Source organism: Bacillus multifaciens (genome assembly GCF_030756675.1).
Lineage (GTDB): Bacteria > Bacillota > Bacilli > Bacillales > Bacillaceae_G > Bacillus_A > Bacillus_A multifaciens.
Map to the genome: position 1 here is coordinate 1 of NZ_JAVBXD010000009.1, position 57671 is coordinate 57671.

The 57671-nt window shown below is 35.1% G+C and carries 53 protein-coding genes and 4 pseudogenes (1 of these 57 running past the window's edge); 42 read left to right on the forward strand and 15 right to left on the reverse strand.

What is annotated here, in order from left to right:
* Nucleotides 1–658: 658 nt before the first annotated feature.
* The 3 genes from Q9306_RS08120 to Q9306_RS08130 all read left to right on the forward strand — a co-directional run bounded on the left by Q9306_RS08120 (nucleotide 659) and on the right by Q9306_RS08130 (nucleotide 4404).
* On the forward strand, nucleotides 659–1537 hold the full coding sequence (locus Q9306_RS08120) for a radical SAM/SPASM domain-containing protein (protein ID WP_306197106.1): 879 nt from the start codon (nucleotides 659–661) through the stop codon (nucleotides 1535–1537).
* 520 nt (nucleotides 1538–2057) lie between these two features.
* The gene (locus tag Q9306_RS08125; RefSeq protein ID WP_306197108.1) at nucleotides 2058–3683 is read left to right on the forward strand and encodes an ATP-binding protein; all 1626 of its coding nucleotides are present in this window, start codon (nucleotides 2058–2060) and stop codon (nucleotides 3681–3683) included.
* The gene (locus Q9306_RS08130) at nucleotides 3676–4404 is read left to right on the forward strand and encodes a response regulator (RefSeq protein WP_306197110.1); all 729 of its coding nucleotides are present in this window, start codon (nucleotides 3676–3678) and stop codon (nucleotides 4402–4404) included. Before Q9306_RS08125 ends, Q9306_RS08130 begins: the two co-directional genes overlap by 8 nt.
* Nucleotides 4405–4468: 64 nt before the next feature.
* On the opposite strand, the gene Q9306_RS08135 is transcribed toward Q9306_RS08130, so the two are convergent.
* The gene (locus Q9306_RS08135; protein ID WP_306197112.1) at nucleotides 4469–5503 is read right to left on the reverse strand and encodes a 2-hydroxyacid dehydrogenase; all 1035 of its coding nucleotides are present in this window, start codon (nucleotides 5501–5503) and stop codon (nucleotides 4469–4471) included.
* 134 nt (nucleotides 5504–5637) lie between these two features.
* Nucleotides 5638–6696 (reverse strand): AEC family transporter, encoded by a 1059-nt coding sequence (locus tag Q9306_RS08140; RefSeq protein WP_306197114.1) that lies wholly within the window; start codon nucleotides 6694–6696, stop codon nucleotides 5638–5640.
* A gap of 378 nt (nucleotides 6697–7074) precedes the next feature.
* Here Q9306_RS08140 and Q9306_RS08145 point away from each other — a divergent pair, with 378 nt between their 5' ends.
* From Q9306_RS08145 to Q9306_RS08180, 8 genes are all read left to right on the forward strand, one after another.
* Nucleotides 7075–8532, forward strand: coding sequence for a DASS family sodium-coupled anion symporter (locus tag Q9306_RS08145; protein ID WP_306197115.1), 1458 nt, complete (start codon nucleotides 7075–7077; stop codon nucleotides 8530–8532).
* A 175-nt stretch (nucleotides 8533–8707) separates the two neighbouring features.
* On the forward strand, nucleotides 8708–9412 hold the full coding sequence (locus Q9306_RS08150; protein WP_306197117.1) for a lantibiotic protection ABC transporter ATP-binding protein: 705 nt from the start codon (nucleotides 8708–8710) through the stop codon (nucleotides 9410–9412).
* Nucleotides 9413–9415: 3 nt separating this feature from the next.
* Complete coding sequence (locus Q9306_RS08155) at nucleotides 9416–10168, forward strand: lantibiotic immunity ABC transporter MutE/EpiE family permease subunit (RefSeq protein WP_306197119.1); 753 nt, start codon at nucleotides 9416–9418, stop codon at nucleotides 10166–10168.
* Nucleotides 10169–10927, forward strand: a complete 759-nt coding sequence (locus Q9306_RS08160) for a lantibiotic immunity ABC transporter MutG family permease subunit (RefSeq protein WP_306197121.1) — start codon at nucleotides 10169–10171, stop codon at nucleotides 10925–10927.
* A gap of 51 nt (nucleotides 10928–10978) precedes the next feature.
* On the forward strand, nucleotides 10979–11641 hold the full coding sequence (locus tag Q9306_RS08165) for a response regulator transcription factor (protein ID WP_306197123.1): 663 nt from the start codon (nucleotides 10979–10981) through the stop codon (nucleotides 11639–11641).
* Nucleotides 11629–12990 carry a sensor histidine kinase gene (locus Q9306_RS08170; RefSeq protein ID WP_306197125.1) on the forward strand — a complete coding sequence of 454 codons (1362 nt, stop codon included), beginning with the start codon at nucleotides 11629–11631 and terminating at the stop codon, nucleotides 12988–12990. The genes Q9306_RS08165 and Q9306_RS08170 overlap by 13 nt, the downstream gene beginning before the upstream one ends.
* A gap of 184 nt (nucleotides 12991–13174) precedes the next feature.
* Nucleotides 13175–14008 carry a GNAT family N-acetyltransferase gene (locus tag Q9306_RS08175; protein WP_306197127.1) on the forward strand — a complete coding sequence of 278 codons (834 nt, stop codon included), beginning with the start codon at nucleotides 13175–13177 and terminating at the stop codon, nucleotides 14006–14008.
* A gap of 42 nt (nucleotides 14009–14050) precedes the next feature.
* Nucleotides 14051–14491: an SMI1/KNR4 family protein gene (locus Q9306_RS08180; protein ID WP_306197129.1), complete on the forward strand. Its 441-nt coding sequence runs from the start codon at nucleotides 14051–14053 to the stop codon at nucleotides 14489–14491.
* A 74-nt stretch (nucleotides 14492–14565) separates the two neighbouring features.
* On the opposite strand, the gene Q9306_RS08185 is transcribed toward Q9306_RS08180, so the two are convergent.
* Nucleotides 14566–14760 carry a DUF3955 domain-containing protein gene (locus Q9306_RS08185; RefSeq protein ID WP_306197131.1) on the reverse strand — a complete coding sequence of 65 codons (195 nt, stop codon included), beginning with the start codon at nucleotides 14758–14760 and terminating at the stop codon, nucleotides 14566–14568.
* 138 nt (nucleotides 14761–14898) lie between these two features.
* On the opposite strand from Q9306_RS08185, the gene Q9306_RS08190 reads away from it, so the two are divergent.
* Entirely contained in the window at nucleotides 14899–15774 is an 876-nt protein-coding gene (locus Q9306_RS08190) for a phosphotransferase family protein (RefSeq protein ID WP_306197134.1), read from the forward strand.
* Nucleotides 15775–15791: 17 nt separating this feature from the next.
* On the opposite strand, the gene Q9306_RS08195 is transcribed toward Q9306_RS08190, so the two are convergent.
* Nucleotides 15792–16448: a formylglycine-generating enzyme family protein gene (locus Q9306_RS08195; protein WP_306197316.1), complete on the reverse strand. Its 657-nt coding sequence runs from the start codon at nucleotides 16446–16448 to the stop codon at nucleotides 15792–15794.
* 196 nt (nucleotides 16449–16644) lie between these two features.
* Nucleotides 16645–17493: a peptidylprolyl isomerase PrsA gene (gene prsA, locus Q9306_RS08200; RefSeq protein WP_306197136.1), complete on the reverse strand. Its 849-nt coding sequence runs from the start codon at nucleotides 17491–17493 to the stop codon at nucleotides 16645–16647.
* A 172-nt stretch (nucleotides 17494–17665) separates the two neighbouring features.
* Between prsA and Q9306_RS08205 the strand changes: the two genes are divergently transcribed.
* Nucleotides 17666–17809: a YjcZ family sporulation protein gene (locus Q9306_RS08205; protein ID WP_371932353.1), complete on the forward strand. Its 144-nt coding sequence runs from the start codon at nucleotides 17666–17668 to the stop codon at nucleotides 17807–17809.
* A gap of 30 nt (nucleotides 17810–17839) precedes the next feature.
* Here Q9306_RS08205 and Q9306_RS08210 read toward each other — a convergent pair whose 3' ends face one another.
* A complete protein-coding gene (locus Q9306_RS08210; RefSeq protein ID WP_306197140.1) occupies nucleotides 17840–18061 on the reverse strand; it encodes a hypothetical protein in 222 nt (73 codons plus the stop codon).
* A gap of 158 nt (nucleotides 18062–18219) precedes the next feature.
* On the opposite strand from Q9306_RS08210, the gene Q9306_RS08215 reads away from it, so the two are divergent.
* On the forward strand, nucleotides 18220–18555 hold the full coding sequence (locus Q9306_RS08215) for a DUF1878 family protein (RefSeq protein WP_306197142.1): 336 nt from the start codon (nucleotides 18220–18222) through the stop codon (nucleotides 18553–18555).
* Nucleotides 18556–18559: 4 nt separating this feature from the next.
* Here the strand turns inward: Q9306_RS08215 and Q9306_RS08220 are convergent, their stop codons facing one another.
* Both Q9306_RS08220 and Q9306_RS08225 read right to left on the reverse strand, forming a co-directional pair.
* Nucleotides 18560–19120 (reverse strand): HTH-type transcriptional regulator Hpr, encoded by a 561-nt coding sequence (locus Q9306_RS08220; protein ID WP_306197145.1) that lies wholly within the window; start codon nucleotides 19118–19120, stop codon nucleotides 18560–18562.
* A gap of 299 nt (nucleotides 19121–19419) precedes the next feature.
* Nucleotides 19420–19782 carry a YtxH domain-containing protein gene (locus tag Q9306_RS08225; RefSeq protein ID WP_306197147.1) on the reverse strand — a complete coding sequence of 121 codons (363 nt, stop codon included), beginning with the start codon at nucleotides 19780–19782 and terminating at the stop codon, nucleotides 19420–19422.
* 113 nt (nucleotides 19783–19895) lie between these two features.
* Here Q9306_RS08225 and yhzF point away from each other — a divergent pair, with 113 nt between their 5' ends.
* Nucleotides 19896–20087: a membrane protein YhzF gene (yhzF, locus tag Q9306_RS08230; RefSeq protein WP_306197149.1), complete on the forward strand. Its 192-nt coding sequence runs from the start codon at nucleotides 19896–19898 to the stop codon at nucleotides 20085–20087.
* Nucleotides 20088–20094: 7 nt separating this feature from the next.
* Here the strand turns inward: yhzF and Q9306_RS08235 are convergent, their stop codons facing one another.
* Entirely contained in the window at nucleotides 20095–20529 is a 435-nt protein-coding gene (locus Q9306_RS08235; protein ID WP_306197152.1) for an HIT family protein, read from the reverse strand.
* Between the two features lie 552 nt (nucleotides 20530–21081).
* Between Q9306_RS08235 and Q9306_RS08240 the strand changes: the two genes are divergently transcribed.
* The 3 genes from Q9306_RS08240 to Q9306_RS08250 are packed head-to-tail and all read left to right on the forward strand — an operon-like array spanning nucleotide 21082 to nucleotide 23771.
* Complete coding sequence (locus Q9306_RS08240; RefSeq protein WP_306197154.1) at nucleotides 21082–21828, forward strand: ABC transporter ATP-binding protein; 747 nt, start codon at nucleotides 21082–21084, stop codon at nucleotides 21826–21828.
* Entirely contained in the window at nucleotides 21821–23038 is a 1218-nt protein-coding gene (locus Q9306_RS08245; RefSeq protein ID WP_306197156.1) for an ABC transporter permease, read from the forward strand. The genes Q9306_RS08240 and Q9306_RS08245 overlap by 8 nt, the downstream gene beginning before the upstream one ends.
* A gap of 16 nt (nucleotides 23039–23054) precedes the next feature.
* Nucleotides 23055–23771 carry an EcsC family protein gene (locus Q9306_RS08250; protein WP_306197158.1) on the forward strand — a complete coding sequence of 239 codons (717 nt, stop codon included), beginning with the start codon at nucleotides 23055–23057 and terminating at the stop codon, nucleotides 23769–23771.
* Nucleotides 23772–24114: 343 nt separating this feature from the next.
* On the opposite strand, the gene Q9306_RS08255 is transcribed toward Q9306_RS08250, so the two are convergent.
* Nucleotides 24115–26523 carry a PAS domain S-box protein gene (locus Q9306_RS08255; protein WP_306197160.1) on the reverse strand — a complete coding sequence of 803 codons (2409 nt, stop codon included), beginning with the start codon at nucleotides 26521–26523 and terminating at the stop codon, nucleotides 24115–24117.
* A 262-nt stretch (nucleotides 26524–26785) separates the two neighbouring features.
* Here Q9306_RS08255 and Q9306_RS08260 point away from each other — a divergent pair, with 262 nt between their 5' ends.
* From Q9306_RS08260 to Q9306_RS08325, 13 genes and pseudogenes are all read left to right on the forward strand, one after another.
* Nucleotides 26786–27262 carry a PH domain-containing protein gene (locus Q9306_RS08260; protein ID WP_306197162.1) on the forward strand — a complete coding sequence of 159 codons (477 nt, stop codon included), beginning with the start codon at nucleotides 26786–26788 and terminating at the stop codon, nucleotides 27260–27262.
* Nucleotides 27255–28679 (forward strand): PH domain-containing protein, encoded by a 1425-nt coding sequence (locus Q9306_RS08265; RefSeq protein ID WP_306197164.1) that lies wholly within the window; start codon nucleotides 27255–27257, stop codon nucleotides 28677–28679. Before Q9306_RS08260 ends, Q9306_RS08265 begins: the two co-directional genes overlap by 8 nt.
* A 378-nt stretch (nucleotides 28680–29057) precedes the next feature.
* Nucleotides 29058–35723: a DNRLRE domain-containing protein gene (locus Q9306_RS08270; RefSeq protein WP_306197166.1), complete on the forward strand. Its 6666-nt coding sequence runs from the start codon at nucleotides 29058–29060 to the stop codon at nucleotides 35721–35723.
* A gap of 138 nt (nucleotides 35724–35861) precedes the next feature.
* Nucleotides 35862–36512, forward strand: coding sequence for a hypothetical protein (locus Q9306_RS08275; RefSeq protein WP_306197168.1), 651 nt, complete (start codon nucleotides 35862–35864; stop codon nucleotides 36510–36512).
* A gap of 495 nt (nucleotides 36513–37007) precedes the next feature.
* Nucleotides 37008–37730 (forward strand): DUF4261 domain-containing protein, encoded by a 723-nt coding sequence (locus tag Q9306_RS08280; protein WP_306197169.1) that lies wholly within the window; start codon nucleotides 37008–37010, stop codon nucleotides 37728–37730.
* 205 nt (nucleotides 37731–37935) lie between these two features.
* Nucleotides 37936–38622, forward strand: a pseudogene (locus Q9306_RS08285) (RHS repeat domain-containing protein); the annotation flags it as partial.
* Nucleotides 38623–38629: 7 nt separating this feature from the next.
* Nucleotides 38630–38869, forward strand: a complete 240-nt coding sequence (locus Q9306_RS08290; RefSeq protein ID WP_306197173.1) for a hypothetical protein — start codon at nucleotides 38630–38632, stop codon at nucleotides 38867–38869.
* A gap of 253 nt (nucleotides 38870–39122) precedes the next feature.
* Nucleotides 39123–39419: a hypothetical protein gene (locus tag Q9306_RS08295; protein WP_306197175.1), complete on the forward strand. Its 297-nt coding sequence runs from the start codon at nucleotides 39123–39125 to the stop codon at nucleotides 39417–39419.
* 97 nt (nucleotides 39420–39516) lie between these two features.
* A pseudogene (locus Q9306_RS08300) lies at nucleotides 39517–39886 on the forward strand (RHS repeat-associated core domain-containing protein); the annotation flags it as partial.
* A gap of 385 nt (nucleotides 39887–40271) precedes the next feature.
* Complete coding sequence (locus Q9306_RS08305; protein WP_306197177.1) at nucleotides 40272–40742, forward strand: hypothetical protein; 471 nt, start codon at nucleotides 40272–40274, stop codon at nucleotides 40740–40742.
* A gap of 508 nt (nucleotides 40743–41250) precedes the next feature.
* Nucleotides 41251–41604 carry a YxiJ family protein gene (locus Q9306_RS08310; protein WP_306197179.1) on the forward strand — a complete coding sequence of 118 codons (354 nt, stop codon included), beginning with the start codon at nucleotides 41251–41253 and terminating at the stop codon, nucleotides 41602–41604.
* A 297-nt stretch (nucleotides 41605–41901) separates the two neighbouring features.
* On the forward strand, nucleotides 41902–42399 hold the full coding sequence (locus Q9306_RS08320) for a barstar family protein (RefSeq protein ID WP_371932354.1): 498 nt from the start codon (nucleotides 41902–41904) through the stop codon (nucleotides 42397–42399).
* A gap of 31 nt (nucleotides 42400–42430) precedes the next feature.
* Nucleotides 42431–42628 (forward strand): annotated as a pseudogene (locus Q9306_RS08325) (hypothetical protein); the annotation flags it as partial.
* Between the two features lie 116 nt (nucleotides 42629–42744).
* Here the strand turns inward: Q9306_RS08325 and Q9306_RS08330 are convergent.
* The 3 genes from Q9306_RS08330 to Q9306_RS08340 form a co-directional block, all read right to left on the reverse strand.
* Complete coding sequence (locus tag Q9306_RS08330; RefSeq protein ID WP_306197181.1) at nucleotides 42745–42951, reverse strand: hypothetical protein; 207 nt, start codon at nucleotides 42949–42951, stop codon at nucleotides 42745–42747.
* Between the two features lie 58 nt (nucleotides 42952–43009).
* Complete coding sequence (locus tag Q9306_RS08335; RefSeq protein WP_306197320.1) at nucleotides 43010–43636, reverse strand: hypothetical protein; 627 nt, start codon at nucleotides 43634–43636, stop codon at nucleotides 43010–43012.
* Nucleotides 43637–43891: 255 nt separating this feature from the next.
* Nucleotides 43892–45160: a helix-turn-helix domain-containing protein gene (locus Q9306_RS08340; protein WP_306197183.1), complete on the reverse strand. Its 1269-nt coding sequence runs from the start codon at nucleotides 45158–45160 to the stop codon at nucleotides 43892–43894.
* Nucleotides 45161–45434: 274 nt separating this feature from the next.
* Between Q9306_RS08340 and Q9306_RS08345 the strand changes: the two genes are divergently transcribed.
* From Q9306_RS08345 to Q9306_RS08365, 5 genes are all read left to right on the forward strand, one after another.
* A complete protein-coding gene (locus Q9306_RS08345; RefSeq protein WP_306197185.1) occupies nucleotides 45435–45620 on the forward strand; it encodes a hypothetical protein in 186 nt (61 codons plus the stop codon).
* A gap of 3 nt (nucleotides 45621–45623) precedes the next feature.
* Nucleotides 45624–46292: a hypothetical protein gene (locus Q9306_RS08350; RefSeq protein ID WP_306197187.1), complete on the forward strand. Its 669-nt coding sequence runs from the start codon at nucleotides 45624–45626 to the stop codon at nucleotides 46290–46292.
* 1101 nt (nucleotides 46293–47393) lie between these two features.
* Nucleotides 47394–48686: a radical SAM protein gene (locus Q9306_RS08355; protein WP_306197189.1), complete on the forward strand. Its 1293-nt coding sequence runs from the start codon at nucleotides 47394–47396 to the stop codon at nucleotides 48684–48686.
* Nucleotides 48683–49603 (forward strand): ABC transporter ATP-binding protein, encoded by a 921-nt coding sequence (locus Q9306_RS08360; protein ID WP_306197191.1) that lies wholly within the window; start codon nucleotides 48683–48685, stop codon nucleotides 49601–49603. Before Q9306_RS08355 ends, Q9306_RS08360 begins: the two co-directional genes overlap by 4 nt.
* Entirely contained in the window at nucleotides 49604–50425 is an 822-nt protein-coding gene (locus Q9306_RS08365; protein ID WP_306197193.1) for an ABC transporter permease, read from the forward strand.
* A gap of 132 nt (nucleotides 50426–50557) precedes the next feature.
* On the opposite strand, the gene Q9306_RS08370 is transcribed toward Q9306_RS08365, so the two are convergent.
* Entirely contained in the window at nucleotides 50558–52228 is a 1671-nt protein-coding gene (locus tag Q9306_RS08370) for a M4 family metallopeptidase (protein ID WP_306197195.1), read from the reverse strand.
* Between the two features lie 357 nt (nucleotides 52229–52585).
* Between Q9306_RS08370 and Q9306_RS08375 the strand changes: the two genes are divergently transcribed.
* The 5 genes and pseudogenes from Q9306_RS08375 to Q9306_RS08395 form a co-directional block, all read left to right on the forward strand.
* Nucleotides 52586–52774, forward strand: coding sequence for a hypothetical protein (locus tag Q9306_RS08375; RefSeq protein ID WP_306197324.1), 189 nt, complete (start codon nucleotides 52586–52588; stop codon nucleotides 52772–52774).
* Nucleotides 52775–53255: 481 nt separating this feature from the next.
* On the forward strand, nucleotides 53256–53717 hold the full coding sequence (locus tag Q9306_RS08380; RefSeq protein WP_306197197.1) for an SAM-dependent methyltransferase: 462 nt from the start codon (nucleotides 53256–53258) through the stop codon (nucleotides 53715–53717).
* A 24-nt stretch (nucleotides 53718–53741) separates the two neighbouring features.
* Nucleotides 53742–54281: a GNAT family N-acetyltransferase gene (locus tag Q9306_RS08385; protein WP_306197199.1), complete on the forward strand. Its 540-nt coding sequence runs from the start codon at nucleotides 53742–53744 to the stop codon at nucleotides 54279–54281.
* A gap of 574 nt (nucleotides 54282–54855) precedes the next feature.
* The gene (locus tag Q9306_RS08390) at nucleotides 54856–55617 is read left to right on the forward strand and encodes a glycosyltransferase family 2 protein (RefSeq protein ID WP_306197201.1); all 762 of its coding nucleotides are present in this window, start codon (nucleotides 54856–54858) and stop codon (nucleotides 55615–55617) included.
* Between the two features lie 137 nt (nucleotides 55618–55754).
* Nucleotides 55755–56021 (forward strand): annotated as a pseudogene (locus tag Q9306_RS08395) (site-specific integrase); the annotation flags it as partial.
* Nucleotides 56022–56307: 286 nt separating this feature from the next.
* Here Q9306_RS08395 and Q9306_RS08400 read toward each other — a convergent pair.
* Nucleotides 56308–56772 carry an antibiotic biosynthesis monooxygenase family protein gene (locus Q9306_RS08400; protein ID WP_306197203.1) on the reverse strand — a complete coding sequence of 155 codons (465 nt, stop codon included), beginning with the start codon at nucleotides 56770–56772 and terminating at the stop codon, nucleotides 56308–56310.
* A 370-nt stretch (nucleotides 56773–57142) separates the two neighbouring features.
* Here Q9306_RS08400 and Q9306_RS08405 point away from each other — a divergent pair, with 370 nt between their 5' ends.
* On the forward strand, nucleotides 57143–57671 hold the beginning of the coding sequence (locus Q9306_RS08405) for a transglycosylase domain-containing protein (RefSeq protein WP_306197206.1). Its footprint extends 1589 nt past the window's final position; 529 of the gene's 2118 nt are visible here — the first part of the coding sequence; the start codon lies at nucleotides 57143–57145; its stop codon lies beyond the right edge, outside the window.

Sequence of the window (57671 nt, forward strand, 5' to 3'; positions counted from 1 at the left end):
GTGGCTTCGCTTCTTCCTACGAGGTAAAAAACACCTCTACGTCAGAAGCTCCATCCCCCTCACATTCTGAACGAGCCACTTCCGCATTTCTTTGTTGTCTAGCTCTAGCGGCTAGAATCTCCGGTCGTTTCACCCCCTCGGACGAGGCAAAAAGCGCCTCTCCGCCCTGTGCGTGGGCGTCCTGCGATTCTGAGCGAGCCGCTTCCGCTTTTCTTAAGAAGTTAGGTGGGAGATAAACTGCCCGTAAAAGCCCGATTGGTGAGGGCTGATTAAAGTTTCACTTTATTTTAACGGTGAGGATATGATGTGGCATTGACTTAAATCAAGAGCAGGAAAAAATAGTAACAATAGTTTCCTCAAATAAGCATGTTCCCATTTATGAAAAATTATGCTGTAATAGTGATAGCACAATATTTTACTCTGTTCTATATAAATCCATTTTGATTTCTCGACATATAAATCGATGCTATGCAGAATATAACAGGACCGCTATTAGCCTGCTTCCTTTGTTTTAAAACATCGCACGTGGCAGGAAAAGGCCCTAACCGCTCCTATGCATGGCTAGACGCTCACGTCCTCCCTAAAAAGAAAGGGGGGTTTTTATGTCGGTTTTTCAATTTATATTTATATAAGTAGTCAAAGAAGTGAGGAATTGAGATTGAAAAAGTTTAAGAAGTTTTATTTAGAGGTTACAAGTGTATGTAATCTCGCATGCAGCTTTTGTCCGCCAACAGAACGGCAGAAGCAATTTCTTTCTGTGGAGGATTTTACAAAGCGATTAGATCAAATTAAACCTCACACAGACTATATTTATTTACATGTAAAAGGTGAGCCGCTGCTTCACCCTAAAATAGGTCAATTGTTAGATATCAGTCATGAAAAAGGATTTAAAGTGAACATTACAACGAACGGAACATTAATTAATAAAAAGAGAGACAAATTATTAAATAAACCTGCGCTCAGACAGATGAATTTTTCGCTTCATAGCTTTGATGGCCATGAAGGTTCGAAAGATAAGGAAGGATACGTACGAAGTATACTTTCTTTTATTAAAGAAGCAACGAGCCAATCAGATTTGATTGTTTCGCTCAGACTATGGAATTTAACGCAAGATAATAAGACGAATATTGAAATACAGCGAAACAGAGAGTTGCTAGCAATTATTGAGAAAGAATTTGATTTACCATACAAAATTGAAGAGAAGGTCACACCAGGAAGTGGCTTAAAAATTGCGGACCGCATTTATATAAACCAAGATTACGAGTTTCAGTGGCCTGCACTGCATGAAGAAGAAGACGATGGAAAGGGATTCTGTTATGGCCTTCGCAATCAAGCGGGTATTTTAGCGAACGGAACGGTTATTCCTTGTTGTTTAGATGGTGAGGGCATTATCAACCTTGGTAATATTAATAATGCCTCATTTTCAGAGATTATCGAAGGAGAACGAGCAACAAACCTAGTAGATGGATTTTCACGAAGAGAAGCAGTAGAGGAATTATGCAGAAAATGCGGATATCGGAAAAGGTTTGGGAAGTAGGTTAGTACACTTTTATAAAAGGTTTATTCTAAAATATAGAGTACACCTATAGAAATTGAGATTTATCCCGCTATTCGTGGGCAGTAAGACCCCCACCTCAAGATTCAGAGAAAGCATTGTCCAGCTCTAGCGGCTAGAATCTTCGGTCGTTTCGCCCCCTCGGACGAGGCAAAAAGCACCTCTCCGCCCTGTGCGTGGGCGTCCTGCGATTCTGAGCGAGCCGCTTCCGCTTTTCTTAAGAAGATAGGTGGGGGATAACTGCCCGTAAAAGCCCGATTGAGCGGGCTTTCCATCAGTGGGAGATGAAAAAATTCTCCACTGATGGAAGTTTCACTTTATATAAGAAAAGGACTAGGAAATAATAATCTTAGTCCTTTTTCTGTACAAACTTTTTTCAATAAGCAATTGTAGGTGATTTACTTCAGTCTGAAGTTGGTAAATATATACTTGTGACGTATTTTTGAAGAAGTAGAAGAGGATATAGAAAATTGTTAAAATAATAATAAAAAGGATTTTAGATATGATTCGAAATAAATGGTTATCTAAATTATCATTAAAAAAAATGACGACATTATTGGTGTTAATGTCAGTCATCGTTTCGTTAATAGCAAGTGCAACACTTTTACATTTTTATGTGTCGGATCGAGAGAAGGATGTTGTAAATGAAAAATTGAAAAATACTGCTAGAGTGGTTGCGAAAGATCCCCGTGTCATAAATGAAGTTGCTAATGATTCATCTAGTCCAGCGATAGAGCGGTATACGCTGGAAGTGATGGAATCGACAGGTGTTAGCTTTGTAGTTGTGCTTAATAATGAGCTAATTCGAAAATCACATCCAGATAAAAGCGTTATAGGAAAACCTTTTTCAGATATTGAGGATGCCAAAAAATCATTAAATGGATCTGAGCATTTTTCCAAGCAAGTTGGTGTGTTAGGAGAGGGCACACGTTTCTTTACTCCGATTTGGAATGAAAAAGGTCAGCAAGTTGGAATTGTTTGTGTAGGTTTTGTACAGAAAACAATAAATAAAGAAATATGGAATGCACAGAAAAATCTTTATTTGGGGTTAGGATTTGGCCTTTTTGTAGGAATATTGGGTGCATTGTATTTAGCGGAGCAATTAAAGAAAATATTATTAGGACTCGAACCTATGCAGATTGTGGCGAATATAAAGGAGCGCGATACGATTATCGATTCTGTAGGTGAAGGAATCATTGCGGTGACTCCAAATCGAAAAATCCTTTTACAAAATTTAAATTTTACAGAACTCATAAAGAAGGCTAAGTTTACCGGGGACAATATGAAGGAAGGGTACCTTGATAAAGATATCTTTTCAACGTTTTTTGGAGAAGTATTTACAACAGGAAAGTCAATTTCCGATCATGTAATTGTCGTGAATCAGTTTGAATTCATCGTTAATATTCAGGTTATCTATATAGAGAAAAAAATTTATGGAGCGGTTGCAACGTTACGTGATCAATCAGAAATGCAGCAGCTTATTCGGGAACTTAGTGGGACAGAACAATATATTGACGCCTTGCGTGCGCAAAATCATAAATTTATGAATCAATTGCATACGATTTTAGGATTGATTGAATTGGAAAAATATCAGGATGTCAATCACTTTATTCGTGTGTTAAATGCTGATTATCACCGCGAGATTGGGTTTGTAGCTGATAAAATTAAAAGTCCAGCAGTTGCAGGTTTCTTACTCGGAAAAACGAGTGAGTTAAAGGAGCAAGGTGTAACGTTAATAATAGATGAGGATTCTTATTTTCCAAGTATGAAAATTTGTGAGATGCTTCATGATTTACTATTATCAATGGGGATTTTACTAGATAATGCCAAGGAGGCTATGACGTTAACATTGATAAAACAAGCGACGATCTTTCTGCACTATGATGAGGAGGAAGAAGTAATTCTAATTGAAGTGAAGGATACAGGAGTAGGCATGAATGAAGCATTAATGGAACGGATTTTTGAGAGAGGGTTTTCAACAAAAGGCGGGGCTAGAGGCTATGGATTGGATGCTGTTCAATCAATTGTCAAACAATATAATGGGCTTGTTGATGTACAATCAGAAGTAGGGAACGGAAGTATTTTTCGAATTGAAGTACCTTATAAACGGAGGAACATAGATGATTAAAGTTATCATAGTTGAGGATGACCCTATGGTTGCAATGATCAATCGGCAATTTATTGAGCGGTTTGAAGGTTTTCGAATTATCGCTTCTGTCGGCAATATTGGTGAACTATGGAGTGTAATTAATAAGAATGTACCTGATTTAATCTTACTTGATGTTTATTTGCCAGGAGAAACGGGGATTGATTTTTTACAAATGGTACGTCAAAAGCAGCTTTCTATACCAATTATTATGATTACAGCAGCTCATGATATACCTACCATTAAGAAATCACTAGAGTGTGGGGTAATTGATTTCTTAATTAAACCTTTCTCATATGAAAGGTTTGAACTGGCAATAGAAAATTTTCTCCAATATCATTCACTAACTACTAAGTTAGAAGAAACTGATCAAGATACGTTAGATCAATTATTAATAAAAGAGAGAGTCCCTTCTCTTGCAAATCCTGCTTGTAAGGAATTGCGTTCAAAAATTCCTAAAGGATTATCCAAAATCACATTAAAAAAAATTCTTCATGTGCTAGTGGAACAAGAGGGGTATTTTTCAACAGAGGATATTGCGAAAGAAGTTGATTTATCACGGATTTCAACAAAGAAGTATTTGCTGTTTTTAAATGAGATCGGTTATTTAAGTGAAGAATTAAAGTATTTAGCAGTTGGACGACCAATTATGGTATTTCATGTTGTCCCTGAGAAAGAGCATTTGATCATGTCTTTTAAATAAATAATTAGGTCAAAAAAAGAGTCAAACTTGGTACAGTTTGACTCTTTTTTATGGCATATAGCAATCAGTTTATAGAAGCAAGTTCTCGTTTTTTCGGTAAAGGAACAGCATTGGCTGTGTGCTCTTTTGTAATGATGTCATGTAGGTTTTCGAAGCTTGTTTCAATCATATTCGTAAGTGCTTCATCTGTATTAGATCCCATATGAGGTGTCACGAGAACACGAGGGTATAGTTCTAGTAGTGCTTGAACGGTTGGATCTAATTTTTTTGTTGTTTTATCAAATTTTTGAAAGAATATTTTTTCTTCATTCTCAAAGACATCTGTTGCAAATCCTTCTAGTTTATGAGATTGCAGGGCATTAAGAATAGCTTCGTTATCTTGCAGTTCACCCCGAGCGGTGTTAATGAGAATGGCTCCATCTTTCATTTTTGAAATGAATTCAGCATCGATCATTTTATCATTTGTTCCTGGGATATAAGGGACGTGTATACTTACGATATCACTTTCTTTTAATAAATCGTCCAATTCCATAAAGGTAACTGTTTGTTTCGCTGCATCACTTTGGAATACATCATATCCAAGCACTTCAGCGCCGAGCCCTTTAAAAAGTTTTGCTTCCGTTAATCCAATTTTACCAGTACCAATAATACCGACTTTACAGTTTCTAATTTCTTTACTGAACATCGTCCGATCTACAGTGAAGTCTTGATTCGCTGTTTTTGTTGTTGTATAAGTCGTATGTCTTAATAATGACATGGCAAGTGTTAAAGATAGTTCTGCAATGGCATTTGGAGAGTAGGAAGGAACCCTTGCCACGTGCATGTCGTAATCTGCTGCTGCTTGCAAATCAATATGATTAAAGCCAACGGTACGTGTGAATAAATATTTTACACCGTATTCTTTTAGTTTTTTAATATTTTGTAAATCTGCTACGCAATTTCCTCTTAATAAAACAGCATCCATTCCTCGAGCAGTTTCAATATTGTCGTGTCTAAGTAAATCTTCAATTAAGCATAGATCGAAATGATACTTATTTAATTGCTGAAAAAACGGTACTTCATTTTCTCTAACTCCGTAACAAGCTACTTTTAATGTCATAGTTCATCTCTCCATTGTCATTATAGTTTTTTATCCCGCTATTTGTGGGAGTTTTACTGCCCGTAAAAGCCCGATTGGTGAGGGCTAATAATCAGTGGGGGATGAAGAAAACCCCTACTGATTAAAGTTTCACTTTATCCAAATATTCCTGTCCCACTTATTAAATTAATGACGATAATCCACACAGGAATCATCACAACCGCAAAGATTGTAGAAAGTAAAGATGCATTAGAAGCAAGCAGCGCATCTTTATCAAAACTAATTGCATAGGCAGCTGCTACAGTAGCAGTTGGTGTCGCCATCATAATGACAACAACTCCCACAGAAATAGCGCTCATCGAAAGAATTCCTGTTAGTGAAAGAATTGCGAGAAATACAATATTGATAATAGGAACTAATACAATTTTGTTTATGCTGTAGATGAAAGATGTACGATCTGTAATCGCTGTTTTGAAGTTTACAGCACCGAGTGTTGCTCCAATCGAAAGCCAAGCAAGTGGTGAAGCCAGTCCTGATAAATAAGTCATCGGTTTATACAACCAAACGGCAGTCCGATCGATTCGTAAAAATGCAACATTTGATACTTTTCCATTAGCAGCTGTAACGGCCACTTGAGGTAAATATTCTTGGAACATCCAAATGAATAATCCGAGAAAGGTCGCGATGACAATAGGATTAACAAACATTTCTTTTATATTTTTTGCTTCCATTTTCAGTCCACTCATCTTGATATAACCATACGAGTATAGAAAAATTCGGTAACCAATATTAAAAATGGAGGCGTATAGGACACCTTTAGGTCCATATATAGCACCTACAATAGGAATACCAAAGAAAGTTGTTGAACCGAAAATTGTTAAAACACGCAATGTATCTTGCTTGTCACCTTTAAATTTTAGATACATAGGCTTAGAGACAAAAATTAAAATAATGTAAATAAGTAATCCCCAAATTAAAATGTTCATTCCTTCAGCTAAAGATTCTTGATTAATATCCATCATAAAAGATGTGAAGGCCAGAGCAGGTAAAGCAACGGATAATACGACTTTTGATAGCATCTTTCCAACCTGATCATTAAAAATTCCTTTTTTGCGACAATAGAAACCTAGCAAAATAATGAAGATTGTTGAAGTAATGGCACTGACAATATTCATATTAGTGACGGTCTTCTGAATAATTTGAAATACATTCATGGATTTTTCCTCCAAATTAATTGATTTGTGAACAAATTCACAAACATGGATAAAATTTTAGCCGGCTATTTCTTACAAGCTCATCATAAGGTTATTTGATTCTTTTAAAAATAATTTGAAATTAACATAAATTATGTAATTAAAGTAAGTGAAATACTGAGCAAAGTTCGCGTGGTTTTACAGTAATAGAAAATATCGTAATACCTTTCGAAAGTTTCAAATCACTTTCGTTAATTACATAATATATAATTGTGAGAATATTTCGTTTACATTTAAGGCAGAAATAGATATGAACGCTATTTCATAATGATTTGAAAGCGTTTTCGATGATTTCGTTTGTTTTACGATAGATTGTAATAACAAAAGGAGGGGAATAAATTGGAAAAGAAAAAATTGATATTCATTTGCCTCGCATTTGCAGTATTTTTTATGATCGTTTTGCTTCCGACTCCTGATAGTCTTCCAGTTGCAGGACAAAGGGCACTTGCGATATTAGCTTTAGCAGTTATTCTTTGGGTGACTGAAGCGGTAACGTATCCAGTAAGTGCAGCGATTATTGCTTCATTAATTACGATTTTTATAGGACTTGCACCAACGATTGAAAACCCATCGGTAACTTATACGAGTCAAGGTGCATTAAAATTAGCGCTTAGTGGATTTAGCTCTTCGGCTGTTGGACTTGTAGCCGGAGCACTATTCATCGCTGCCGCTATGGAAATAACAGGTTTGCATAAACGTCTTGCTTTATTCATTATGTCAAAAGTAGGAACAAAAACGAGTAGTTTAGTGTTTGGAACGATTTTAGTCAGTATTATTCTCGCTTTATTCGTACCAAGTGCAACAGCACGTGCAGGTACAATCATTCCGATTCTAATGGGAATTGTAGCAGCTTTCGGTTTGCCGAAAACAAGTAGATTATCGGCTTTACTTATGGTAACGGCTGTTCAATCCATTTCTATTTGGAACATTGGGATTAAAACGGCGGCTGCGCAAAACATGGTTGCTTTAGGGTTTATGGAACAATCATTTGGTTCTAATATTACGTGGGGACAATGGTTGTTATACGCTGGGCCTTGGGCTGTTATCATGTCAGTTTTATTATTCTTTGTTATGAATAAGCTCATCAAACCTGAGATAGGAGAATTACAAGGTGGAAGAGAGATTATTGGTGCTCAATTAAAGGAATTAGGTGAAATTTCATCAAAAGAATGGCGATTAATTATTATTTCACTTGTGTTGTTGATCTTATGGGCAACGGAAGGAACTGTTCATCCATTTGATTCTACTACGGTTACCATTGCTGCTGTTGCAGTTATGTTGTCCCCTGGCATTGGAATCTTTTCGTGGAAAGAAGTTGAAAGTAAAATTCCGTGGGGAACAATTCTCGTATTCGCAATCGGAATTTCGCTCGGAACACTGTTATTGCAAACGAAAGGTGCATCATGGTTGTCTGAAAAAACATTAGAAGCCTTTGGATTAACTAGTATGCCGTTGGTTTTCATTATTATGGTGCTAACTTTATTTAACATATTGATCCATTTAGGTTTTGCAAGTGCAACAAGCTTATCTTCAGCTTTCATTCCAATTGTTATTGCACTTGTGATGTCAATGGAGCCAACGTCCTTTCATGGACCAGGGCTTGTATTAATTCAACAATTTGCTGTTAGCTTTGGATTTTTACTACCAGTAAGCGCACCACAAAATATGCTTGCGTATGGAACAGGTGCATTTACAACAAAAGACCTTTTGAAATCTGGTATTCCGATTACTCTCGTAGGTTATATCTTAATTGTCATTTTCAGCTTAACATACTGGCAATGGGTAGGTTTACTTTAAAAGGGATGATCTCTGTATTGTGAACTACCCCCCGAATCTTGGACACGATTCGGGGGTTTTTGTGTGCCTTTACATATAACTCCTCGTTTCAGTCGCTATATTTTTTATATTCCTTATAGAATCCTTATAATTGTCATTTATTCTAGACTCATCAAAGACAAGGAGGAAGTTTAGAATGAGTGAGATGATTTTAGAAACCAAGAACCTTTGCAAAACATTTCAAAAACAAAGGGTAGTACAAGATATTTCACTTTCTGTACCGAAACATTCAATCTATGGATTGTTAGGTGCGAATGGGGCAGGAAAGTCGACTACTTTGAAAATGATAACGGGCATGCTTACACCTACTTCTGGTGAAATTTATTTTGATGGTCATACATGGACACGGCGTGATTTACATTCTATCGGTGCTTTAATTGAGTCCCCTCCGCTTTATGAAAATTTAACAGCAAGAGAAAATTTGCTCGTTCGCACGACTGCTTTAGGGTTGCCAAAGTCAAGAATTGATGAAGTATTGCGTGTTGTAGAGCTAGAGAATACAGGTAAGAAAAGGGCAGGGAAATTTTCGATGGGAATGAAGCAGCGATTAGGAATTGCCATTGCATTACTTAATCATCCGAAGCTTTTAATATTAGATGAACCAATGAATGGACTGGATCCTTTTGGGATACAAGAATTAAGAGAATTGATTCTTTCTTTCCCTAGCAAAGGAATTACTGTTATTTTATCCAGTCACATTTTAAGCGAAGTAAGCCAGGTTGCAAATCATGTTGGGATTATAGCTAACGGTGTATTGGGATATCAGGGGAAATTGAATAAGAACGATGACTTGGAAAACTTATTTGTACAAGTGGCGAGAAAATATAAAAGGGAGGCATAAAAAATGATTCCGTATGTTGTATCTGAAAAAATCAAAATCAAACATACTTTTTTGAATAAACTTATCTGGCTTGCTCCATTAACTCCAATGCTGCTTACTTTTGTATTAATGAGGAGTTATTTTCAATCAGCTAGCTATAACTGGTGGTATGTTGGTATTCTTCCAGGGATGCTTTCTTTAAGTTGTGTACTTCTTGTCGAGAAGGATAAAAAAATGAATAATCGGGCTATTTTATCGTTACCCATTTCCTTAAAACGAGTATGGCTTTCTAAAATATTACTCGTTTTAGGAATTTTGATCTGTTCTTGCATGATTATTTTTTGTGGAATACAGTTATCTAGCTTACTAGTAAATAAAGAGGATTTCCTAATAATTCCTGCAACGAATGCATTATTAGGAAGCATTGTTTTGATTATTACTGTTATGTGGCAAATTCCTGTATGTTTATTTTTAGGTAACAAAATAGGTATATTTCCAACGGTTCTATTAAATATAGGAGCAAATGCAGTCTTTGGGGTTGCATTTGCACCAGATAATAATTGGATAATTAACCCATATACGTACCCGAGCAGACTCATGATTCCTATTTTAAAAATACTACCGAATGGTTTGCCTGCAAAACCAGGAAATATAACGTTCACACCAGAACTCCTTTCCTATCATGTTATACTGCCCGGCGTGGTCATTTCGATAGTGTTGTTCCTTTTCTTCACTTATGTGACGGCAAAATGGTTTGAAAAGCAGGAGGCAAAATAAATGGGAGTTTTACCAAGGGTATTAAAAGCTGATTTTCTAAAGATGAAGGGTACCATTTTTTTCTGGATACATATGGCGATGCCAATCATCGGGATTGTTCTTTTTTTAAGTTATTATTCTTTTTCTAAAGTTGATTCTATTAGTAAGGTTCCAGTCTATATTCAAGCATTATCCATGGCTTTTCCTTTGCTAATTAGTGTTGTATGTTCTTTTGTTGTGGAACAGGAATCGTTGGCAGGGAACTTTACAGAACTTTTATCAACAGAATACGGAAAGCGGAAAGCATTTATTAGTAAAGTATGTTTGCTGTTAATATGCGGATTTTGTTCTACTATATTAGCGGTCTTTGGATTTGCGGCAGGGTTTCATTTTCTGTTAGGGCAGAATGAACTACCACTGTCTTTCTATTTTGAGATATCTTTCGTCCTTTTTGGCTGTCAGATTTTTATGTATCTATTCCATCTGTTTTTGAACTTTCGCTTTAGTAAAGGTGCTTCCATTGGAGTTGGCATTATGGAAAGCTTGCTGGCAGCTTTAATGCTTACCGGGATGGGAGAAGTTATTTGGAAATACATTCCGTGTGCGTGGGGAATGAGATTGAGTAATAGTTTTTTTATATACAAATTGAATCCAGATTTGTTTCATGCTTTACCAGTAGATACTCAAATGGGAGTAGTTATGTGTATTTGCTCAACGATTATTGTACTTGTTATGTCTCTTATCTGGTTTTCCTTTTATGAAGGGCGTAAAGAAATGTAAACATATTTTGTGAAAACAGCATTATAATGGAAGTTGGAGGAGGGGATCTGTATGGCAAAAATATTAGCAATTGATGATGAAGAAGGTATTCTTTATATTATAAAAAGTGCTTTAGAAAAAGAAGGACATGAGGTAACTGCCGTTCGTGATCCTCTTACGATTTCAAAGAACAAATTTTCTCATTATGATTTAATTCTATTAGATGTCATGATGCCGGAAATAGATGGATTTACACTCTGTCAAGAAATCCGAAACTTGGTGGATAGTCCCATTGTGTTTCTAACTGCGAAAACAATGGAAAAGGATTTGATCACAGGGCTTAGTCTTGGCGGAGATGATTATATTACAAAGCCTTTTGGAATTGGTGAACTGCGTGCAAGAGTGTCAGCACATGTAAGACGTGAACATAGGGAAAAGCAAAATGCATTTTCTCTGTCAGGTCTTACATTTCATCTATCGTGTAAAGAAATAAAGTATGACGATACAGTTATTCCATTTACGAAAAGTGAGTACGGAATTTGTGAGTATTTAGCTTTGAATCACGGTCAAGTCTTTTCAAGAGAAAAAATCTATGAAAATGTTTTTGGATATGATGGCGACAGTGACAATCAAGTCATTGTGGAACATATTAAAAATATTCGCTATAAATTATCTAAGTATGGTATGAATCCAATCGAAACAGTGTGGGGAATCGGATATAAATGGAAAAGGTGAAAAAACAAATCAATCTTCGCAAAATTTTTATACGGTATATTTTCGCATTTTCAATAGGGACGATTGCTTTAGTTGCTATTCATATGAGCTTGTTCAGTATTGGCGTTAACACAGGAGTGATTCTTCCCGCGAATTATTATGAGAAACAAATTGAATCGCAAAGAGACGCCATAGTAAAAGCAGAACAAGGCGATGATCGGATTTTAAAACAATATAAATATGTTGTGTATGACTTTTCAGGAAACATCATTCAAGGGAATATTCATAAAAATGATGCGAAGAAAATATGGGATAGCGTACAGAACAACGAAATAGGCGGAGGAGGATACTACTATGCAGTTATGAAGCGGAATAAAGATATTTGTGTCGTTTTATATACATTGCATACGAATTATAAAAATCCTGTTTTGCAGAAGTATTTACCAATCCCGGACATTTCTTTGATTATCTCTTTTATCCTATTATTTGTCGCAGAAGTGTTATTTCTAGCTCGTTCTTTTGGGAAATCATTGTCAAAGGAAATGCTACTTTTGAAAAAAGTAACTGATAAAATTCAAAAAGAAGATTTAGATTTTCAAGTAGAGAAGTCTAGAATAATAGAAGTGAATGAAATATTGGATTCTTTAGTAAAAATGAAAGATGAACTGAACGATTCCTTGCGTAAACAGTGGGAGATGGAAACGAATAGAAGAGAACAGATTGCTGCTTTAGCGCATGATGTCAAAACGCCATTAACGATACTGAGAGGGAATGCCGAGCTGTTAAATGAATTCGTGCTAGATTCGGATCAAAAGAAATGTAATGAGCATATTTTGAAAAGTGTTGCTGAAATGGAAATGTACATGCAATCTTTGCTCGACATTACGAAAAGTGAGGAAGGGACTTCACTTCAATTTAAGCAAATAGAGCTTCAAAACTTTATTGATCATCTTATAGAAGAAAGTGCAATTTGTGCTTTGGACAAGCAGTTAAATCTAATGAAAGAAGTTAAGGACATACCGAAATGTATTCATGGTGATGGAGCTGCTTTGAAAAGAGCGATTATGAATGTGATGATGAATGCCATTGAATATTCCCCGGTATGTGGTGACTTGTTGTTCACAGTTGAAACCGTTCATGATAAGGTTCAATTTATTATCGAGGATGCAGGAAGAGGATTTACAAAAGAAGAAATGAATGCAGCTACAGAGCAATTTTATAGGGGCGATAAAAGTAGACATTCAAAACATCATCATGGAATCGGACTATATATTGCGAAAAACTTTGCAAAGCAGCATGGTGGAAATATTTACTTAAGTCATTCAGAAAAGCTAGGCGGAGCAAAAGTTATTTTGGAAGTAGCGGTGTAGTGAAGAAATTGCACAAAAAACGCATCAGACGTTGATTTGATGCGTTTTTTCTTATAATCCTGTGTTAAGGATTGGTGTAGTGTTACAGGTACATTTTTATGTCTTTTGTAGGAATTTAAACTATTTCAGAGAATATCTCCATGTTAGGAAGTAAGACGAAATTTCAATTTGAGGAGAATTTCATATGATAAGGGAATGTGAGTTTGAAGATTTAGAGCAACTTGTAAAAATAAGTAGTGTGGGAGTAATCGATGTTGATTTGAATAACATGATGACTATTTTTAAGGAAACGAAACATTTTTTAGTGTGGGATGAATTAGGAGTAAAAGGCTTCGCTTTTGTGATCATAAGAAATGAAGAGAAAAGAGAGTGGGATATTCAGGTTTACGTTGATCCAAGAGAAAGAAGAAAAGGAATCGGTACGTTACTTCATCAAGAAATTCATAAGATTGTAGAAACCGAAAACCCAAGTGTTTTCGTTACAGAAGTAAGAGTAGATGTAGAAAATCCAGCTTCTTTTTACGAAAGGTTAGGGTATAAAAAATGGTTTGGGTCACCAAGTATGTGTTATACAGGAGGGGTTCAACCAGATGTAGATCTTGAATTCATTCCTTATGAAGATAAGTTTTACGAACAATATGCCGAGTGCAGAGCGGCATGTTTTTATGAAATTGCCGTGAAAAATGATTTTAAACCATATGTAATCCCGCTAAGTGAACAAGATAAACAGGCGTTATCGAACAAGCCGATATATATTACATTACATAATGAACAACTTGTAGGAGCAATTACTATTGAAGATGGATACTTAGATCATATTATGGTTTCACCAGCATATCAGGGAAAGGGATATGGCAAAAAAATTACGCAATTTGGGATAAATAGAGCATTAAGCAATGGGGATACTTCTATTCAACTTTGTTATATAGAAGGGAATAGTAAGGCAGAGAATCTGTATAAATCGTTAGGGTTTGAAATTGTTCGAATTATGCATGTGTATAGGAAATTTATGGAGTAAAGATTCGCGGATACCAAATAGAAATTCCGAGAGGGATTTTGAATGAAATGGATAAACTTCATTGAGAGCTTCACGGTAGATTGTAAGTTTTATCCACCAGCACGAGAGGAAGCAATAGTCCGAATGGAAGAAATGTTTCAAGTGCAATTTCCAAATGAATTGAAAGATTTTCTTCGTGAAACGGATGGGGTGACATACACTGCGTATGATCTCTCTTTAGTTTGGAGTGCGAAGCTAATTCAAAGAGAAAATTTGTATATGCGCCGGCAAGAAGGCGTTCAAGAGTTTCATATGCCTTTTGCTTCTATGTTGTTTGTTGCTGATGCAGGGAATGGCGATCTTTTTGGCTATTGCGTGCAAAATGGAGTGATTAAAAACGATGACATTTATGTTTGGAATCATGAAGATAACAGTACAACATGGGTGGCGCATTCTCTACAATCATTTATAGATGGGTGGTATAACGGGAGAATTTCTATATAGTAAAATAAGCAATCTGATATCAATGGATAGTTAAAAGATAAAAAAGAGCTTTACCAAAGCTCTTTTTTCGTCTATTACTTAACTGTCTTCATTTTACTTACAACAAGACCAATGATACCGATAGCGATTAACGAATAACCCATTGGTAATAAGTAAAATGGTTCTACAAGCTTACCATCCGGAGCGACTGTAGATCCGGCAGTATTAAAGCCAACGATGCATCCGATTCCTAAAATAAATGGTAGTAAAGTTAAAATATATTTTTTCATATTAAACCTCCATGTGTAGGGATATTTTTTATAAAATAACTGCTTTATAGTTGTAATTATAGTACTGTCATGTAGCTAGTACTATTCATATAGGTGACAAAAAGCTTACAGATTTGTAAGAGGGGAGGAGAATGTTAAATGAATAAGTTACAACAAGTAATCGGAAAATTTAACTTGAATGTATTAGCAATTGAGGATGTTCCGCAGTCTTTTAGTTCGGCAGTTTATAAAATTAAGTTGATGGATCATCGCATAGTTTATATAAAAATTCCTTATTCGAAAGCAAAGCTTGAACGTGAGTATACGGTGCTTGAACGATTACGCGAGGAGTTATCTGTACCACAAGTGTTAGATTATTGGGAAGGTAATGAGGATGTTACTGGCGCACTGTTGTTATCTTCAATTAACGGTGTGCCGGCTACAGGGAGGGTGGATGCAGCCTTAGCCTATGATATTGGCGTGCAACATGCTAAGCTGCATGCGATTATTCCAAGTGAACAGGATTTTAGCAGTGCTGTTTCAAATGTGTATAATCAATGGTCTGAGTTTATTCACGGGCAATTTTATTCTTTCGCAGAAGATGTAAAGGAAGTAATGGAACCGCGTTTATTTGAACAATCATTGCAACATTTTGATCGTCAACTTAAATTACTTCCATCTCCAGACGGACCTTGTTTTATACATATGGATTTTCGGCCAGGGAATATTTTAGTTTATGAAAACCAAGTGGCCGGCATCATTGATTTTGAAAGTGTCCGTATCGGCGCGACCGAAATGGATTTTACAAAAATCAATCGTGATATTTTCATGAAATATCCTGGAACAATGGAGGCTTATCAGCGAGGCTATGAATCCATTCGGTCGCTTATTAATTTGCAAGAAGTTTTGCCGTTTTATCGTTTTACCGATGCGTTTAATTCGATCGGTTGGTGTAAACGAAGAGGCGTTGAAAAGAATCAAGCTTTTTTACAGGAGAATTTAGCGTATTTAAACGCTTTTTTTGTAAACGTATGATAGGTGAAGATGGATTATCAAACTGTATTGTCACGGTGAATAGACCGGGCAAGACGAAACCCAAGGTCATCGATACGAAAGGTTGGATGGCTGCGACGACGACACGAAGCTCCGCAACCTCTGGCTTCTTCAGCCCAGCTGCCTCCTCGAAAAATTCGGTAGGAGCCGTATACTTGTTCATCATATAAATCCCAGCACCACTCCCAAACGTTTCCTAACATATCATATAGACCCCATGCATTCGGTTCTTTTTTTCCTGCTTCGTGGAGTATGCCGCCTGAATTTTCATCATACCAGGCAATCCTATCAAGCTCTCCGTACCTATAACCAGTAGTTCCTGCTTTACATGCATATTGCCACTCTGCTTCTGAAGGAAGGCGGTAGCCGTCTGCTTCCCAATCACAAATCACGTTTTTACCATCGTGACTTATAGAATAACACTCTTTCAGTCCAGCTTTCTGCGAAAGGAGATTACAAAAGGAAATGGCATCGTGCCAAGAAATGTTTACAGCCGGTTTTGGATCTCCGGTAAAAGAAGGTTGATTTATAATTGCATAGTATAGATCCATAGTTACAGGATAACGGGCAAGAAGAAATGGTTTGATTTCAACTTTCCATGTGCGTTTTATTCTATCGTCTCTTAATTGTACTTCGCCCCCTGGAATTTTTACCATTGGATGGTCAATGGAATGTATGATTTCATTGGACACTTTATCCGCCTCCTAATGAATAGTGTTTTACAAATTTTACCTTGTTCCGAAGCGTGAAAGCAATATAAAAAAATGCATAATTGTAAGAGAACAAGGTTGTATAGGGGCAAAGGTTCATCATATATAAAACAAAAAAGCCCGGCGATTGCCGAGCTTTTCATTATTTCTTCGATTCTTTTTCAGCTTTTGGAGTTTCGAAAATATCTTTTAAGTCTTTATCTTCGATCTTCACATCTGCTTTTTTGATTTCTTTTGTAACAAGATCGTTCATAAATTGAGCATCTTTCATTTTCTTGTCAACAAGATCATTTTTAATGCTATCTTTTTCTTGGTCGAATGGTTTTAATTCTTTAATATCAGTTACTTTAATGATGTGGTAACCGAATTGTGTTTTTACAGGATTACTGATTTCGTCTTTTTTCAGTTTATATGCAGCATCTTCAAATTCTTTTACCATGCTACCTGGTTTGAAGTATCCTAAGTCGCCGCCTTTATCTTTTGAACCTGGATCTTGAGAGTATTGTTTTGCTAAGTCTTCAAAAGACTTACCTTGTGCTAGTTCGTCTTTTACTTTTTTCGCAGTTTCTTCATCTTTTACAAGAATGTGGCTTGCTTTAATTTCAGGTTTGTAATTGTCTTTTACTTCTTTATCTGTGATGCTTTTTTTCACAGCCTCTTTCATTGCAAGCTCGCCGCGAACACTTTCTTTTAGTTGTTTTTCAGTCACGCCGCTTTGTTTTAATACACTAGCAAATTGATCGCCGTATTGCTTTTTGTATTCGTCAAAGCGTTTATTAACGGTATCATCTTTTACTGGGTAGTTTTTAATGAATACTTTTTCCATTACAAGGTTACGTAAGACGTTTTTACCGCCTTGTTGTTTCATTGCATTATAGAACTCGTCTTTTGTAACATCCCCAGCTTTTGATGTTACAACTTTGTCAGAAGTGCCACATGCTGATAATGTGAATACACTTGTTACAGCTAGGGCAAGTATTGCTTTCTTCATGAAATAAACACTCCTACTATTATGTATTTTTGAATCCCGTATAAACGGGCAGTACGCCCCCATTAATGGAAGTTTCACTTTATAGTATAAGCAATATGTACAAAATTTAATATAACATATTTCGATGTGTTTTCCTATTGATAAAGAAAAATTACCCATATGTTGGTGAGGATTGTCAGATTCGGTCATGTCACCATTTTGGGCTTACACGCATACAAAGAGAAATGAGGAGGTTGAATATATAATGAATCAACAATTAATTTTGTGGCTTGTGTTATTTATTTTATTAGTAATAGTAGGTATAATTTGTTTATAGAGGAAAAAAGTGAGGAAGGGGTTTCCTTCCTCACTTTGCATGAAATATAATCTCTATATAACTAGAAATTAATAGAATGGTAATACATACGTTGATGAACCGAAAGACACTCGTTTGACGTCGATCAGACATTTCTTTTTGTTGACACAGTGTGTGTGTCATAAGGTTTGTATAAGTTAGAACGATAATTGCAAAAGCAATAAATGAAATTATAATTGTCACGAGGAGCGTCCTCCTTTGGCGAAAATACATATATTTCTATTGTATCATACGATAATTTGTTCGTGTTATAAAATTCTGAAATAGAGAAATTTAGAATATATACATACAAAAAAGACATCCCCCTTTTAAGGTGGGCGAGAACGGATCGCTTATAGGCAAGCGATCTATAGAGAAAGAGAGGGAAGAAAATGGACGTTGTGAAACGCTTAGAACAAGCAGAATATTATGTATCGCTTCTTTTTAATATGATAGATGAAGAAAAGTGTCCATTTTATTCTTTAATTATAAAGAAGAAAGTGATGAAACGTGACGTAGAACGTTTGTTAGTTCTTTGTGAACAAATGAATGAGCAATACATAAAGGAAAAGCAGGAAGGTTTGCTTTTATTTGATGAGCTGTTACATAAATTTGAAAGAGCGCTTCCGCAAAGCCTCAAAGGAAAAGAGACGGCAGAAGCGCTCGAACGTCAAGGTCTATTTCAACCATTGATGCAAGAATTTTTACGTATGATGGCGAAAAGATAATAAATTAGCATTTTTTAACAAGCTTTTCATCATGTTCGATAAAACTCTCCTCGATATTATCCAGTGATTTCTCGAAAATGTCGATAAAGTCTTGCCCATAAACATTTCGTAAGATGGCAATTAATTCGATGTTTTCTGGGAATTTACCGTAGAAATTGCGAAGCGCTAATGCACCATTAAAGACAGAATTACTTTCAGGGTCATATTCCTCCATTAATTGCAACAGCAATTCTTCTCCCTTTTCTGTAATCTCAATATACGTGTTTCGTTTGTCATCTTCTTTCTTTGAAAATATAAGTAGACCGCGTTCCTCTAGTTTTTTAGAGAAGTTAAAAGCTGTGGATACGTGCATGACACCGAACTTCGCAATTTCTGAGATAGAAGCCCCTTTTAAGTGATACGCAATCCATAAAATATGATGTTCATTAATATTTAAATCATATGGTTTAATCCACTGTTGCCAATCTTTTTCTACACACTTCCATAACGCTTTTGATAATTGAGCCATGCGTTGGCTGAAAATCATCGCTTCTTTTATCGAATAATTTTTTTCACCGTTTTTCATTGATTCACCCACTTTATACAATTCTTATTCATTACTATCTATTATGCCAGTAAAATAAAAATTAATAAAGTCTTTTTGTTAGAATTGTGAAAATTTTTCGTTAAAATGACAAAACTATACAAAATTCGAGTAGTTATAAAAGTGTTTGCTTGTCGGACAGGACAAAGATTGACGGAATTTTATTCTGATTTGGACGTAGAGAGGAGAGGGGAATCATTGTATAAAAAATACGGCACATGTATGTCATGTGCCGTATAAGAGACGGTAAGAATCAAAACGATTTGTTATAGTACGAAAAATTAGGCTTTGTTAGGAACTGCTTGTTGTAACTTTTCAATTGACTTTTGAATGTTTTCAATTTCTAGTTCAATGTGACGCTTGTTTTGAGAGATATCCTGTCTCCATGTCGAGATTGTTTCGTGCATATCATCTTTTAACTCTTGGATGACTTCTTTACCTTCAGAAGCTGTTTCAACGATTTGTCGTCTTAATAATTTTGTATCGGCTGTAATATCAGCCAATGTTTTCTTTAGATCGTTTCCTTTTTCCTTTAATTTACCTCGCATATCTCTTCCAGATGAAGGAGTAGAGAAGAGTACAGCAAGTCCAGCAACAGCTCCGCCGCAAATGACGCCAGTTAGAAAGGATTTAGATTTTGACATAAAAAGGGCCTCCTTAATTTGTGAAACTTGTCATCACCGTTGAAAGTTTCACAGCATTGTTATACTCATGATGTGTAAAACTGTGCATATGCATAAGACAAGGGGGGAGAAAAGTGAAATGGATTACTAACATTTGTTTTATTGTCAGTCTTTTCTTTCTTGTACGAGCAATGCAATTATTTTTTATTTTAAAACAGAAAAGATCGTACCCGCCAATCCTTTTAGTAAAGCAGCAAGTTGCTAGGTTTGCGTTCATTGGCGGGGTGTGCATGGTATGTGCAATCTTATTGTACATACTGTTCTAACAAAAGGTTACTTTACGCTAGTTGCAATTGTGTTTGCAATGTTTTGTAATTCTTCCATTGTGTAATCACCTTGGTGAGACTTCCATACAGCACCGAAACCGTCTTTTTCGTCGTAGCGTGGAATTAAATGAAGATGGAAGTGAAAGACAGTTTGTCCTGCTTTTTCGCCGTTATTATTTAATAAGTTGAAACCAACTGGATTATATTCAGCTTTCATTGCATTTGAAATTTTTGGAACAACAGAGAAAATGTGCGCAGCAATTTCTGGTGTTAATGCGAATACGTCTTGTTTATGTACTTTTGGAATTACGAGTGTATGCCCTTTTGTAACTTGGCTAATATCAAGAAAAGCAAGTACATGTTCATCTTCATATACTTTTGCGCAAGGAATTTGTCCCTCAATAATTTTACAAAAAATACAATTATCTGCAGTATGATTCATATTCCTCATCCTTTCAGTAGTCTTAGCCGTATTTTACCATAATTACATAATAGAAAAAACACGAAAAGCAGGAAGCCGGTAAGCTTCCTGCCTTCTGAAGAAGGTTTGAAAAAGCGTTTTCGTTTAATCTACCTTTAGGAGACACCTCATTTATTTAGGAAATGCGCGGTAACTCGACATATATTCTGCCGTCGACACCCCATTTTCATTAAAATGATGTTGCAATCCTTCGGAAATGAATTGTTTATTTTATAAAACAGTATCTACTCTCCGCGAGACACCCCGTTTCTAAAATGAAACAAATTATATGGCTCCGTGTAAATTACCTTTGTCCATTATAGACACCCCATTTCATGATGAGTTCGCTAGGCTGTGTTCATCACTTTTATGGCTGCTTTTTCAATGTGTTCCTTCCTCACTAATTATGATGTCCGCTTTTTTAGGATATATGCAAAGGAAATTTTTTCTTTTAATGTTAGGTCTGTACTATGTAGGAGCTTTATTTTTTTGGTAAGATGATTACATATACATAAATGAAGAAAGTGGTGTCATATGGAACAATTATTACGCGTGGAAAATGTCACAGGCGGATATACGAAGCGGCCTGTATTACAAAATATTTCATTCTCTGTTAAGAAAGGAGAACTTGTCGGTTTAATCGGTTTAAACGGTGCGGGAAAAAGTACAACAATTAAGCATATTATCGGATTAATGGAGCCGAAACAAGGTCATATCACGATTAACGGTAAGACATTAAAAGATGATATGACAGCATACCGCTCTAGTTTCTCGTTTATTCCAGAAACACCTGTGCTCTATGAGGAGCTAACGTTAGAAGAGCATTTAAAGCTAACGGCAATGGCGTATGGCATTGACGAGAAAGAGTATGATACGCGCGTAGACAAGCTGTTAAAAGAATTTCGCATGAAAAATCGTTTGAAGTGGTTCCCATCTCATTTTTCAAAAGGGATGAAACAAAAAGTAATGATTATGAGTGCGTTTTTAGTGGAGCCTTCTTTATATATTGTCGATGAGCCGTTTGTTGGGCTAGACCCACTAGCAATTCAATCATTGCTGCAAATGATGGATCAAATGAAAAAGAGCGGTGCAGGCATTTTAATGAGTACACATATTTTAGCAACAGCAGAGCGTTATTGTGATTCCTTTATTATTTTGCATCAAGGTGAAATCCGGGCACAGGGCACTCTAAAGCAGCTGCAAAGTGAGTTTAAAATGCCAGAGGCAACACTTGATGATATTTACATTGCACTAACGAAGGAAGAAGATGCTGATGAATAGTAAAGGGCTATGGAAAGAAAGGTTTCGTCATTTTTTAAAGGAAACGCGTACATACGGTAAATATGTATTTAATGATCATTTGAAATTTATTTTTGTATTTATCATTGGTACCGGCGCATATTATTACCAGCAATGGCTGCAAACATTAACGCCTGCATTTCCGGCGGCATTTGTGATGGCGGTGCTGTTAGGACTTGTCTTAACGGCAGGGTCGATTCAAACGTTACTAAAAGAAGCGGATCTCGTATATTTACTTCCAGTAGAAGAAAAATTAAAAGCATATTTCGGAAAAGCATTTCAATTTACGTTTATCGTCCAGTTGTATATTGTGGCAATGGTAAGTGCGGCGCTTGCTCCGCTCTATTTTCAGCAGACGAAACAATCAGGGGAAACATATATCATAATAATCCTGGCGATTGTGCTAAGTAAAGGATGGAATTTATTTGTAACATGGGAAAAGTCTTATATGACGGATCACCGTATTCATCTTACGGACTGGCTTGTTCGTTTTGTACTTAACTTTTTCTTTGTGTATTTTCTTGTCGAGCGTGCTTCTGCGTTGTATATGGGAGCAATCGTCTTTGCGATGATCATTTATCTTGTATTTTTGCACCAGAAAGTAAAAGGAAAACCGCTAAACTGGGAATATTTAATTGCTGAAGAAGGAAAGAAAATGATGCTGCTATACCGCATTGCCAATATGTTTGTTGATGTACCGGCATTAAAAGAACGGGTGGCTCGTCGCAAATGGCTTGATTTTATTCTTCAACTTGTATCAGACAAACGCCCATATTTATTCTTATACTTGCGCACGTTTTTACGCTCAGGAAATTACTTTGGGTTGTATGTCCGCTTACTGACAATTGGCGGTTTGATTTTATACTTTGCGCCGTTTCTCTATGTTCGTCTTCTAGTCGGCGCCGTATTTTTATATTTAATCGGCTATCAGATGTTAAGTTTATGGAAGCATCATCGTCTGAAATTATGGCCCCAGCTATATCCAATCCCAGAAGAAGCAAAAATGAAAGATTTTCTGACGTTATTATGTACGTTGCTTTGTGTGGGCGGTGTCATTTTCGCTGTACTCTTTGCGTTTGCAACGAAGGATATCATGATGACAGGACTTGTTTTTCTTTTGAATATGTTATTTAGTGCCTTGTTTGTTTATCAATACGGGGCGAAGCGTTTAAAAAAATTAGACCGTATATAGGGAAAGGGAGAAAAGAATGACTGAATATGAACAAAAGGTCATCTTAGAATTACAGCAGTGGAAAAGAAAAATTATCAAAAATTCTTCTGTAATGACACGTTTCTCTAAAACAGTTCAAACGAAAATGCAGCAGCTCATTCCAGATAAGGTGCAAAATATCCTTACAGAAACAATTAAAACGATGGTTCAAGGCATTAGTATTGGTTCGAATTTCATCAAACCAAGGCTAAAGGAAACCGATTGGTCACTGCAAAGAAGAGATGAAGAAGTATTAAAGAAGATAGATGAGTATAAAAAGGTTGCAGCTGCAGAAGGAGCAGGGACAGGAGCGGGAGGGTTTTTACTTGGACTTGCTGACTTCCCGCTGCTGCTCAGCATTAAAATTAAATTTTTATTTGATGCGGCAACATTGTACGGCTATGATACGAGTAAACAAGAAGAGCGGTTATTTATTCTTCACGTATTTCAACTTGCGTTCTCCAGCGATAATCACCGGAAAGAAATATGGAAGGCGATTGAGACTTGGGATACAAATAAAGAAAATCATATCGACTGGGAAAAGTTCCAGCAAGAATACCGCGATTATATTGACCTAGCAAAAATGCTGCAGCTTGTCCCTGTCATTGGTGCACCGGTGGGGGCATATGCAAACTATCAACTGCTGCAGCGGCTTGGTGAAGTAACGATGAATTGCTATCGGCTGCGGTTATTGCAGCGGGAAGGTATGATGTGATAAAGGACTAATGTTAGCTCCTTTTCGTGTACTTGATAAGTCGAACCTTGTCGAGGGATCTTTATATCGTGTCGAAGCGCCGATATATTTTAAAAAGCGGTCGATATATTGTGAAAATCGCTGATATATTGAAAATATCGCCGATATATCAGTGAACATATAAGAAGGAGCTGATTCAAATGACATCTACATCACTTTTGAGTCAGCTCCGCTTTTCTTTATAAGTTGCGACCGCTCCTATGCGCGGCCAGACGCTCTCGCCCTCCCCTAAAAAAAAGGGGGGTTATGTCGGTTTTTCAATTTGTATTTATATATATTTTAACGTGCAACAACTTTTGTTTTCTCATTTACTAATAGGAAGAGTAACATCAATCGTTGTCCCTTTATTCACTTCACTTTCAATCGATATCTTGCCTTGATGCATTTCAATAATTTTATAACAAATCATTAATCCTAAGCCGACTCCTTCTTCTTTAAGGCTATAAAAAGGTTCTCCAAGGTATGGTATGCGTTCTTGTGGGATCCCGCATCCTTGATCCATAAATCGAATATTGATTTGATTATGATCAGCTCGGTCAATTTGAATGGCAATTTCTCCGCCCGTTGGCATCGATTCAATAGCGTTTTTTAAGATATTAATGAATACTTGTTTTAATTGATTCCCTTCACAATGGATCATTGGAATATTAGACATAATTTCTGCCCTAATTTGTATATTATTCATGAGTGCTTGGGGCTCTAGTAGCATGAAAACTTGATTCATTAACGTACTTATATCATTAGGTTGAATTTTCATTGCCTGCGGTTTGGCGATTGCCATAAATTCATTCGTAATGCTTTCAATGCGATTAATTTCTGATGAGACTATATTTATGTAGTGGTGATTTTTTTCATTTTCCATTGTTTTTAATAATTGCATAAATCCTTTCATTGCCGTTAAAGGATTTTTAATTTCATGAGCGATTGCTGCAGATAATTGACCTACAACAGCAAGTTTTTCAGATTTTCTTAATAATTCTTCCGTCTTGATTCGTTCGGTAATATCTCGAGAAATACTTAAGAAAACTTCTTTTCCATTCAACTTGAATACACGAATACTAAATTCAGTCGTTATTTTCTTTCCTGTAGGAAAAACATAATCATCTTGCAAAGTAAAAGAATTTTCCCCTTTTTTAATTTTTTCTATTAGTCTTTTTATAAGGGGAGAATCCGTAAAAACAAGATCAGAAAATGGCGTACTAAGAATTTCATCTCTACTTAAATTAAACCTTTCGCATCCAATCGCGTTTACTTCAACGAATTGAGTGGGAGTTCGATTTTTATCTAACTCTACCACGTATACGGCATCTGCTGCCTGTTCAAATAGGACACGATATTTCAATTCACTTTCTTGCAATTGTTGATATAATTGCTGTCGTTCTTTTTCGGCTTGTTTTCTTTCAGAAATGTCCCTACATATTGCAGAGATAGCCATTATATTTCCTCTTACATCTAGAACAGGTGAAATCGTCGCACTTACATCAATTAAATCACCATTTTTTCGTTGTCTAACGGTCTCTAATCGAGTCATTGCAGATTTTCCAGACAGAATATTTTGAACGATTTCTGTCGATTCATCCAGTAAGAAATCGGGTACACAAGGAAGTTTTTTGCCGATCGCTTCTTGCATTGACCAACCAAATATCGTTTCATAAGCTTTATTTGCTTGTAAAATATGACCTTCTCGATCAACGATAATAATGGCATCTATGTTGTTATCTACAAATGACTCCAGTAATTCTTTAGTCGTCTTTAATTCATCTGCCACTTTTTTTCTCTCTGTAATATCAATGGCAGAACCGACAACCTCAATTACTTTCCCATTTCGCTTAATGGGCCGAAGTGCGATTAGCGCAATGGTTTCATTATCTGGCCAAGGAATTTCAAAGATCACTTCATTCCCTTCCCATGCCTGTACATAATACTTCAGTAATTGAGGAACGAGATGAGGAGGGATAATGGAAGGATCGATAGTACGTAAACTTTTTCCTACCACTTGTTCAGAATAAAACCCAGTTTGATAATAAAATTGACCATCACACATTGTATGTATAAAGTGCGTATCTACTTTAATAAATTTAAAGATTCCTCCTTGCAGTTCATGAACAGTATCTTTCAGCTCTTGCTTCGATCTTTTTAATTTTTGATTCGTTCTACATAACTCTTCTGTTAAGGAATATAATTTTTGATAGGCTTCCATCAGAAAAAGTCCGCTTAAAAGACCGATACTCATAAATATTAAGCTTTGCATGTAAAAAATATTAGAGATTACAGTCGGAATGAAGAATCCTCCTATCAATCGAATCATAGCCACATAACAAATCAAATAAAGAAAACTAGCTTTAAATGGATGTAAGTTTTTGAAATATGTTTTAAAAATAGTAAATATAATGCCTACTCCTAATAAAGTAACGATATATGGTCCACAATATCCATCCATATAAATAACACGCATGATAAAAATACCAAGTAACGTAATCCAACCGGCAGTACGACCAAAGTAAATAAACGATAAAATAAGAGGAACAGCCCGAAGGTCATAGTAAAACCCCATGTATTTAAAAGAAAAGGCCATCAAAATAACAGCAATAATTGCCCCGTATATTTTTTCAATGAACTGACTGGATTTCAGTACAAACACTTGGATGAATATAGTTGAACTAACTAGGAAAACAAAAATAAAAAGGTTAATGAAAAAGTCTTTGATAAACATATAGTGCTCCCCCTTATATGAAACAAATTCGACAAAAAAGGAGAAAATCCTACAAATACTTTTATAGAAATAGGGGGAGAGCGTGTTTTTGGGAATTAAATATGTTATTTATTCTTAAAATATAGGACCTTATAAAAAAAAGACACCCTTTCGAATGTCTAAAAGGGAAACATTCCCTTTATATATCTTGTTTTCCAATTATGTTTTTAATATGATTATAGAGTCATAGAAAAAGCTTAGATTATGAAGTAGAGGTGAAAGAATGCAACCGTTAGAAAATGAAATTAATCCAAAGATGGTAAGAGTATGGCAAATTAGCTCGCTCATTACATCTGGAATCGGTCTTATTATTACAATTGCTTATTTTATATTTATGATGAAATTTGACTGGACAGGCTGGATATTTGGGGCACTTGTAATCGGGCTTCTTGCGTATGCACCGCTCGGTTATCTTGTATTTCCAAGTTTACGTCAGCGCTATTATAGTTACGAATTAAACGAAGAGGAAATGGAAATTCAAAAAGGAATGTTTACGGTAGAGCGAGTACTTGTCCCGATGATTCGCATTCAGCATATTACAATTGAACAAGGGCCTATTATGCGTAAGTTTGATTTAGCTGAATTGAAAATTTCAACAGCCGCAACAGCGCATAGTCTTCCTGGATTGACGATGCGCGAAGCTGAGAGATTAAAGCGCCAAATTGCAGAACTGGCAAAGGTGAGTGATGAGGATGTATAAGCGGCAGCATCCGATTACGATTTTGTTTGAGGTAAAGCTAAGTAGTATTTTACCAGTATTTTTTGTTTTCGTTGTGAAAGACGGGACATTTCCCTTTTGGTATTTGATCCCGCTTCTGTTTATAGGCGCAGGAATTATTTTCAACTTCATTTCGTGGTATTACAAAATGTATTGGGTTGAAAATAATGTATTGCATATTAAAGAAGGTCTCTTTACAAAGAAAGAAAGCTATTTAAATAAAGAACGTGTACAAACGATTAATACAAGTTCAAATATTTTATATCAAATATTAGGTTTAACAAGACTTAAGATTGAAACAGCAGGCGGGGATGGCGAAGCAGAAGTACAGCTAGCAGGAATTACGCGCGAGGAAGCAGCGAATTTAATTGCAATGCTAAATAAAAATAGCGATGTGAAGGATGCACCTGAATTAGAAGTTCCTTCGATTGCAAAGAATGAACATACCGCAGTTGCTTATACATTAACGTGGAAAGAAATTTTGCTGGCAAGTATTACATCGGGGAAATTTGGTCTTTTATTTTCCATTCTTTTCGTTTTATCAGATAAAATTCGCGATATTATGCCGAATCATATCGTGAAGAAAATTGAGCATTATGTGGAAACGTATGTATCGGAAAGTGATATAGTTGGCTGGGGGTATATGATCGTTGCTTTACTTCTATTATCGTGGATTGTTTCAACGATTCAATATGCGTTGCAGCATGCGAATTTTACGATTTCACGTAAAAGAGATGAAATTCGTATTTCACAAGGTTTGCTAGAAAGAAAAGAGCTTGTCTTGAAAGCGCACCGTATTCACGGGATTAAAATGAAAGAAGGGATCCTTCGTAAACCTTTTGGATATTGCTCTGTTCACGTAGAAGCCATTCAAAAATTTGAAGAAGGACAAACAGATGTCACAATCCATCCGCTTATGAAAAAGAAAAAAGTATTAGAAATGCTACAATACTTACAATTGCCATATGATATAAACAGTGAGATGACAAAATTACCGAAAACGGCAATGAGACGTCATATGTTAGATAACTTTATATTCGCTTGTATTGTAGCAGTACCGATTATCGGTTCAAGTATTTATTTTCACAAACACTTTCTACTTGCGTTATTATTACCACTTTTCTTAGTATCCATCTGGCTTGGCTATGCGCAGTACAAAGCAGGTGGATATCGAATTGATGGCGATCAGCTAACAATGTCCTATCGCGGAATCGCCAAATATACTGTTTTTGTGAAAAGAAGACATATTCAATCTTTAAAGAAAAGCCAATCATACTTCCAGAAAAAAGATGCACTTTGTACATATAATTTCCATAATGCCTCGGCTGGTCATACGTTAGAACATGTACGTATGGAAGATGCGGAGAAGATGCAAAGTTGGTATAAGCGAGGGCTCTGATATATCGGCGATATTTTCAATATATCAGCGCTTTTCACAATATATCGACCGCTTTTTAGAATATATCGGCGCTTCGACATGGGATAAAGACCCTTCGACGATGTTCGACACGCCGAGTACATGAAAAGGAGCTGACAAAAGTCAGCTCCTTTTTTAACATGGAACATAAACTAGATTGATATTTTAGTTTGTGAATTAAAATGTAAATGTTTAATAATTTTACCAAAATTACATTAAAATAAAAAGGTTTATCAAAAAATGTCAGAAATTTGTGCGTTTTAATTGTTTTAAATTTCGAATTTTTTAAAATATATTGCCTTTATTTTCTACTTTTTTTACATTGGTTTTGTAATATTAAAAATTTCGCGAGGTGAATGTATGAAAAGGGAAAAAAGAAAAAGGCGATGGTATCGTTATGTGATTCAACTCATCGTGATGGCGTTAATCGTGTCCTCTATTCCGATGGAGGCAATTGCGGAATCGATGAACAATGGCAAACCAGCACAAGAGAACAAAGTTTCTTCTACTGAACAAACAAAGAAAAAGGCTGAGCAGAAGCAAACATCAGACGGAAAACCGACTGAAGTAGTAGAAGAACGAACCGAACACGAAAAAGTATTTGATAACAAGAATGGAACATATACAAAGAAAGTCTACACAGATCCCATACACACAAAAAAAGATGGGAAGCTAGAAGAAATTCAGCCAGAACTTGTTGAAAAATCCCCACAAACAATCGCGACAAAAACTACAAAGTTAAAACCAACATTTCAAAAAAAGTTAGAACAGAAAGAATACGCGGCCTTTGAAGTAGATGGTCACAAAGTTACGTATAAATTAATAGGCGCTAAAGGTGAGAAAGAACAAATAGGGCCATCTCAAGTTGCAGCTACTTATGAAAAAAATGAGATTTGGTATAAAAATATTTTTCCAAAGATCGATTTACGTACGATTACGTTTAATGACAAAGTAAAAGAAGATATTGTTCTGAATGAATATACAGGACATCATATCTTTACCTTCCAATTACAAACTACATTGACACCGAAGTTACAAGAAGACGGTTCTATTTTGATGGTGGATGATAAACAAAAGACAGTGTTTACATTGCCAAAGCCATTTATGACGGATTCTAATGTACATCCTGAATCAAATGAAGCACCGATTTCAGAAGATGTAAAGTATACGTTAGAGAAGCAAGAAAACAATACGTACAATGTAACCGTTACGGCAGATCCAAAGTGGCTGCAAGCTCCTGAGCGAAAATATCCGGTTTATATTGACCCGTCTATCACGATGGGGAGTTTCCAAGAAGCGTATGTATCGAGTGCCTATCCAAAGAATAATTATTCAAGGTGGGTGCTTTGGGACGAAGGGCAGAAAGCGCATACATTGAAAGTGGGTTATTTTGATAATCGTACTGGTTATAATTTTGCCTATACGAAGCCGGAACTTTCTAGTTTGAACGGTGCAATTGTACATGAAGCAAAGTTTTATGCTTATGCGTCGTGGCATTATTACGGAAATAATCCGAATGAAGTTTGGCTAGATGAAGTCAAAGGCGACTGGGATTACATTACGATGAACTGGGAAACAAAACCGTGGTCCGAAGAAATCGCAGTTGCGAATGTCAGCCGAAATCAATGGGCAGAGTTTAATGTCACAAACACAGTGAAAGCGTGGCTAAGCGGTGAGAGACCAAACTATGGATTTAAGCTGCATCCGAACGGGCGAGGACAAACACATTGGAAGAAATTTATTGCGGCTTATAACGGGGGAGATACAGCGCCGCATTTAGAAATTACGTATTCCTATCCAAAGCCGAATAAACCGCGATTATCAGCTTATTCAAACGGTATTGGAAGCGGAACAGGACATATTAATGTGAACTGGGATGCAATGCCGGGGGCAACGGGGTACCGAGTAGGAATTTTTGATGGGACAGATTACAACTATTATCAAGTTGGGAATACGACATCTTGGTCAACGAAGGATAAAAAAATCTGGCCAAATAAAGAGGAAGTAAGCCGCGGGCGAAGTGACCTTCATTTTGATGGATTAGGCGAAGAAGTGCCAACGAGCCCTTCTCAGCTGTATCAAAATGGTGGTTCTAAAGAACAAGGAAACGATAAACATGCATACAAAGTAAAAGTTGTAGCGGAGTATCCACATGATGAAATGAGTCCAGAATCAGATGAAGAAAAGGTATTTGTGCCGCTAGAAACACCAAAGCAGCCGAAATCGCACGCCTTTACGAATTTGACGGGTTCTCAATCGGGGTACATTGAGCTGAACTGGGATCAAATTCCTGGTGCTACAGGCTATCGTGTTATTTTTTATAATGGAAAGAGTCACGATGTATTTGATGTTGGAAATGTAACAAAGTGGTCTACGCAAGGAAAGAAAATCTATCCAACGGCAGATGAATTGAAAAATGGCCGCTACCAGTTCCATACAGATGGAAAGGGAGAAGAACTTGCGCTAAATCCTTCTAAGTTGTATGAGAATGCAGGTGATTTTAGAAGCGATAAATATTGGGTTCATATTCAAGCCTACAGCAATACCGGGCATGCCGAAAGTACGTATTCCCCGGACTACGGCATTAAAATGACAGAACCAACAGATATTTTCGGGTTAAAAGATTATATTGCTTGTGTTGATGTCATCGGCGGTAAAGTAAACGCGACGAACGGCAACTTTGTTATGGGTGAGTCGGACTTTACGTTATCAGGTCGCGGCCCTGATTTACGCATTGATCGTGTATATAACAGTAACAGTACAGAACAAGGCGTATTAGGAAAAGGCTGGACGAGTTCTTTTGATGAAAAAGTACAGGAGCAGCCAAATGGAGACTTACACTTTATTCATGAAGATCGTGCAGTCGATCGTTTTGAAAAAACGGGAGACAACTCCTACAAAGCGCCGCCGGGTGTCTTTTTAGAAATCAAGAAAACAGACGGCGGGTATACGGTTACTGATAAAGATCAAACGGTATCCGAGTACGATAAACAAGGTCGTTTAACAAAGGTAAAAGACGAACATGGCAATACGTTGACGTATCGCTATGAAAACGGCCGCGTTGTCGAAATTACAAACGCTTCGAATCGTAAAGTATCTTTACAGTATACAGACGGATTATTAACAAAGCTTGTCGGTCCTGAAAATCGTACAGTTACGTATACGTATAAAGATGGGCAACTAGTAGGTGTAACAACACCGAGAGGAAAACAATATCGATACGGCTATGAAAATGGGAAACTACGTTACACGTATGATCCGAAACATACAGAGCAAAAGCCGTACAAAACAACGTACACATATGACAATAACCGACTTGTGAGTGTAAAGGACGCACTAGGGAAAGAAACGAAACTCTCTTATAACAGTGAAGCAAGAGAAGTGACCGTTATTGATCCTAAAAATGTGAAAGACATGTATCACTACAATCTTGCGGGAAATCCAGCTAAAACGGTTGTAGATGCAGACGGATTAAAGCTAACAACAACGTATGAATATGAAACAAACAATTTAACAAAAAAGACAGACCCAAAAGACCAAGGAAAACGCGTTTCCGAAAGTTATACGTATGATGGGAAAGGAAACGTAACATCGGCGACAGACGCAATTGGAACAGAGAAGTACGAATATAACCAAAATAATGATGTAACAAAAGTAACAGATGCAGAGAATAAAACAGCATCTGTGACGTATAACGGTGCCAATGCTGTTTCGGAAACAGATTATAAGGCGCAAACATCATCTGTGACGCAGTATGATTCTTACGGAAATCCAGTTCGCGGCAGTTTAGAACTAGCACCGGGTGGCAACTTAATGCGAAACCCTGGTTTTGAAGCAGGGGGCGATCACTGGGAGCTGCGCGGATGGAACGATGGTGGGAAAAATGAAATCGATCGTAACGTTCGTGCTCCAGAGTTAGGACAAACGTCTTCTCTCCGCATGGATACAAAAGGCATCAATGATAGCTGGGGGGCAACGATCGCCAGCCAAAAAGTAGATGTTGAGCCAAATAAACCATACATTTTAAGTGGATGGATCAAAACAAGTGGCTTAGAAAAGGCGAGTGCTTATTTCTATGTCATTCAGCTAGATGAACATGGAAATCATGTAGGAACCATTTCGAATAATCATAGTAAAGTGAGCGGTACAACCGACTGGACAAAACGACAAGTACCAATTGTCACTTCTGATAAAACACGGCAATTAATCATTGAAGTCTTCACAGCCCATGAAAGCGTGGAAGGAAAAGGAACAGCTTGGTTTGATAATTTCCAATTAGAAGAAGGGCCCATTTCATCTTCTTTTAACCCAGTACCAAATCCGAGTTTTGAGTATTATAGAGACAGCGACAAATTAGAAGGTTGGCATACATGGCAAAACTTACCGAAAGATAATATCGGAGAAGGATTTGGTGGACATTCAGCGCTTGTGATGGAGCGTAAGAGTGAGGCTGATCCAAATCCAGACTTGCATTATCGTCAAGAAATTGCACTAAATCAAAGTCAGGCGAAAGACATTACCATTACCGCAATGTCAAAAGCGGAAAATGTGAAACATAGTAGTACATCTCAGCCAAACAAAGGATATTCTGTTTGGGTCTATGCAGAACATGAAGGTGGAACATGGAAAAGCTACTACATCACATTCCCGCTTGGCACAAAAGATTGGAACCGCGGAGCAGTTGTTATCCCAGCATCGGCAGGAGCGATAAAACGTATTCAGCTGCATACGATGCTTGATAAAGAACTGACAGGAAAAGCATGGTTCGATGATATTCGGATTATGGAGGGCAACCACTTAACGAAAACAGAGTATGATGAAGATGGAAATTTCATTACTGCAACGTATGATGAAGAAAACCGTAAAAATACATTTACGTACGATCCGTATGGAAACAAATCAAGTGAAACAGATGAAAAAGGAAATAAAAAGACTTTTGCCTATAACGAAGATAACCAATTAACGAAAACAACAATGGCAAACGGTACTTCTGTTTCTTACAGTTATGATGATAATGGAAACACAACAGAGAAATTTGTCACAGCCAGCGGAAAAACGCAAAAGAACATCTTCGAATATGATGTCGATAACAAACTAACCGTCTTCCAAGATGCATTATCTCGAAAAATTGTACACGAGTATGATGCAAATGCGAACCGAACGAAAACAACGCTGCCAACAAACACTGTGTTAGAATGGGAGTACGATGCGGCAAACCGAGCGATTAAAGCGAAACGAAACGGCAAAGATGCATTCTCGTATGCATATGATGAGAACGGAAATGAAACAAAAGTAACCGATCATATAAACGGAATCACCCGTGAAAAAGCATATGACGAAGGCAACCGCATCATCAGCATGACAGACCGCGGCGGCAGCGTAAAATGGTCATATCAACCAAAATCTCACAAACTAAAAGATACAACAATCAATCACGGTTCCTATAACAACATAACAAACTATGAATATAACGCCTTAAATCAAAATACGAAAGTAACCGATAACGGAAAAACATTCTATTTTGATTACGACGAATTTGGAAACGTCGTTCGTTATCAGGCTGGTAATGACGCGGCGGCCCAATTTACGTATGACCATACAAAGAAACTAACAAACTTACAAATTGGTACAAAAGATTCACAGCGCATTTTAGAAGAATCGTATACGTATGACGCAACAAGCAACCGCACCGCAATCGAACGTAAAAACGGTGACAAAACAGAAAAAACAACATACGCCTATGATTCTATCAATCAACTAGCAAAAGAAACATTGCCAAATGGTACAACCAAAGAATACAGCTATGACGGCTTTGGTAACCGTACAAACGTAAAAGTAACAGAAGCAGGAAAATCAGGCGTATCGACAACAGCCGTATTTAACGAAGGCAACCAGCTAACGAAATTCGGCAACGAATCCTTAGCATATGATGCCAACGGAAACCGTACATCTGATGGCAAATACAAATACACATGGAACGAAGCAGATCAGCTGATCGCCATCACAAAACAAGGCGAAAGCACACCATTTGCGACATATAAATACGATGACGACGGCCGCCGTATCGAAAAAACAGTGAGCGGAACAACAACCCGTTATCACTATGACGGCGACAGTATTAACCCATTATATGAAACAGATGGAAGTGGAAACGTCCTTCGCCAATATGTGTATTCAGTAGACGGCATCCGCCTTGCGATAAAGTCCCAAGGCCAAACGGTATACTACCACTACAATCCACGCGGTGACGTCATTGCGATGACAGACGAAAATGGACAAGTCGTAGCAAACTATGAATATGATGCATGGGGCAATGTCCTAAAGAGTGATGCAAAAGGCATCGCAGCAGAGAATCCATTTGGCTATGCGGGATATATGTATGATAAAGAGATTGGGATGTATTATTTAATTGCGAGATATTATAATCCAACTCATGGTGTGTTCTTGTCTGTGGATCCGGATCCGGGTGATGAGGATGATCCGATTACGCAGAATGGGTATACGTATGGGGATAATAATCCTGTTATGCATGTGGATCCAGATGGTCACTTACCTTGGTTGGCAATAAACGCTGGGTTTGCAGTGTATGATGGATATAAAGCTTATAAATCTGGTGCAAGTAAAAAAGTAATATTAAGAAGGGCTGCTTTAGGATTCGTCGGCGGTGGCAGACTCAAATTTGCTGGAAAGATTACAAGAGCAATTGGAGGAGGCAGTTTTAATAGTGTAAATAAATTAAAAGGTACAAAGTATGTAGGACATCATATGCCTCAGAATGCATACAATAAGACCATAGGTATAAGTAGAGGTAAGGGACCAGCATTACTTATGACAAAAGCAGATCATAAGCTAACAAGAACCTTTGGTGGTAAAGGAAAAGCTACTATGCGGATAGATAAAGGATTAAACGCTAGACAAAGATTGGCAAGAGATGTATGGGATATTAAACGTAAATTTGGTAAAAAATACAATTATGGTTTGAAGCAAGCTGTAAGATACGGACAAAAATTATATCCTAAAAAATAAATTTTTAATTATAATAGTATTTCACAAATAATATTCTGTGAAATACTATTATTCATCTTATGTGAAAAAGTACTTGGAAAATAAGAATTAATAGTAAAATTCATAGCAAAAATATTTTGTAAAGTAGGTGTTAGGTTTATGAAAAACTTAGGTTTTAGGGTGATATGTGGTAAAGATAAATATGATCATTACTTTGGTGGACAAACTTGGAATGTCCCTATATGTCCACAATGTAGTGAACCTGTACATCAAATATTTACTTTTGATTTAACAGACCCTAAGTTGCATGATGTAAGAGAAGGGAAATTACTAGAATTACCTCTTGTTTCTTGCTTAAATTGTTCTTTATATGAGGAAATGCAAAATTTTAAACTAGACATTGAGGAACGTCGTATAAGTATTATTAGTCAAAATGAAGTATTTGATTGGAGATACGAGGAAATAGATAAAATTTCTGTTCCTTTACCTAAAAGTAGTATGAAATTAGTAGATATGGAACCATATGATGTTCCTTGTGATGAAAACCAGTATGAACAAGCTTTTGAATCTATAGGTACCGATTATATTTGTAGAATACTTGGGTCTCCTTTGAATGTAGAAGAGCCAATAGATTCAAAATGTCCATGTTGTCAGAAAGATATGCAATATGTGGTTATGATAGCAGGGGAGGATTATGGTAATGAAGGGAATCTTACTGGAGGGATAAATTTTCAGATTGGAGAAAGTTATATATATTTTTTGTTATGTAAAAAATGTTTAATTCTACAAACGTTAACTCAGAGTTCATAAATTTTTATAAACACAGGAAAATATAATGTAAATAAATATAAATGTTGGTTTGTCATTTATATTAAATTGTATATAAACGTAAAATTTGATGGTGTAGAAGTGAATAGTCATTCAAAGTATTTCCGTTTATTAATGAAGTAATTCAATAGACAAAAGAATATGTGAAGCTTCCTTATGATGAGTGGGATTATTTGTTCACCTAATCAAAATGGAAAGATATTTTAGAGTAGCTCAGTTTAGAAAAACGACACATGGTTGTTGTTATAAATACAATTGGTTCAATGAATTTTTTTAAGCAACAAGTTAATATAGGTTTAGGATATCCAGATGAATAAATTAAAATTAATAATTTTCCTAGTCGCACAGAGGTAATTCAGGTTATAGCAACATTTAAGGATACAGGGAAGTTGAAGGCGCGATATTATGAACTGGATGACTTTGTTAATCATACAGAAAACTTTTATTAATTTGAATTTAATGAAGGAGTTTTAAAAAATGGCAGAACCTCAAATTATAATCGGAATACCTGGTCTTTGGAATGATAGAGCGGAATTAGTGCAAAAAGTAGTAAGAAAAAGTGGAGGGTATCTTCTAGCAGGTAACATTATACATAATGCCAAGGGAGATATTGGCTTTGAGGTAGATATTTACGAACATGATCCGTCTCTAGCAGAAGCATTTTTATATGCAGGTGGTGAACGCCTTGGGGAGGATATCCTTGGTGAGATAAGTAACCACATATATACAGTATATGTTATTGCTAAAGTAAGGAATATTCATACTGTAAAAGAAGTTATTGATGTTGGAATGGGACTCCTTAATGCAGGGGGAACTGCTGTGAAAATTGAAACTACTGGCGTAGCTTATTCTAAAGAAGAATGGAAAGAAATTGCAGATAACAAAGAATATTTCCTCATTTATTCGCATTTTGTGACGTTAGTTGGAGATGAGAATAGCTATTATTCATGTGGTATGCAGTCATTTGGCCTTCCGGATGTTGTAATATCTGCTCATATAGATGTAGAAGAAGCAGCTGATTTATTAAATGACTTTAATTTATATAATTTAGTTGAAATGCCTAAATTAAAAGATGGAGAGACAATTAGCTTTACGCAAACATCTCCTGTGTATAAGTTGGCTCATTGTAAGGATTATCGTTATGAACGAGATGACCTTTTTTATAATTCTTGTGGATTGTGGGAATTAAAAAAGGTTTAAATATAGTTAAGTTAGTGTGTGTGTGAATATAAGTGTTTAGGAAATAATGAAATTTTTATTTAGGGCTTTATTATGAACAGGTAAAAGATGTATTAATATTAAAAAATGGCAAAGAGGAAGGAGTCTAGAATAAGAGTCCTTCCTTTTTAATTTAAAGAAAGTGTCCCCGATGAGCGTATTAGCAAGATAAAATAAAAGCATCATAACAAATGGTAGAAACAATAACGTCTGTCTAGTCATGAAAACAGGTGAACAAACGGTATACTATCACTACAACCCACGCGGTGACGTCATCGCGATGACAGACGAAAATGGACAAGTCGTAGCAAACTATGAATACGATGCATGGGGCAATGTTTTAAAGAGTGACGCAAAAGGTATTGCAGCAGAGAATCCATTTGGATATGCGGGATATATGTATGATAAAGAGATTGGGATGTATTATCTAATTGCTAGATATTACAATCCAACTCATGGCGTGTTCTTGTCTGTGGATCCGGATCCGGATGGGCATAAATCTTGGAAACAGAAGTTTAATAGAGTTTGGTATGCAACAAAAGCGGAATTCAAAGCAGGGAGAAGAGCTGTTTGGAAATCTTACGCGGATAATTTTGGAGCACTTATTAGCACGGTAGGAACAGCATATGTAGGTTATAAATATGGTAAGACTAAATATCTGAAACAAAATACTCCTGCATTTAATAAAAAATATGTTAATAAATCTGCTAGGATAGCTGGGGTTAAAATGGCATCAAAATCCCTTGAGATTTTTGGGTTATTACCTGATGCATACACCTTTGTAACTGAGGGGTGGAAAGGTGGTAAAGCAGCATATAAAAGTTATGGTAGAACAGCATATAAAAGCTATGGGAAAAAGAAAAAAAGAAGGTAGATAAATTGTGTTAAAAATTATTATTGGGACATTAGGAGGATTGTGGCTTCTCTATGGTTGTATAAAAGAAAAGTGTTGGATTTCTGCTGGTATTGCAGCATTACTCGTTATATTAAGTGTTGTTAGTTTATTTACTGAATTTTTAAATGAACTTTCGTTTATGTATCAACTAATTATTGCTGTTACTTTATCATTGGGTGGAATTGTAGCATATACGTATGAATCAGAACGAAAAGAAAGACGATAATTAATTGTTAAAAATAAGAGAAGCCTATGAAAATTTATTACCAAGTGAAAGAAAGGTACTTCATAGAATTTTGGAAAGGTCGATTAGATGCTTAGAAAAAATCTAAGACAAAATCAAGTGTAAAAGTGGTGAATCGACTCCGCAGAAAAGCGATATTAACAAATACAAGTAAAAAGGCGACAAAAGCATTGTTACATTACTAGTTAGTATACGACAAAGATAAGGGGTAAAACAGGAACAATAGTGTGGGTGAATGGCTATGTTGAATTTTGATTTTATAGATAAAGTATTCTCTGTAATTCAGAAATATCCAGTAGGTATAATTGTAATGCTTTTCGGACTAGGGTTTATTTTTAATTGTATAAAGGAGAAATGCTGGTTATCTGCATTGGTTATGGGAGTTCAAAGTGGATTACTCATGCTTGGGATGTTTACAAACATATTAACAAACATTTTAATAAACGTTCCTCTTATAGTTCAATATATTGGTCTGATAATCTTTACAATCTTATGTTGTGTTGTATATGACTACGAAACATCTAAAGATTAAGTGTTATCGGCCACGGAAACGTCGTCATTAAGTTACTGAAAACGAGATACCCTAAAAACGAAAGAATGGGAGTATCTTGTTTTTATATCTACCTCAAATCGGCATCCGCCTTGCGATGAAATCCCAAGGTCAAACGGTATACTACCATTACAACCCACGCGGTGACGTCATCGCGATAACAAATGAAAATGGACAAGTCGTAGCAAACTATGAATACGATGCATGGGGCAATGTCTTAAAGAGTCATGCAAAAGGTATCGCAGCAGAGAATCCATTTGGATATGCGGGATATATGTATGATAAAGATATTGGGATGTATTATCTAATTGCAAGATATTACAATCCAACTCATGGTGTGTTCTTGTCTGTCAATCCGGATCCGGGTGATGAAGATGATCCTTTGACGCAGAATGGATATACGTATGTAGATAATAATCCAGTAATGCTGATAGATCCAGATGGTAATATACTGATAGCTCCACTTTTAATAATGGGGGCGTGGATAGTTGCTCCTCATGTAGGGCGTTATGTTGGTAAACAATTGGCTAAACGTGCTGTAAAGAAAACATTGCAGTATAAAGGTAAAATTGGAACACCGAAGAGAAAGGTAGTATTTGATCAGAGGAAGATACCAACAACAGGTGCAAGAAAAAATAGTATAACGTATCACTTTAAAAAGGGGAAACTATATCAAAAACGATATTATGATCACAAGGGGAGAGTTAGAAAAGATATAGATTATACTGATCATGCAAATCCTAAGGCCCATTCTGTAGTTCCTCAAAAACATTATTGGAAATGGAGAACTACGACATACTACGAGGTATCCTTTAAGAAAGAAATGGTGATATTATGAGATTTTATGTAGCAGATAATACAGGTTATATAAATGAAATGCTTTCATTTGTATTTGAGGATATGGGTAATTATAATTGGATATTTACAGATATGGTGCCACATGTATTTAAAAATGGTATAGAAGTGACGGATACTATATTTGAGCGAGAAAAATTTTATATCTTAGGTAAGGAACTCTATAGTTTTTTGAAAGAGTATGAAGTCTTACTTATATTTGGAGTAGTGATTGCTGTAGAACAGACAGATAGAAATGTTCTTAAAAATATTCCTGACTATCCAGTAATTCAAGATAATGAGCAATATTGGAAAGAAGATTACCATTTAACAATTCCAGGGTCTGTTATGGAAATTGGTTTTTTTGATACTGCATGTTTGATCTTTGCAAGTGAGAGTGAATACAATATAAAAAAATTTCAAAAACAGTTCCCAACAGCTATTTTGTACTCGGAGTATTTAGAATTATAGGATATGCCATTTGAGTCATAAAAAAGGAGGGTTCTGTTGTAAAGTTTCTCAAGAAATAAAAAGGGATATAAAAGTATGAGGAAATATTATGTAGTAGCTAGTGATTTCCGTAATTCATGATACACCGAAAAAGGCGGAGCCTGCTTGAAGACTTCGCCTTTTTCGGTGCACCCAGCATGCGTCTATTCTCTAGGGTTTAAGTCCCAAATCGTGAAGGCAGTAGTAATGATTGGATTAAGACAAGGGTGTCCGTGACGACGTGGAATCGGATGACAATAGAGGTCTATTTGCTGCAAAAAGAGCAGGTGTGAAAGTAAGGGTTCAATGGGCTACACCTAAGGAAATACAAAGAGAACTTAGAAACGGAAAACTAAGTACTAAAATAAAGGGACATCTATAAAAAGGAGGCTATTATATTAGAAGTGGTAAAATAATTACTTACTGGAATAACGATTGGAAAAAGAAGAAACGTTAGCAACTTCATTAATGAATGGATTGTGAGCTTAATATGTCAAAAATTAATTCAGAATTATTGCAAGAACTAGAGAATGTAAAAATACAGCTAGAGATCCCATATCCTTCAGATGATATAGAACAAATTGCATATGATTATAATCAAGAATGTTTAGCTGAGGATTTTTATAATTATTGTTCAATAATTGAAGGAAGTTTGAGTTACGCTCTTGATTTTAAAAAGATTCCAATTTATCAGAGAAAATTCTTATATAAAAACTTTTTTCAAACATATCCCCAATATACTTTTTTAGTTAGAGAAGGGCAAAAATATTTAGAATTTCATCAGCAGCTAATAATTTATGAATATACTCGCAAGTTATTAATTGCAGTTATTGAAACGTATTAAATTTATTTCGGAAGTTTAAGTTAGCTAAAGGGGCACTGAAAAGTGGAAGAACCTTAACTAAAATCTCTAAAAAGGCCTATCAAGTGCATAAACAGATAAAGCAAAATAATGGACGCGGAAGAGGACAAGTTTTACCAAGAAATACAACTTATCGAGAATATGACATAAACCCTTACGTTAAAGGTGAAAATAGGGGGCACAAAGATTAGTTATAGGAAAAAACGGAAAAGCATACTATACAAAGGCTCACTATAAAACTTTTGTTAAAATGCCTCGAAAGAAAAGGGTGATTAGATTATGGAGATAGAAAAGAAAATCAAAACATTAAATGAACCATTTTTTCATTTAGTAATTACAGATGAAATTTATGAATTAACAAAAATAAATTTTAAAGATACGTTTAAATATATATTAATAGACGGAAAAAAGTGTATGGATGTAGAAAGTTTGTTTAATGAATTTTCTACTAAAATGGAATTTCCAGATTACTTTGGTAGGAACTGGAGTGCTTTTGATGAATGTATCAATGATTTAAGTTGGCTTAGTGCTCAAGGATACGTAATATTTATTAGCGATGTAGATCAGGTGCTTGTTAAAGAGGATAAAGATTTTAGGATATTAATGGACATTTTATACGATTGTTGTGAAGAATGGTCACAAGGTAGAGAGTACGGCAAATTTATTACGATACCGTGTCCATTCCACATCATACTTCATTCTAATATGAAAATAGGAAGCCCTACTATATCACGACTAAAACAAATAGGAATCGAAGAAATTGATATTATAAAATGAGAAGCTTAATTTAATATTTTTGCGAGCTATCTACTCTAATAATTCTTTTTATTCTTTTATTTGTAATGGATTGCAGGTCGATTTTAATAGGTTTGGTAAACAATTAAATTCTCTTTCTCTTATAGACAATTATAAGGATGCTCAGGAAATTATACATTTAATTGATCAGGGGGAAATTGAAGCAGAGGAAGTTTTGTGGTATCCGTGGCTAATTATTAAGTACACATAATAAGTTAGAGAATCTGGAGTTATTTAAGTCTGTGTAATTTGGGGACGTTTGTAGAGTAGTAGATTTATATTTACAGCAATAAGCACTTGAGAAATAAATCTCAAGTGCTTATTGTATTATTTACTATCTCTTGTTCTTTCAGGAATAAAACTAGAAAGGAAAATGGCAACAATTATTGCTAGACTGAAGTTTTCAGTAGTATCAACCTCTAAACCGTTTTTCCATTGATATATAAAGGATAGCAATATTAAAAGTATAGAAATTCCAGCCGAATATCTTACTACTTTTTGCTTATTTCCAGCTTCGTTTCTTTTCGTACTCATATTTATCCCTCTTTCATATTTATTAGGTAAAGTATGCTGCGTTGTTATTCCTTTCATGTCATGCTGTTTGTTTAATCCATTGTAAGACAATTAAAGGCAGCATAATTTTTTTGAAATCAAATGACAGCTGAATTTGTTCTTCTAACTCTCCGTGTATATGCAATTTCTTTTGTAAGGCTAACATACATTCTGTAGTTTGTTCTTTTAACCTTTGATACATAAATTCTTTTGAATGCTGGATACTTTCGTTTTGATTTATCATATATCCGATAGCTACTGGCCCTTTTTGTTCGCCTATTCTCGCCTTCAATTCTTGAATATTTATATCTTTTAAATGAACAAAATAATCATGATAAAAATCAATTGAATACGTACCTGGTGTCGATATACCAGTTACAACATTCGGCTCAAAAACAAATAGAATAGGCACTAAAGCTGTAAATGTTTGATTGTGAAATGCTTCGTATAGAATTTGAGCTAACGTATTAATATGAATTAATGGTTTAACTAGACTACTCATTTCTTTTTGTAACGCTTGTTTATTCAATGGATGTTTATAAATATGATAGGGCAATATTTCATGTTCATTTGAACAGATTTTTAAATATTGATTATTTTCATTACTCTGATTCAAATGATAGTTTATATTGTCTATCATATTTGCAGAACGTTTTGTCTCTATTATCAGAATGACTACACCTCCTTGCTGTTTGACTTTCTGTACTTAAAATATACGTGTTCATTTATGTTAATAACAATTAGTAAAATTTCATTAAAATTTTGGTGAATTATTAGGTATTTTAAACTTGATATTTCACTTAATTTGAAATATTAGGAAATAATTAATCTCCTTAGTCTGTATATTCGAAGAAATTAATACGTTTGTATGGAAGCATTCTGGCGTGGATGAATACATAAGAAATCCCACTTAAAGCTGCGTTTAAGTGGGGGGGAGTTGACTCAATATTTTCAGATATTTTGCTGACATTTTATAAGCGCGATTATCATAAAAATAGTTTCCTAGTTCAGTAGCAAGTTCACGAACTAAAGGGTATTGTTTTTTTTCTAGGCCCATTTCAATAGCTGTTTGCATATTTTTCTCGTATCCATAATCATCTCCTCTTAGTTTGGATATCTTCCCCTTCAATCCGTATAGTTGAACATGAGCGAAAGGTACATCAGCAATTGATAAAAAATGAAATGCCTCATCCATTAATTTATTAACAGTTTTCCAATCTTTAAGTTCTATATGAATCTCTATTAAGCCTCGGAACATGTATATCTTTTGACTCTTTTGGTAGAGAAACTCACTTAGTTGCAAGCTTTCTTCATAGTACTTAATAGCATTCGTATAGTCTTTCAAGCCGTGATAAATTTTTCCGTAATAATACGTAATTATAGGTAAATACATAGAATTATAATTTTTTTTCACTCCAAGTTCTGCCTGCTGTAAGGTTTCGAGAGCTTTGTCATATAATACATCTGATTCATACAGAAGTACAAGCATTAAAAGAGCATTTATTACTTCATGCTCCATATTAAATTTTTTGTACAATCTGTAGGCTTTTTTAGCATACAACCGGCCAATACTTTTATCTTTATAAAGCTCTTTATTTACATGACATAGATTATAATATATATGGGCGTGTTGTTCAGTTTCTTCTAGGCCAAGTAAACCCTCTACCTTCACATAAATTTCATGTGCAGCCATATAGTCTTGTTTATTATAAAAATAATGACCTCGAGCCATGAAATAATATATAAAATCTTCGGAATATTGAGGATCTACTTGATTTGGGATGACTTGCGAAGCTTGATCTACAATTGGTGCTACATGTAGTAAATTATCATTTCGAGAATGATAGTATATTAAAACACCATAAGCCTTTAATAATAAAAGATTCGAGTCTGTTTCACGAACATACAGTTCTAAAGAAGCTAAGTCTTTGTTGCTTATAAGCACATCATTTTTATACTTATTACATATTTCAAGAAGCTTAGGCTCTATATCCTCATAATCTGCATCGACAAGAAAATTATAATCAACATCTAGTTTTTTAGCGACCTTTTCCAAAAAAGAAGCTGAAGGTTTAATTTGTCCATTTTCAATCCTACTTAAATAAGTTATCGAACAGATACCGGATACTAGTTCTCCTTGTGTGAATTTTTTATGTATACGTATTTGTCGAATACGTTCACCAATGTTCATATCTTCATTCCTTTCTTTGAATGATCTAGTTAGGTTATTTTCGTGCAAAATTATAAGAATAACGCTTATACGTATCACTCTAAATATGAAGGAGAGGTACAGCACAACTGCAACTTATGGTTTTGGCTAGTAATACTTATTTGAATGCATATGAAATTTGTATTTCCTTTTACTGACATTACTATATTATACCAATTTGCTTAGGGGCACGCCTAACAAAATTTATCTTCCATCTAAAATTGATGTTTCGTACTTTTGAGGAAGAAGTCTTCTGGTGGAAAACGAAAAACCTATTGAAAAATTTTTAAGTACAGAAATTCGACCAGTAAGGAGAGAGAGTCGCTTTGATGCTATAGAAAAAAGTACTATAAATATGATAGACAATATTATGTTTACAAACATTCATTACGTCAAAATACATAGCAAGCCAAAGAGTAAAATATCAGGAGGAGAGAAATGAATAATGAGAAAATATAAACTAAATATAAACAGGCATGACTTATGGAAAGGGTGTATCTTAAAATCTATTGCACATGCGATTAATGTTGCTCATTATCCAGACTTTTCATACGAAAGTTCTTGGGATGGGTTTAATTATAATATTCAAGATGGAGATGGAGCCCGTGGAACAGTAACTTTCCACCCAGAGTACTGTATTGGGGCATTTCAAGATTTAAGTAGTGAGAGAAGTGAATTTGTAAGAGATGCGGTAAGTTACTTTCAAGGAACATCCGATAGAATGATAGAAATAGCTAAAAGTGAAACGCTTCAATATTTGTTAGTAGATGTAGATGATGAGATGCTACCTTTAATTACGACAGCTTTTTGGATAGAAGATCAAAACGCTTATTCAATGGATTTATTTGAAGAATTACAAGAACAAGGTGGTTTTTTATTAGAGATTCAGATGCTTGATACTGCATCTGCAATGGAAGCTTTAGAAGAAGAATATGAGATGTCTAACGAACAATTACAGCTTTTGAAATTAGTATATGAAAAAAGAATTCAAAGTCCTGAGGGAGAAATTAAACTCTCAAAAGATGAGGTAGCATTGATTGGAACGAGTGATATAGAGGGACTTAAAGAAAGTAAAACATCTTTTGAAGAAATGAATATTACTTGGGAATTTTAAGGGATTTATTGTTAGTGTGTTGAAAAATGTAAGTTATGAGAAGGGAGTCCTAAATTATATGGACTCTCTTTAATTATGTTGAAAACTTATTGTTAAAACAATTTACACAAAAAAAGTTCTTTAAATCTACTGAAACGGCATTATTTTGTTTAGTACCATCGTTCTTATGAAGTGGTTTTTAAATTTATTTTGTGCTTCGTAACAAACGTACATTTTCGTTATATATAGAATAGCTATTTAAGTGCCAAAATTATTTGCTTCTCTATTTGGTAGTTTTATTCGAAAAAGTCGGAATAATCTAAATATTATCAAAAATGGATATCAAATTTTGATAAATATTAACAGTTTGTCGACGGTAAAGTGATTCTTTTAGAAGAATTTAATGTTAGGACACAATTTGGACAAACTTTAATGAGCATTTTTTTATGGTAAGTAGATTGTTAAAAAGAGCGTTAAATCAAAGTTTAATTAGATTAATAAAATATTTGAAACTAATTTGTTATTTAACTGAAAATATTTTATAAAACAAAACTTACATTGATTAATTTTACATAATTGGTTTATTATGGATATGAAAGGAGGGGGAGAAATGAGTCGAAATGAATTTTTATCATTAGAAGAGCTTTTAACTAGATCTTTAGTGGACACATTAAGACGTTGTGGGAATCGTAGAACAAAGCGCACAAAATAAGGAGCAATAATTCTATATGTTTCTTATGAGAAAGGAGGGGGGAGAAATGAGTCGAAATGAATTTTTATCATTAGAAGAGCTTTTAACTAGATCTTTAGTGGACACATTAAAGCGTTGCGGAACTCGTAGAACAAAACGCACAAAATAAGGAGTAATAATTCTATATGTTTTTTATGAGAAAGGAGAGATAGGAATGAGTCAAAATGAATTTTTATCATTAGAAGAGCTTTTAACTAGATCTTTAGTGGACACATTAAAGCGTTGTGGAACTCGTAGAGCAAAACGCACAAAATAAGAATAAGATTATTGAAATACTTAATGAGGGCTAGACAATCTGTCGTGCCCTCTTACTACTCACTAATTTTTTAAATGTATTCTTACATAAACTAAAAATCTATGGGGGGATAGAAATGTATCCATACGTATTGAACGATGTTACAATTCATTATTTTGGAGAAAAAGGAATAGCTGTAAATCATAAAGATGGTAATCATTACTTTTTAAATAAAAATGAATTAATCTTATTAGAGAAATGTAATGGAAATAATTCTATTGATGATATCGTTCAAGAAACAGCTAAGGAAATTCAACTTTTTGATATTTTAAGAGTTCATAATGCCATTTCTAAATTTATTAATTTTCAAATGCAGAGGAATTTAATAGGTTTAAATGAAATTTCGTACTATATACCCATACATTTTACTGGGAAAAAGGGTTATGAAATTCCAATGGAAATTTTATTAGAGATAACAAACCGATGTAATCTTAAATGTATTCATTGTTATAAAGAAGCTGGATATGATAAAAAAGATGATATAGACATAAAGAAATTATTAACAAAATTAGAGTATTTTAAGGGGCATATACATTCACTTCAAATCAGTGGTGGAGAACCAATGAGTCATCGTTACTTTTTTGATATTTTAGACTATTGTACAAGGAATTTTTCAACTTCTCTTACCACAACGGCAACAATGATTAATAAACACAATGCCCACAGATTTATAGATGTGGATAATGTACAAGTTTCTGTTTATGCAGCTACACCAGAAGAACATGATAAAATCACTTTAGTACCTGGTTCTTTTCATAGAACTATGAGAGGAATTCAAGAACTTGTGCATAAAGAAAATAACGTTACCATCTCTTCTATTATAACAATGGAAAATTATATGGTTCTGGAGGATATCATTCGATTGGCAGTAGACATGGGGGTACAAGCTATAAAATTTGGAGAGTTTAGTAGATATGGTAGAGGGGAGAATTTAGGAGAAGAGTGGGAATTAGCTAAGGATATAGATACCTATGTAACGAATCGGATTTCAGAATTAGCTACAAAGTACAAAGATAGAATTAATGTTGAGAATTATTATGATGATTTACTCGAAATGAAATTTGATTATAATCATAAAGGTTTTTCATGTGGGGCAGGTAATTTATCATGGACAATTAGTGAATTTGGTAATATTAAACCTTGTGTTTTTCTTCCTGAAAATAGATTTAAAACGGGAAATATATTTGAAGATGATATGGATGTACTATTTAAGAAAAATCATATTCTGAATTTACATACAAACATTGTAGAGTGGGAGCATAGCTTAAATGACCAAAATATGAGTTCTAAACAAATATGCCCAGTTATGAAAAACTATGAAGAGTTTTTTGATAATCAATTGTGGAAAACGGATGGGGTTAAACAATGATAAGTGTAGAAATAAGTAATGTAAGTAAAGTATATAAAACAAAGCATGAAAGCGTACAAGCTGTAAATAATGTGAGTTTTTCATTACGAGAAGGAACGATTACATCATTATTAGGACCTAATGGATCTGGAAAAACAACTTTAATTAAGATGATTTGTGGGTTAATTATTCCGGATCAAGGAGAAATTCAGATTAAGGGCATGTCTGTTACGAAAGAAACAAAGAAAGCTTGTGCAGCGGTAGGTTGTATTTTAGAAGGAGAACGTAATATTTATTATTACTTAACGGTTTACGATAATCTTTACTATTTTGGTACTTTAAATTTTATTCCTAAAAAAGAGCTGAAATTAAGAATTGATTCTGTTCTCCAACTATTAGATTTAGAAGATAAAAAATATGAACTTGCATCCAATCTATCACGAGGAATGCAACAAAAACTTGCGTTAGGAATAACTTTAATAAAGGATGCTGAAATTTTGCTTTTGGATGAACCGACATTAGGGCTAGATGTTACATCTACTAATCATCTTTTAGATACGTTGAAGAAATTAGCTAGTGAAGGGAAAACTATTTTATTGACTACACATCAATTGGAGCTTTCTCAACGGATTAGTGATGATATTATTCTATTTAACAAAGGGAAAATTTTTCAACATACATCAAAAGAATCGTTACTTAAAGAAGCAAATGCCGGTGCTACGTGGGTGAAACTTTCTATCAATGTTACAGATGCGAAAGAGATAAATATGATTTTTTCTAACGTTCCATACGAACATGTAGACGAAAATGAGTGGGCAATTCCAGTCGAACATTTACCTATGGTTCTGAAACAACTAGATATACACGGTTTAGAATTATTAGACTTAAAGAAAATTGAAAAAAATCTAGAAGATGTTTTTTTAGAATGGGTGAAATAAATGAGACAATTTGTTTATATTTTCCGAGCAGAGTTTTGTAAGTTTAAAGGGGAGTTTAAAAAATATTATATAGATTCTTTTGGTGATATTGTTGCATACATTGTTTTATTTTGCGGGATATTTTTTACGGTCTTTAAGGATTATGAATGGTCTAATGAAGCTTTCTTTCAATTAATTATGGGGCTGTTTGTGTGGTACATTGCGATTGGTGCCATCGCTAATTTTACTTTTATCTTACAAGAAGAAATGGAGTTAGGTACTTTAGAACAAATATATTTAACACGCTCGCCGATCATGAAAATTTTAATCGGAAGGGCATTAGGTTCTTTTATATTTGACTTGTTAAGCGGGATTATTTTATCCCTTGGTACCGGTATTGCTATTTCAGTATTTACAAAACAATATTCCTTCTCTGTATTCACTCTTAATATTTCGTGGATATCTCTTGTGATTGTTATGATACTTACAATGATAGGGATTTATGGATTTGCTTTTATATTGGCGGGCATTTCCTTAGTTTATAAACGAATTAGTGCTATTGTAGGTGTATTAAATAATATCTTTTTATTCTTTACAGGTATAACGATAGCATCATCTTTCCCGCCCCTGTTAGAGGGGATTTCAAAAGTATTGCCGATCACATGGGGGATCATTAATTTAAAGGCGATCATATTGAGTAAGTATTCTTTTCAAGAGTTAATCACAAACTCGTCATTTACTTTCTTATGTTTAAACTCTTTTTTATACTTATTAGTAGGTATTACAACGTTCAAATATTTAGAGGCATACTGCAGAAGAAAGGGAACATTGGGGCATTATTAATGCATCAATGTTTCTTTTTTTATTTTAATGCGTACAATTCCAAGGATCATTCAGAAAGAATGTAAAAAGGACACCCCACGCCAAATATTCCACCGCAAGTGTGTCCTTTTACATTTTTAATCAATGAAACTATTATTTTACGCCTACGTCATTCCAAGCTTTTTCTACAGCTTTATATGTTGCACTGTTAACACCGTAGTAATCAGCAGCGGATTGCAATAAAGCAGCACGTGCTTTACTGAAATCACTTGTTGGTGTAAGGTACGTTGTTAAAGCACGGTAATAGATTTTTTCTGCTTTTTCTTTACCGATAGCATTGATTGTTAAATAAGCAGCTTTATTTGGAATACCGCTATTGATATGTACGCCGCCATTATCGCCTTCTTCTGTTGCTGGTAAATATTGATAGTTGTTCATGTGAGCGGGTTGATCATATTTTTCAGGATTTGATAAGCTGCGGAGTGCATCTCCTTTAACGCCTGGTGTATATACCGCTTCTCCTATATCCCAATTGGTTGGATCAACAAAATATCCAAATACATCAGAAAAAGATTCATTTAGTGCCCCAGATTGATTTACGTATCGAAGATCAGCTGAATATTCAGTCACAGCATGTGTTAATTCATGTGCAACGACATCAAGCGCACCTGATAGCGGTGCAAATTCAACACCATCGCCATCTCCATAAATCATTTGTTGACCATTCCAGAATGCATTATTGTAGTTTTTTCCATAATTGATTGCAGAGCGAATTGTTGCACCTTGTCCATCAAAACTGTTGCGGTTATGAATATTTTTATAATAGTCATATACTTTTCCTGCATAAGCATGAGCATCAACCGCAGGAGCTTGGTCCTTATCTACCCAAGCATTATCGTTATCGAATAGAAAGTAATTCTTTGGATTATCTGCTTCGCTATGATTAACCGTAAATGTTTCAATAACGCCACCATTCATCGGTTTTGTTGTGTCTTTTAAGTAGTATTTTTTATATTGGCTACTGTAAGTTGTATTAAGATCTTTTCGATCACCTAATACTCCATGGCCATAGCCTTTTTGTGGAGTATCTGCATCTGTAACTGCATTATATGAATCTACAATAGTTCCATCTTCTGCGTTTACATAGATTTGCCAGTTTGCTCCATAAGGTTTAATGAATTGTAATTGTACTTTATAAGTTAAGTAATAATTTCCGTCTTTTTCATAAACAACTAAATCTGAAGTTTCATTTGTAGATTTTTCATTTTCTTTCATTTGTTCTAACGGAGCGCCCGTTGTTTCTGCAAATGTATCTTTTTTCGCTAGATTAATATGCTTCCATGCATTTGAAAGAGCTGTTTCTTTTGAAATCTTTGCTTTTGTATTTTCTTTTAACTGCTCTGCCGCAGCTGGATGTACGTCTCCGTTGACTGTTGTTACTTTTCCATCACGATTTGTATGAACAATGAATTTTGCACCGTCAACAGGTACTTTATTAATAGATTGATTGTACACATAATGTTTCATGCCTAAATCATCTGACTTTACTTCTTTCAGTGTTAAGTCAGTTTGTGGGTTGATTTTAAATAACTCTTTATTTTCTTCAAGGAACGTCTTCACTGCTTTTTCTGATTCTACTTTTTTATCAGATAATTCCCCTGAAAGGAAGGATGGATTTCCTTTCTCATCATTCCACGTTTTTTGAACGACTTCCATTTTATCCAAAGCTGCTTGCTGAGATGCTTGTTCTTCTGCAAATGCATTTGAGAACGGGGCACCTAAAACCATTCCGGTTGCTAGTAATGTAACGACTGATTTCTTCATTTCTGTTTCTCCTTTTAATATTCCGTGTAATAAAGATGCATCTTATTAAGGAGTATACAAAAAAAACCATTCTCTTGTGGTAATATATGCAAAATTACATATATTAAAATTTTAACGTTGTTTATATTTTTGAGAATTCTTTATCTATTCCTTGGAATAGAGATATCCTTTTTGCAATGATTTATGGATAGAAGGAATTTAGGGTGTAAAGGGTCGCATTACTTGCGTGCTTTTATTTTCATACAATAAAAAAGAGCGACATGTTAGTAACATGCGCTCATCTCCTAATATTTTGATAGTCTATATATTTTTTATTATATAAATCCACTTTGATTTTTTAACACACAAGAAGAAGTTTTGAATCAAGCCTTACAGCAATTTGAGCATATGATTCAAGATTTAAATCATAACAAAAGTGTAGTAAGTATGGAAGATTTACAAACACTTGGTTCATTCTTTTTGGGCTTAGGTACTGTGTTTGCAGGATTAGGAGTACTGCTTGCAGGTATTGGAGTATATACAAAATTTTCACGTGAATCAAAATGATAAAAGCATTCGTACAGGATGCTTTTTTATTTGTATAAAAGTAACTACTCAGCTATCCCATGAAAATAAAAGATAACTAGAGACATTCAATCAAAAAATACGTTCAATTGATTTCCGCTTTCGAGAATTATGTAAATGAGCTGTCCATATGGACGGCTTATTATATTTTTTTTGCTTAGCGTGGAGTTTTTCTGATTTGCTGGTGGCACCACATCGCTATCAAGTTAAAATTTTGCAGCCCCCCAGAACGAAGTTTTAGACTTTCTTGTAACAAATAACCTCACTTTATCGCTTTTGGGGTGACTTGTTTTCTTGGTTTGATAGGTATGTGGTGGTACCCAAAATAGAAATAATTTTAGGGAGGGACATATTTTTTTAGCAGGTTATTAGTAAAACTTATTAAGTTAATAAGAAAAATAAAATTTAATTATCGTTAAATGTCTTATAGGATTAATAAAAAGGAGTGTTTGGAGGGACTTATATGGAAATTACAATTAAACCAGTTGCATATGTTCATAATTCTCGTGAAGAATTGAAAGATGATAATTGGGGTTGTGTTGTTTCAGTAATTAAACTAACTGATGAATTAAATGAATCTGCATTACAAGGCATAGAGGATTTTTCACACTTAGAAATCATTTTTTACTTCGATAAAGTACCTGATGACAAAGTACAGTATGGAGCAAGGCATCCGAGAAATAACCTCGATTTCCCTAAAGTTGGAATTTTTTCACAAAGAGGAAAAAATAGACCGAATAAATTAGGTGTAACTACAGTTCAATTGATAGAGCATACTGGTAATAAATTAGTGGTAAAAGGCTTAGATGCAATAGATGGAACACCTATTATTGATATTAAACCTGTAATGAAGGAATTTCTTCCCAAGAATGAAATTAAACAAGCAAATTGGTCTACTGTTTTAATGAAAGATTATTGGAAGTGATGTGATAGATAAAAGGGGATATATATGAGTACATTTCAAAAAAATATTTTAGCTAGTTATAACGGGATACATATTCGTGTTTTTGATAGTAAGAAAGATGATGTTGAACAGTTAACCAGAGTATTAAATAAGTCATATAAAAAACTGGCTGATTTAGGTTTTAATTATCTGGCAAGTCATCAGGATTCTAGTATTACTCTTGAACGAATTAACAAGGCACTATGCCTTGTTGTCATTCGAGATAATAAAATTATTGGTTCAATTTCTTATTACTCACCAGAAAGTAACAAAGGATGTAATTGGTATAATAAAGGTAATGTAGCAACAATAGGTCAGTTTGGCATCCATCCTTCTTATCAATCAATGGGAATCGGAAGAAAATTGATTGAATTAGTTGAAGAATTAGCAATAAAAGAAGGGATAGAGGAACTCGCATTAGATACAGCTGAGGGAGCCAGTCATCTTATTAAATATTATGGTGATAAGGGATATCGTTTCATTGAATATATCAATTGGGAAATTACAAACTACAGAAGTGTTGTTTTAAGTAAAAAATTAAAATAACTACTGATAACGCTGATTATATAAAAGGAACTAAGGTTTTGCACTATCCATAAAGCAAAAAAGACCTTATCCTTTCTTATGATTCTACAGAAAGAATAGCGTATTTTTTCATTTTAGGGGGGATTTTGTTTTATCCCGCTATTCGTGGGCAGTAAGACCCCCACCTCAAGATTCAGAGAGAATCGTTGTCCAGCTCCAATGGCTAGAATGTTCGGTGGCTTCGCTTCCTCCTACGAGGTAAAAAGCACCTCTATGTCAGAAGCTCCATCCTCCTCACATTCTGAACGAGCCACGTCCGCATTTCTTAGGAAGATAGGTGGGGGATAACTGCCCGTAAAAGCCCGATTGGTGAGGGCTAACCATCAGTGGGAGATGAAAAAACTCTCCACTGATGGAAGTTTCACTTTATTAGCTTGATAGCGATGTGACGCTATCCCAAATAGGTCTCTTTTTTAAATTCTCCAAAGTAAACTAATGAATAATAATTTTACTTTGAGTTTCTATAATACAACCTAATGAATGTTAATATATGTTATGTATAGTGAATATTTACTTTATAAAAAGGGGGAATATTATGACTGAAACAAACGAATCTTCAGGAGTCGATTTTAAACAAAATGTGAAGTTTTCTATTATAATCCCTGCACACAATGAAGAAAAGTACATTAGAAAATGTTTGGATTCAATTGCAAAGGCATCAGAGGCATATAGAGATCAAACTGAAGTCATAGTTGTTTTAAATCGTTGCACAGATAAAACAGAGGAAATAGCAAAGTCGTATAACTGTATTACATTAAAAAATAACGATAAAAACTTATCCAAAATCCGAAATGCAGGGGCCAAAATAGCTAGCGGAGAAATAATCATCACTATAGACGCTGATACTCAAATGACAGAGTCTATGTTGTCTAATGTAGACAAATATTTAGCTTCAGGTAAATACATTGGCGGCGGGGTGACTGGAAATTTTGAAAGAATATCTTTAGGAATATTCGTTTCCGCACTGTTAATAATAATCCCCTTACTTTTTAAGTATGGAGCTATATCGGTAGGGATTTTTTGGTGCTATAGAAAAGACTTTATGGCAATCAATGGCTTTAATGAAAATATGCTTATGGCAGAAGATGCAGATTTCGCTAAACGATTAAAAAAATGGGGAAAACAAAATAATAAGAAATTCGGTACAATTAAAAATGGAATGGTAACTTCAAGCAGAAGATTTGATAAACATGGGGACTGGGCTTTAATTAAAAACCCTAAAATAATCTTAGCCTATCTAAAAGGAAATGATAAAGAATACGCAGATAAAACATATTATGATAACCAAGAAAGATAACTGTGAAGATTCCTAAACAAATCATCATCAAATGAACTAGTGAAACAAGATAAATAAAATTTAACAAAACTAAACTTTTGAATATTAGTTTAGTTTCAAATCCCCTAAAAAATTGACTTCACACCAAATATCTTGATATCCAACCGATTCGAACAAAAGAACAGATTGAAGATATGAAATGGACCCTAAAACGTTATTGTTCCGCACGAAACTATATCTTATTTCTGATTGGTATTTATACAGAATCACGTGTCAGTGATTTACTCCAACTCGAAACACAAACCATATTAAAACTAAAACAAAAAAAGAGAAAAGAATTCAAAATCAAAGAGGGAAAAACAAAGAAGGAACGTATAATTAATCTCACTTCTATTTTTGATGAGGTCTACTCTTATGCCAAAACATGAGAAATTGCTTGTTTCTTTTGATTCCATTCTCTTTCAAAAAAATCTCTCTTTAACTCTTTATCTATGGAATCTACTGAACCATTCAATATTTCGTCTGTTATTTTAAATTTAAGCTCATGGGCATATTTATTTCTTAACTTATTGGGATCCCGCTACAACGTCATCAAGCTAAAAGAACGAGTTATCCCAAAACAATAACAACGAGCAAAATGCACAAAAATTTTGTTCTGGGGGGGTATTATGTGATCTTAAGCTCACGGGTATGAGGTCAACCCCCTTTCCATTATTCTCCCACTGTAAAAGTCGTCACAAATGAAGGTCTTGCAAAAATACTCTTTTGCGGTTCGCCGCTAGGCGGAGCAGGGCGTTTTTTGTGTGCTCTTTCAAATGACTGTGATTGTTGCCATGCTTGGAATGATTCTTCGTTTTCCCACATTGTCATAATGATGTATGTATCGTCTGATAAGGGGCGCAGGACACGAATGGCACGGAAGCCTGGTTCTTTTTCAATTAAACCAGCGCGGTTTTGGAAACGATGTTCAAAGACAGGACGCCCTTCTTCTGTAACAGCGATGTTATTGCATACAACGAAGCCGGCGTTACCTGTCATTTCTCCGACAGCGTCTAGTACTTCATATAGATGCGCTCCTTCTGTTACATTTTCCTTGTAATACATTGTTTTTTCGTCGCTTTTTCCGATGTAATTAGGCTTTTCTAAAGAAGTTTCATATGAAATTATTGCTTTCATCATTTTACCCCCTTTGTTTTTTCTTCATTGTCCAGCTCCAGCGGCTAGAATGGTCGGTGGCTTCGCGCCTTCCTCCGAAGCACAATACGCCTCTCTGTCAGGAGCTCCATCCCCCTCCCATTCTGAGCAAGCCGCTTCCGCTTTTCTTTATTGTCCAGCTCCGCCTCCTAGGCCCTCATGTCTAAGAACCTTCCTCACAAGAAGGTAAAGAGCACCTTCTGTGTGAAAGAACCTTAGCCACCGGGCCTGAACAGTCGGCTCCGCTTTTCTTCATTAATAGCAAGAGTTGTAAAAAACTTCGAAGATTATACATAAAGGATATGTTTTTTCAAATAATAAACGTACCATCATTTGGAAGGAAGGATGAGGTATGAAGAATACAAAGAGAGTTCTCATTGGCTTTGTTTCCATTTTTATATTTGCGATTGCTCTCTATAAATGTATTGTGTTTACTGGCAGTTATATGATGGATGAAAAGAGACTTGTATTCCATTCTTCATCAAAAATTGTGGATCAGCGCGGCAAAGAAATTACAAAGCTTTATTTAGAAAATCGGGAATTGGTACATATTGAAGATATTCCCTTATATGTACAACAAGCTTTTTTAGCTGTTGAAGATGCGCGCTTTTATGAACATCATGGTATTGATTTTCCTTCTATTGTAAGAGCACTTTATAAAGATGTTCTTGCTGGAGAGAAAGTAGAAGGCGGGAGTACGATTACACAGCAGCTTGTGAAAAATGTTTTTTTATCGCATGAAAAAACGTTGTTTCGCAAAGTGAAGGAAGTGGCGATTGGGTTTCACTTGGAACAGAAGTATTCGAAGCAGCAGCTTTTGGAAATGTATTTAAATCATATTTATTTTGGACACGGAGCTTATGGCATTCAAGCAGCAGCGA

Excerpts from the sequence above, each read along its gene's own strand:
- Q9306_RS08265 (WP_306197164.1), top strand. The coding sequence starts at position 27,255 with ATGTATAAGCGGCAGCATCCGATTACGATTTTGTTTGAGGTAAAGCTA.
- Q9306_RS08385 (WP_306197199.1), top strand. The coding sequence starts at position 53,742 with ATGAGTACATTTCAAAAAAATATTTTAGCTAGTTATAACGGGATACAT.
- Q9306_RS08250 (WP_306197158.1), top strand. The coding sequence starts at position 23,055 with ATGACTGAATATGAACAAAAGGTCATCTTAGAATTACAGCAGTGGAAA.
- Q9306_RS08280 (WP_306197169.1), top strand. The coding sequence starts at position 37,008 with ATGGCAGAACCTCAAATTATAATCGGAATACCTGGTCTTTGGAATGAT.
- Q9306_RS08235 (WP_306197152.1), bottom strand. The coding sequence starts at position 20,529 with ATGAATCATACTGCAGATAATTGTATTTTTTGTAAAATTATTGAGGGA.
- Q9306_RS08370 (WP_306197195.1), bottom strand. The coding sequence starts at position 52,228 with ATGAAGAAATCAGTCGTTACATTACTAGCAACCGGAATGGTTTTAGGT.
- Q9306_RS08275 (WP_306197168.1), top strand. The coding sequence starts at position 35,862 with ATGAAAAACTTAGGTTTTAGGGTGATATGTGGTAAAGATAAATATGAT.
- Q9306_RS08295 (WP_306197175.1), top strand. The coding sequence starts at position 39,123 with ATGGCTATGTTGAATTTTGATTTTATAGATAAAGTATTCTCTGTAATT.
- Q9306_RS08195 (WP_306197316.1), bottom strand. The coding sequence starts at position 16,448 with ATGGTAAAAATTCCAGGGGGCGAAGTACAATTAAGAGACGATAGAATA.
- Q9306_RS08340 (WP_306197183.1), bottom strand. The coding sequence starts at position 45,160 with ATGAACATTGGTGAACGTATTCGACAAATACGTATACATAAAAAATTC.
- Q9306_RS08185 (WP_306197131.1), bottom strand. The coding sequence starts at position 14,760 with ATGAAAAAATATATTTTAACTTTACTACCATTTATTTTAGGAATCGGA.
- Q9306_RS08330 (WP_306197181.1), bottom strand. The coding sequence starts at position 42,951 with ATGAGTACGAAAAGAAACGAAGCTGGAAATAAGCAAAAAGTAGTAAGA.
- Q9306_RS08245 (WP_306197156.1), top strand. The coding sequence starts at position 21,821 with ATGAATAGTAAAGGGCTATGGAAAGAAAGGTTTCGTCATTTTTTAAAG.
- Q9306_RS08190 (WP_306197134.1), top strand. The coding sequence starts at position 14,899 with ATGAATAAGTTACAACAAGTAATCGGAAAATTTAACTTGAATGTATTA.
- Q9306_RS08125 (WP_306197108.1), top strand. The coding sequence starts at position 2,058 with ATGATTCGAAATAAATGGTTATCTAAATTATCATTAAAAAAAATGACG.
- Q9306_RS08170 (WP_306197125.1), top strand. The coding sequence starts at position 11,629 with ATGGAAAAGGTGAAAAAACAAATCAATCTTCGCAAAATTTTTATACGG.
- Q9306_RS08320 (WP_371932354.1), top strand. The coding sequence starts at position 41,902 with ATGGAGATAGAAAAGAAAATCAAAACATTAAATGAACCATTTTTTCAT.
- prsA (WP_306197136.1), bottom strand. The coding sequence starts at position 17,493 with ATGAAGAAAGCAATACTTGCCCTAGCTGTAACAAGTGTATTCACATTA.
- Q9306_RS08240 (WP_306197154.1), top strand. The coding sequence starts at position 21,082 with ATGGAACAATTATTACGCGTGGAAAATGTCACAGGCGGATATACGAAG.
- Q9306_RS08155 (WP_306197119.1), top strand. The coding sequence starts at position 9,416 with ATGATTCCGTATGTTGTATCTGAAAAAATCAAAATCAAACATACTTTT.
- Q9306_RS08130 (WP_306197110.1), top strand. The coding sequence starts at position 3,676 with ATGATTAAAGTTATCATAGTTGAGGATGACCCTATGGTTGCAATGATC.
- Q9306_RS08215 (WP_306197142.1), top strand. The coding sequence starts at position 18,220 with ATGGACGTTGTGAAACGCTTAGAACAAGCAGAATATTATGTATCGCTT.
- Q9306_RS08135 (WP_306197112.1), bottom strand. The coding sequence starts at position 5,503 with ATGACATTAAAAGTAGCTTGTTACGGAGTTAGAGAAAATGAAGTACCG.
- Q9306_RS08140 (WP_306197114.1), bottom strand. The coding sequence starts at position 6,696 with ATGAATGTATTTCAAATTATTCAGAAGACCGTCACTAATATGAATATT.
- Q9306_RS08310 (WP_306197179.1), top strand. The coding sequence starts at position 41,251 with ATGTCAAAAATTAATTCAGAATTATTGCAAGAACTAGAGAATGTAAAA.
- Q9306_RS08360 (WP_306197191.1), top strand. The coding sequence starts at position 48,683 with ATGATAAGTGTAGAAATAAGTAATGTAAGTAAAGTATATAAAACAAAG.
- Q9306_RS08220 (WP_306197145.1), bottom strand. The coding sequence starts at position 19,120 with ATGAAAAACGGTGAAAAAAATTATTCGATAAAAGAAGCGATGATTTTC.
- Q9306_RS08260 (WP_306197162.1), top strand. The coding sequence starts at position 26,786 with ATGCAACCGTTAGAAAATGAAATTAATCCAAAGATGGTAAGAGTATGG.
- Q9306_RS08270 (WP_306197166.1), top strand. The coding sequence starts at position 29,058 with ATGAAAAGGGAAAAAAGAAAAAGGCGATGGTATCGTTATGTGATTCAA.
- Q9306_RS08150 (WP_306197117.1), top strand. The coding sequence starts at position 8,708 with ATGAGTGAGATGATTTTAGAAACCAAGAACCTTTGCAAAACATTTCAA.
- Q9306_RS08355 (WP_306197189.1), top strand. The coding sequence starts at position 47,394 with ATGTATCCATACGTATTGAACGATGTTACAATTCATTATTTTGGAGAA.
- Q9306_RS08390 (WP_306197201.1), top strand. The coding sequence starts at position 54,856 with ATGACTGAAACAAACGAATCTTCAGGAGTCGATTTTAAACAAAATGTG.
- Q9306_RS08175 (WP_306197127.1), top strand. The coding sequence starts at position 13,175 with ATGATAAGGGAATGTGAGTTTGAAGATTTAGAGCAACTTGTAAAAATA.
- Q9306_RS08165 (WP_306197123.1), top strand. The coding sequence starts at position 10,979 with ATGGCAAAAATATTAGCAATTGATGATGAAGAAGGTATTCTTTATATT.
- Q9306_RS08350 (WP_306197187.1), top strand. The coding sequence starts at position 45,624 with ATGAGAAAATATAAACTAAATATAAACAGGCATGACTTATGGAAAGGG.
- Q9306_RS08210 (WP_306197140.1), bottom strand. The coding sequence starts at position 18,061 with ATGTATTTTCGCCAAAGGAGGACGCTCCTCGTGACAATTATAATTTCA.
- Q9306_RS08380 (WP_306197197.1), top strand. The coding sequence starts at position 53,256 with ATGGAAATTACAATTAAACCAGTTGCATATGTTCATAATTCTCGTGAA.
- Q9306_RS08255 (WP_306197160.1), bottom strand. The coding sequence starts at position 26,523 with ATGTTTATCAAAGACTTTTTCATTAACCTTTTTATTTTTGTTTTCCTA.
- Q9306_RS08305 (WP_306197177.1), top strand. The coding sequence starts at position 40,272 with ATGAGATTTTATGTAGCAGATAATACAGGTTATATAAATGAAATGCTT.
- Q9306_RS08160 (WP_306197121.1), top strand. The coding sequence starts at position 10,169 with ATGGGAGTTTTACCAAGGGTATTAAAAGCTGATTTTCTAAAGATGAAG.
- Q9306_RS08400 (WP_306197203.1), bottom strand. The coding sequence starts at position 56,772 with ATGAAAGCAATAATTTCATATGAAACTTCTTTAGAAAAGCCTAATTAC.
- Q9306_RS08365 (WP_306197193.1), top strand. The coding sequence starts at position 49,604 with ATGAGACAATTTGTTTATATTTTCCGAGCAGAGTTTTGTAAGTTTAAA.
- Q9306_RS08225 (WP_306197147.1), bottom strand. The coding sequence starts at position 19,782 with ATGTCAAAATCTAAATCCTTTCTAACTGGCGTCATTTGCGGCGGAGCT.
- Q9306_RS08180 (WP_306197129.1), top strand. The coding sequence starts at position 14,051 with ATGAAATGGATAAACTTCATTGAGAGCTTCACGGTAGATTGTAAGTTT.